Genomic DNA, 57671 nt, shown 5'->3' with positions numbered 1-57671 from the left:
CCTTCGCGCTGTCGTCGACCTCCTCGGGCGGGAAGTTCGTGACTTCCTCTTCCTCCTCAATGACCGTACCGTCCATGTTCTGGAACAGGCGCAGGTGCATAACGAGGATGGCAGCCGCCTTACTCACGGCCTCCTCCGGACGAATGGAACCGTTCGTCCACACGTCAAGGATCAGGCGGTCATAGTCAGTGACATTGCCGACGCGTGTATCCTCGACCGTGTAGTTGACGCGCTGTACAGGCGAAAAGATGGAATCGATCGGAATGACGCCGATGGAGTCATCCGCCTTCTTGTTCTTATCCGCCGGTACATAGCCGCGTCCGCGCTCGACGGTCATCTCGATCTTGAGCTTGCCCGTCGCATTCAGCGTCGCGATGTGAAGTTCTGGGTTCAGGATCTCGATATCGCTGCCGCATTCGATGTCGGCCGCGGTAACCTCACGCTCCCCCGCTGCCTCGATGCGGATGGTATGCGGCTCCGTGCCCTGCATGCGGATGCAGAGCTGCTTGAGTGCGAGCACGATGCTCGTCACATCATCCCGTACGCCGGGAATGGTGGAGAACTCGTGGAGCACGCCATCGATCTGAATGGAGGTAACTGCTGCTCCATCGAGGGACGAGAGCAGCATACGACGCAGACTGTTGCCAAACGTCGTGCCGTAGCCCGGCTCGAGCGGCTCGCAGACGAAACGTCCATAGTGCCCGTCCTCGCTGATCTCTGCGATCTCGATTTTCGGTTTCTCGATATCTGTCATCTATGTGCCTCCTCCATAATAAACGCGTAATGCAGACACATTCACATTCATTATTTGGAGTAGAGTTCGACAATGGCCTGTTCGTTGACCGGCACGTCAATTTCCTCACGATGGGGGAAGCGCGTGACCGTGCCCGTCAGATTCGCCTGATCGGCGGTCAGCCATGCGGGAGCGGAAAGTGCGTTGCTGCTCTCCTTAAGTTCCTTGAAGAATGCGCTCGAGCGGCTCTTCTCAGCGACCTCAATCACGTCACCCTCACGAACGAGTGCGGAGGGGATGTCAACGCGCTTGCCGTTCACGGTGAAATGTCCGTGACGAACGAGCTGACGTGCCTGGCGACGCGTGTTGGCAAGCCCGAGGCGGAAGACGACATTGTCAAGGCGCCGCTCGAGAAGACTCAGGAGGTTCTCACCTGTAACGCCTGCCATCTTCTTTGCCTTGTCATAGTAGCCGCGGAACTGACGCTCGAGGACACCGTAGATGAACTTTGCCTTCTGCTTTTCCTTGAGCTGGAGTCCATACTCGGAGACCTTGCGGTTCGTACGGCGCAGCTGACGCGTCGACTGGCGCGAGCGGCCGAGGGTCGCAGGCTCGAGACCAAGCGCACGGCAGCGCTTGAGGACTGGTACTCTATCAATTGCCATGTTGTTTCATGCACCTCCTGTTAGACGCGGCGACGCTTCGGCGGACGGCATCCGTTGTGCGGGATGGGTGTCACGTCTTTGATCATGTTGACTTCGAGACCGGTTGCCTGCAGCGAGCGGATTGCCGCCTCACGACCTGCACCGGGCCCCTTCACGTAGACTTCGACGGACTTCAGACCGTGCTCCATCGCAGCCTTTGCCGCTGTCTCCGCAGCCATCTGTGCTGCGAACGGCGTGCTCTTGCGTGAGCCACGGAAGCCGAGACCGCCGGCGCTCGCCCACGAGAGGGCATTGCCGCTCTTATCGGTGAGCGTGACGATCGTATTATTGAATGTCGAGCTGATATGTGCAACGCCCGACTCTATGTTCTTGCGAACTTTTTTCTTGGAACGTGTTGTTTTCTTAACAGCCACCTCTACGAGCCTCCTTTACTTTTTCTTGCCTGCGACGGCCTTCTTCGGGCCCTTGCGCGTGCGCGCATTGTTCTTCGTGTTCTGTCCGCGGACAGGCAGGCCGAGACGGTGGCGGCGGCCACGGTAGCAGCCGATATCAACGAGACGCTTGATGTTCATCTGAATTTCGCGGCGAAGGTCTCCCTCTACCACGGCGTTCTTGTCGATGGCATCACGAAGTCGAACGACTTCATCCTCCGTGAGGTCGCGCGTACGGGTATCGGGGTTTACGTCTGCGATCGCGAGCAGCTTCTTTGCGGTCGTCAGGCCAATCCCGTAGATGTACGTCAGGGAAATCTCAATTCTCTTGTCACGGGGCAAATCTACACCGGCAATACGTGCCATAAGTGCACCTCCTTTTATCCTTGTCTTTGTTTATGCTTGGGGTTCTCGCAAATGACCATAACACGGCCTTTGCGCTTAATGATTTTGCATTTCTCGCAGATTTTCTTGACAGACGGTCTTACTTTCACTGCGCTTGCCTCCTTCCGTCTCCCTAGGTTCAAGTCGATCTTTTCTATTCTAGCACAGATCGTTCGATCCTGCTAGGTTTTTTCAGGACTATTTGAAGCGATACGTAATACGTCCACGCGTCAGATCGTACGGGGTGAGTTCGATGGTTACCTTGTCGCCCGGCAGAATACGGATGAAGTTCATGCGTATCTTTCCGGAAACATGAGCCAGGACAACGTGTCCGTTCTCAAGTTCGACCTGGAACATCGCATTGGGAAGCTTCTCTACGACTCTTCCCTCTACCTCGATGACATCCTGTTTTGACATACTTCCCTTTCGCTCCTTTTACGCCTCAAGGACGGCGGCGAGATCCGCCTCGACCTTCGCGATGTCCTGTCTGCCGTCGATCTCCTTGTAGACGCCCGCCTTCGTATAGTAGTCGATCAGCGGACGCGTGGAGGATTCATAGACGGAAAGACGGCTCTTCATGGTCTCTTCACTGTCGTCGGCACGCTGATACGTCGTGCCGCCGCAGTCATCGCAGACACCCTCAACCTTGGTCGGGTTGAACTTCACATGGAAGGAGTGTCCGCAGCTCTTGCAGATGCGTCGCCCAACGGCGCGCTCAATGAGATCTGCCGCCGGGACGTTGATGTTGAGAACGCCCGTGAGCTTCAGCCCATTATCCGCAAGAATTTCATTGAGTGCATCCGCCTGCTCGACCGTACGCGGAAAGCCGTCCAGGATGAATCCCTTCTGGCAGTCCGGCCTCCCAAGGCGCTCGCGTACAATGCCGATCGTCACCTCGTCGGGGACGAGCTTGCCCGCGTCCATATAGGACTTTGCCTCTTTTCCGAGTGGAGTGCCCTCTTTTACGGCTTCACGAAACATATCGCCCGTGGAGATATGCAGGATACCGTAACGCTTTACGAGGTTTGCCGCCTGCGTGCCCTTGCCGGCACCGGGGGGGCCCATCAAAATGATGTGCATCGCTCTATCTCCTTAGATTATTTCATAAAGCCTTCGTAGTGGCGCATGACAACCATCGACTCGATCTGCTTCATCGTCTGGAGCGCAACGCCCACAACGATGAGGAGAGCCGTGCCGCCGAAGTACACGCCCTGAATGTTCGTCGCGCCCGCTACCATGTTGGGGAGGACTGCGATGAATGCGAGGAAGAAAGCCCCCGCAAGCGTGATGCGCGTCAGCACATAGTCAAGATAGTCCGCGGTCGCCTGTCCGGGCCGCAGGCCCGGCACAAAGCCACCGTATTTTTTGAGATTGTCCGCCATATCCGGGATCTTCACCGTGACCGATGTGTAGAAGTAGGTAAAGAAGATGATCATCAGGACATAGAGCGTCGTCTGGAGCGGCTTGCCCCACTCGAGATACGCCGCGATGGTCTTGACCCACGGTACGTCGATAAACTGTGCCACCGTGATGGGGAACATGAGCACCGACGATGCAAAGATGATCGGGATAACCCCCGCCTGGTTCACCTTGAACGGGATGTGACTCGAATGTCCGCTCCCTACACGGCCACCCACAAGACGTTTTGCATACGTGATCGGGACACGGCGGAAGCCGGTCTCGATGTGAATAACAAAGACGATCATCGCAATGGCAATGACAGCAAATGCGAATACACTGAAGTAACTGATCGTGCCCGCCTTAACATAGGCGTAGATCGTGCCGATGTTCTTCGGCAGCGCCGCAACGATACCGGCAAAGATGATCAGAGAGATCCCATTGCCGACACCGTTTGCCGTGATCTGTTCGCCTAGCCACATGAGAAAAACGGTTCCTGCGGTGAGCGTGATGGCAATGATGAGGATATTCACGGGATTCGGGTTAAGAATCGCGCTTTTGAGGCCGATCGACATGCCAATCGCCTGAAAGAATGCAAGCGCGACCGTGAGATACCGTGTGACCTTCGTCGTCTTTTTCTGCCCCTCTGCGCCCTCTTTCGACCACTGCTCAAGCGTCGGTACAACGACGTTGAGCAGCTGGATAATGATGGCAGCATTGATGTAGGGCGTAATGCTCATCGCAAAGATGGAAAACTTACTGAACGCGCCGCCCGAGAAGAGATCGAGCAAGCCGAACAGCGTCCCCTGTGCGAAAAGCTGTTCAATGGCGCTCGGGTCAACGCCGGGCACAGGGATATGCGTCCCCATGCGGAAGACGGCGAACATGATCAGTGTGAATACGATCTTCTGCCGAAGTTCCGGGATCTGGAAGATGTTGCCAAGGGCTTGGAACACCTTAGATCACCTCTACTTTGCCGCCTGCCGCTGCAATTTTCTCCGCCGCCCCCTGCGTAAAGCCCTGTGCGCGAACGGTGAGGTTCTTCGCTGTGAGTTCGCCGTCGCCGAGAATGCGGATGCCGTCACGAACGTTCTTGAGGATGCCCGCCTCGATGAGTGCAACGGGATCGACCGTGGTGCCGTCCTCGAAGCAGTTCAGGCTGCCAACGTTCACCTCGGCAAAGGTCTTTGCCCAGATGTTCTTGAAGCCGCGCTTCGGAAGGCGACGGTAGAGAGGCATCTGACCGCCCTCAAAGCCGCTGCGGACACCGCCGCCGGCACGGGATTTCTGTCCCTTCATGCCGCGCGTCGAGGTCTTGCCCATACCGGAGCCGATGCCGCGGCCGACGCGCTTTGTCGTCTTACGCGAGCCCTCAGCGGGCTGTAATTCATGCAGTTTCATAGATTCTTGCCTCCCCTCTTCAGTCTGCAATCTCTTCCACCGTGATGAGGTGGGAGACCTTGTGAAGCTGCCCACGCACGGCGGGCGTGTCGGGAAGCTCGGAAACGGAGTTGCGCTTGCGCAGTCCGAGGGATTTCACAGTCTTGCGCTGCGTCTCAGGACGACCGATCAAGCTGCGTGTCAGGGTTACTCTGACTTTTGCCATGTTCGTTCCTCCTTATCAGCCAAAAATCTCGCGCACTGTCTTGCCGCGGAGAGCTGCAACATCGGCGGGGTTCTTGAGGCCGATGAGGCCTTCCATCGTCGCGCGAACCATGTTGTTCGGGTTGGACGAGCCAAGCGACTTCGTGAGGATGTCACGCACGCCTGCAAGCTCGAGCACCGCACGCGCCGGACCGCCGGCGATGACGCCGGTACCTTTGGCAGCGGGCTTCAGCAGCACGCGGCCGGCACCGAAGATACCCGTGATCTCATGCGGGATCGTGCGCTCCTCACGCAGCGGGACCTCGATCAGGCTCTTCTTCGCATCCTCGACGCCCTTGCGGATCGCCTCGGGAACCTCAGCAGCCTTGCCCATGCCAAAGCCGACCTTCCCCTTCTTGTTGCCGACGACAACAAGCGCACTGAAGGAAGAGCGTCGGCCGCCCTTGACAACCTTCGATACACGGTTGATGAATACGACACGCTCTTCGAACTCCGGCGTCTCGTTTTCGTTGTTATGTCTAGCCATGCTTTCCCTCCTTTAGAATTTAAGTCCAGCTTCGCGCGCTGCCTCAGCGAGAGCAGCAACGCGGCCATGATAGATGTAGCCGCCGCGGTCAAAGACGACCTCGGTGATCCCCTTCTCCAGAGCCTTCTTCGCAACAGCAGTGCCAATGGCCTTTGCAGCCTCGACATTGCCGCCGTACTGAGAGAAGTCCTTGTCCTTGGAGCTCGCGGAGACGAGCGTCACGCCCTTTTCATCGTCAATGATCTGTGCGTAGATGTTCTTCAGGCTGCGGAATACATTGAGGCGCGGACGTGCCGCAGTGCCCGCAATGTGATTGCGCACGCGCAGATGGCGCTTCTGGCGCGCCTTATTCTTATCCTGCTTGATAAGCACAGTGTGTCACTCCTCTCCTTCTTATTTCTTGCCCTTCGCGCCGGCTTTGCCTTCCTTGCGGCGGACATGCTCTCCGGCGTACTTGATGCCCTTGCCCTTGTACGGCTCCGGCTCACGATGTGCGCGAATCTCTGCTGCAACCTGACCGACGTCTTCCTTGTTGATACCGGAGATCGTGATCACCGTTGCAGAAGGGCACTCGAACGTGATGCCCTCGGGCGGCTCAACGACAACGGGATGTGAGAAACCGAGCGAGAGGTTCAGGTTCTTGCCCTGCTTTGCCGCACGGTAGCCGACGCCGCTGATCTCAAGGGTCTTCGTAAAGCCCTCCGACACGCCGACCACCATGTTGTTGATGAGCGTGCGGGAAAGGCCATGGAGCGACCTGTGCATTTTATCGTCCGAAGGACGGGTGACCGTAAGGACACCATCCTCGACGGTTATTTTCATATCCGGATGGATCTCACGCGAAAGCTCGCCCTTCGGGCCCTTCACTTTCACGAGATTATCCGCACCGACCGTGACGGTAACGCCAGACGGAATGTGAATCGGTGCTCTTCCAATTCTTGACATTGTTACACCTCCTGCCTGTGCATTACCATACGAATGCGAGCACTTCGCCGCCGAGACCAGCCTTGCGTGCATCCTTGTCGCTCATGATCCCCTTTGACGTGGAGATCACAGAGATACCAAGGCCGCCGTAGACGCGCGGGAGCGCATCGTGCTTTGCATACTGGCGAAGTCCGGGCTTGGAAACGCGCTTCAGACCGGAGATAACGTGCTCACGCTTGGCTCCATACTTCAGCGTGACGGTGAGGACGCCCTGCTTTCCGTCCTCCTGGAAGGAGTAATCCTTGATGAAGCCTTCCTTTTTCAAGACCTCGGCGATTGCCGTCTTGACCTTGGACCCAGGGATCGCAACACTCTCGTGGTAAACCGAGTTGGCGTTGCGGATGCGGGTCAGCATATCTGCGATAGGATCAGTCATTGCCATGAATCGATATCCTCCTTTGTTTTATTGATTACCAGCTTGCCTTCGTTACACCAGGGATGGCGCCCTTGTAACTCTGCTCACGGAAGCAGATACGGCACATATCGAACTTGCGGATGTAGCCGTGCGGACGTCCGCAGATCTTGCAGCGGTTATACTTGCGTGTCGAGAACTTGGGCTCTTTGCTCCACTTCTCAATCATTGCCTTCTTTGCCACAGTTGTTCCTCCTTGTCCGTTACGCGCGGAACGGCATACCCATGAGACGCAGGAGCTCTTTGGCCTCTTCGTCCGTATGCGCGCTCGTAACGATGACGATGTTCATGCCGCGGATCTTGTCGATCTTGTCGTAGTCAATTTCGGGGAAGATGAGCTGCTCACGCAGACCCACAGCATAGTTGCCGCGGCCGTCGAAAGCCTTCTCGCTGACCCCGCGGAAATCGCGAACGCGCGGAAGGGCGACATTCATGAACTTGTCGAGGAACTGGTACATACGCGTACCGCGCAGCGTCACCTTGCAGCCAATCGGCATGCCCTCGCGGAGCTTCCACGCGGCAAGCGACTTCTTCGCACGCGTGAGCTGGGGCTTCTGACCGGCAATGGCCGTGAGATCCGTTACAGCGGCGTCGAGTGCCTTCGGATTGCCGACTGCCTCGCCAACGCCCATGTTGATGATGACCTTCTCGACTTTCGGGAGCTGCATGACGTTCTTATAGCCGAACTTCTCGGTCAGAGCCGGCGCAACTTCCTTCTGATACTTTTCCTTGAGTCTTTCCACTTTGCGTATTCCTCCTTTCCGCTAATCTTATTGCTCGATCGGCTCGCCGCACTTCTTGCAGGCGCGCACCTTGCGCTCGCCGATGATGCGATGAGCGACGCGCGTTGCCTTGCCGCATGCGGGGCAGATGAGCTGTACCTTACTTGCAAAGAGCGGTGCTTCCTTCGTGATGATACCGCCCTGCGGAGCACTCTGGCTCGGCTTTGTGTGGCGCTTTACCTTGTTGACGCCCTCAACAATGACCTTGCCCTTCTTCGGCTGAGCCTCGATGACCTTGCCCTGCTTTCCCTTATCCTTACCGGAAAGAACGACGACCGTATCGCCCTTCTTGACGTTCAGTTTTGCCAGCGACAAAATAACACCTCCTCCTTAAAGAACTTCGGGAGCGAGCGAGACGATCTTCATGAAATCCTTCTCGCGCAGCTCGCGTGCGACAGGTCCGAAAATACGCGTTCCGCGCGGCGTGTGGTCATCCTTGATGATGACAGCCGCATTCTCGTCGAAGCGGATGTAGGAACCGTCCGGACGGCGCAGTCCCTTGACGCTGCGGACGACAACCGCCTTGACGACGTCGCCCTTCTTCACCGTGCCGCCCGGCGCTGCCGCCTTGACGGAGGCGACGATAACATCGCCGATGTTGGCATACTTGCGGTACGAGCCGCCCAGTACGCGAATGCAGAGGATTTCCTTCGCTCCTGTGTTATCGCCGACATTCAGGATTGTTTCCTGCTGTATCATTGATTCTGTTCCTCCTTACTTCGCGCGCTCGACGACTTCGACCACGCGCCAGCGCTTCGTCTTCGAGAGCGGACGCGTCTCCATGATGGATACACGGTCGCCGACATGTGCGTCATTCTTCTCGTCATGCGCGTGGAACTTCACCGTCTTCTTAACCGGCTTCTTATACATCTTGTGCTGCTCGAGCTCTTCGACAGCAACGACAACGGTCTTGTCCATCTTATCGGAGACGACCTTGCCGATTCTCACTTTGCGTACGTTTCTATCGCTCATCTATGTGAGCCTCCTTCCTTCTGCGTATCTGTACGAATGTCCGTAATGATTAGGCGTTTGCCTGCTCACGCTGAATGGTCTTGATGCGGGCAATCGTCTTCTTTACGTCCTTGATACGCATCGGGTTATCGAGCTGTCCGGTGGCGTGCTGAAAACGGAGGCCAAAGAGCTCTTCCTTGAGCGACGCGAGTTTTTCCGTGAGCTCGTCGGCGCTCAGGCCGCGGATCTCATCAACCTTCATTCACTTCACCGCCCTCTAATTCTTCGCGTACGACGAACTTCGTCTTGATCGGAAGCTTGTGCCCCGCAAGACGCATCGCCTCTGCCGCAACGTCACGTGCCACGCCGTCCATCTCAAAGAGGACGCGGCCAGGCTTCACGACAGCTACCCAGTACTCGGGCGAGCCCTTGCCGGAACCCATGCGAGTCTCCGCCGGCTTCGCTGTGACTGGCTTATCCGGGAAAATCTTGATCCAGACCTTACCGCCGCGCTTGATGTAACGCGTCATCGCGATACGCGCAGCCTCGATCTGGCGATTCGTGATCCATGCCGGCTCCAGAGCGACGAGACCGTACTGTCCGTGGCTCACCGTGTTGCCGCGCTGTGCCTTGCCCTTCATGCGTCCGCGGAACTGCTTGCGGTATTTAACGCGCTTTGGGAGTAACATTACGCCTCGCTCCTTTCCTTGCCGTTCTTCGGCGCCTGCTTCTTGTCGGGGAGAACCTCGCCCTTAAAGATCCAGACCTTGATGCCGATGCGGCCGTAGGTCGTATGTGCCTCAGCCGTTCCATAGTCGATGTCTGCACGCAGCGTGTGCAGAGGGATGCTGCCCTCGCGATAGGACTCGCGGCGCGCGATTTCCGCACCGCCAAGACGGCCGCTAACGGCAATCTTGATACCCTTCGCACCGAGACGCATTGTACGGCCAACCGCCTGCTTCATCGCACGGCGGAAGGCAATGCGGCGCTCGAGCTGTGCTGCGATGTTCTCGGCGACGAGCGTCGCGTCGAGGTCCGGCTGCTTAATCTCTGCAATATTGATGTCAACGCGCTTATCCGTGAGGTTCTTAAGCCCCTCTTTGATCTGCTCAATGCCAGAGCCGCCGCGTCCGATGACCATGCCCGGCTTTGCCGTATGGATCGTGAGCTTCAGGCGGTTCTTGCTGCGCTCCGTCTCCACGCGGGGAACACCTGCGGTCTGGAGGCTCTTCTTGAGGTAATCACGAATCTTGATGTCCTCATGCAGATTCTGCGCGAAATCCTTGTCTGCATACCAGCGGGCATCCCAATCCTTGACGATGCCAAGGCGAATGCCATGGGGATTTACTTTCTGACCCAAACTGTTTCCCTCCCTATTACTTTTCGTTTACGGCAACCGTGATGTGGGACGTGTGCTTCAAGATCTTGAACGCCTGTCCGCGGGAACGCGGATGAATGCGCTTCAAGGTCGGCCCCTGGTCAACGAAAGCTGAGGAAATGAACAGTCGATCCACATCCATGTCGAAGTTGTTCTCCGCGTTTGCAACAGCAGAGCGGAGCACCTTCTCCACAGCGTCCGCGCCGACCTTCGGCGTGAACTTCAGGATCGCGAGAGCGTCGGCGACGCTCTTGCCGCGCACGAGGTTCATTACAATGCGAACCTTGCGCGGTGCGATACGGATGTATTTGGCGGTAGCCTTTACTTCCTGTGCCACGAATCGTCCTCCTCTCTATCAGCGCAGCGAGGTCTTGCGCTCTTCGCCCGCGTGACCCTTGAATGTACGTGTCGGCGCAAACTCGCCGAGCTTATGTCCGACCATATCCTCCGTAACGTAGACGGGGACATGCTTGCGTCCGTCATGGACAGCGATCGTGTGGCCGACGAAATCCGGGAAGATCGTCGAGCTGCGCGACCATGTGCGCACAACCTTCTTCTCGTTCTTTTCGTTGAGCGCATCGATCTTCTTCATCAGGCTCTCTGCGACGAAAGGCCCTTTCTTAATCGATCTTGACAAAGTTTTTCCTCCTTTCGCCGGACTGTAATCAATCCGACGAGGTTCTATCTGGCAATTCTCTTACTTACGGCGGTGAACAATCAGACGGTTCGACGCCTTCTTCTTGCGGCGCGTCTTCTTGCCCATCGCAATCTTGCCCCACTTCGTCATCGGGCTCTTACGTCCGACCGGCGAACGGCCCTCACCACCGCCGTGCGGATGGTCGTTCGGGTTCATCGCGATACCGCGCGTCTCCGGACGACGTCCGAGCCAGCGGCTGCGGCCTGCCTTGCCGATGGTGATGTTCTCATGCTCGAGATTGCCGACCTGACCGATCGTCGCACGGCAATTGATATGCACGCGGCGGATCTCGCCGGACGGCATACGAAGGAGTGCGTAATCGCCTTCCTTTGCCATGAGCTGCGCGGATGTGCCCGCACTGCGGACGAGCTGCGCACCCTTGCCAATCTTGAGCTCAACGGCATGGATCACCGTGCCGAGCGGGATATTCTTCAGCGGAAGCGCGTTGCCCGGCTTGATGTCAGCCTCAGCACCCGACTCCACAACATCGCCGACCTTCAGGCCGTTCGGTGCGAGGATGTAGCGCTTTTCGCCATCTGCATAGTTCAGAAGCGCAATGCGTGCGCTGCGGTTCGGATCGTACTCGATCGTCGCGACGCGGGCGGGGATCCCGTCCTTCGTACGCTTGAAGTCGATGATGCGATAGAGCCGCTTGTGACCGCCGCCGCGATGACGTACGGTCAGTTTGCCCTGCTGGTTGCGCCCGCCCGTCTTTGTCAGGCGAACGGTGAGGGACTTCTCCGGCTTGTCCGTTGTGATCTCATCGAAGGAAGAGACCGTCATGAAGCGTCTGCCGGCAGAATACGGCTTAAAACTCTTTACTGCCACGTTCGTACCTCCCTTTCGTCTCAGCCTTCAAAGAATTCGATGGTCTCGCCCGGCGCGAGCTTGACGATGGCCTTCTTGTAGTCCGGGCGCTTGCCCTGCGTACGGCCCATGCGCTTTTTCTTGCCGAGGACGTTGACCGTGTTAACCTTTGCGACCTTCACCTTGAAGATCTCCGAGACCGCCTTTGCAATCTCAATCTTGTTCGCAGCCTTCGCAACGACGAAGACGTATTTGCCCTCAGCCATGAGCTGCGTCGTCCGCTCCGTGATGAGCGGGCGTACGAGAATATCACGTGCTTCCATTATGCGAATACCTCCTCGATACGGGTGATGGCATCCTTCGTAATGAAGAGCTTGTCGTGATGGAGAATGTCATAGACATTGATTCCACGTGCCGAGATGGCTTTTACACCCGGAATATTGCTGGTGGAGCGCTCCACATTCACAGCCTCATCCGCCGTGATAAAGAGGCTCTTCTCATTCACGCCGAAATCACTCAGGAGCTTCACTGCTGCCTTCGTCTTCGGTGCCTCGAAATCGAGCTGATCGAGGACGATGAAGTCGCCCGTGCGCACCTTGTCTGAGAGCGCACACTTCAGGGCGAGACGGCGCTGCTTGCGCGGCATCGTAAAGCCGTACTTGCGCGGATGCGGTCCAAAGACCGTGCCGCCGCCGACCCACAGCGGGCTGCGCGTCGAACCTGCACGAGCGCGACCCGTACCCTTCTGACGCCAAGGCTTGCGTCCGCCGCCGCGCACGAGACCGCGCGTCTTCGTGGCATGCGTGCCAAGGCGCTGCGATGCGAGCTGGAGGACAACCGCCTGATGAAGGAGGCCGGCATTCATTTCGACATTGAAGAACTCGTCGTTCAGGCTGATCTCGCCAACCTGGTTGTGCGACATATCATATACTGCTACATTCGCCATGTTGCGATTCCCCCTTCCTTATTCTTTCGCTGCCTTTGCAGGCTTTACGGTATCTTTGATTACGACAAATCCCTTCTTCGGGCCCGGAATCGCGCCCTTGATCAGGATGAGATTGCGGTCCGTGTCCACGCGGACAATCGTCAGGCGCTGCACCGTGACGCGCTCGCCGCCCATACGGCCGGGGAGCTTCTTGCCCTTGAGGACGCGTCCGCCGGGACCGGAGATCATCGCACCCGTCGAACCCGGCTCACGGTGCGACTTCGAACCATGACCCATGGGTCCGCGTGCAAAGTTGTGGCGCTTGATGCCGCCCGCAAAACCCTTGCCCTTGGACGTACCGACCACATCGACGAGATCGCCCGCAGCGAAGATGTCGACGCCGATCGTGTCACCCACATTGTATTCGGAAGGAGCTGCGAGGCGCATTTCACGAATGAAGCGCACCGCCTTTACGCCAGCCTTCTCAAAGTGACCCTTGAGCGGCTTGTTGACGTTCTTCTCCTTGATATCGCCAAACCCGATCTGCACAGCGTTGTAACCATCCGTCTCGTCAGTCTTGTTCTGGAGCACGAAGTTGTTGCCAGACTCAACGACCGTCACGGGAACGACGCGGCCTTCCTCTGTGAAGATCTGGGTCATACCCAGTTTTCTTCCTAAAATAGCCTTAGCCAAGGCTTCCACCTCCTATTTTAGAGCTTAATCTCGATGTCAACACCGGCCGGCAGATCGAGACGCATGAGCGAATCGACCGTCTTGTTCGTCGGCTGCAGGATGTCGATGAGGCGCTTGTGCGTGCGCATCTCAAACTGCTCGCGCGAGTCCTTGTTGACGTGCGGAGAACGGAGAATCGTATAGACATTCTTCTCCGTCGGAAGTGGAATAGGACCCGAGACCATTGCGCCCGTCTTCTTTGCCGTGTCGACGATCTTCGCCGCACTCTGATCAAGAGCCTTGTGGTCGTAGGCCTTCAAACGAATTCTGATTTTCTGCTGTTTCGCCAAAGTAGTTTTCCTCCTTGGTCCGGGGTCTCGCCCCAAACATTTCTCCACGGCAGTTCCCTCTGCCCCGCCGGGGCATAGCCATCTGCCATGTCATCGCATGGAGTACGTCGTATCGTATGATTCCAAAAGATGAAAAGAAGTTGTATCATACCCCCATTGGGAAATTCCGGATGATTTTTCATCGAACCGTCATTTCCCTCGAAAAGGAGCGACGCGAGCGCGCCGCTCCTCTCCCTAGGGAATATCAAGAGACTAAGAATTAGCCTTCAATCGCCGTAACACGACCTGCGCCGACCGTGTGGCCGCCCTCGCGGATAGCGAAGCGGAGACCCTGCTCGATCGCGATCGGGGTGATGAGCTCGACTTCCATCTCAACGTTATCGCCGGGCATGACCATCTCGGTGCCCTCGGGGAGACGGACAACGCCCGTCACGTCCGTGGTGCGGAAGTAGAACTGGGGACGATAGTTCGTGAAGAACGGCGTATGACGGCCGCCCTCTTCCTTCGTCAGAACGTAGACCTGTGCCTTGAACTTCGTGTGCGGCTTAATGGAACCCGGCTTTGCGAGAACCTGACCACGCTCGATATCCTTACGGTCAACGCCGCGGAGCAGCGCACCGATGTTGTCACCCGCAACTGCGCTGTCGAGCAGCTTGCGGAACATCTCGATGCCCGTGACAACCGTGCTGCGCGCCTCTTCCTGGAGACCGACGATCTCAACCGTATCGTTCAGCTTCAGCTCACCGCGCTCGACACGGCCCGTAGCAACCGTACCGCGGCCCGTGATCGTGAACACGTCCTCAACCGGCATGAGGAACGGCTTATCCGTGTCGCGCGTCGGCGTCGGGATGTACTCATCCACGCGGTCCATCAGCTCGAGGATCTTTGCCTTCATCGCATCATCGCCCTCGAGTGCCTTGAGTGCCGATCCTGCAACGACAGGGATGTCATCGCCGGGGAACTCGTACTGCGAGAGCAGCTCACGAACTTCCATCTCGACGAGCTCGAGAAGCTCGGGGTCGTCCACCTGGTCCACCTTGTTCAGGAAGACAACAAGCGCCGGAACGCCGACCTGGCGGGCAAGCAGGATGTGCTCGCGCGTCTGGGGCATCGGGCCGTCAGCAGCCGAAACAACGAGGATACCGCCGTCCATCTGCGCAGCGCCGGTGATCATGTTCTTGACGTAGTCTGCGTGACCCGGGCAGTCAACGTGTGCATAGTGACGGTTGTCCGTCTCGTACTCCACGTGCGCCGTGTTGATCGTGATGCCGCGCTCGCGCTCCTCGGGAGCCTTGTCGATGTCCGCGTAGTCCTCGAACTTCGCATAGCCCTTCTCGGAGAGAACCTTCGTGATCGCAGCCGTCAGCGTCGTCTTGCCGTGGTCAACGTGACCGATCGTGCCGATGTTGACATGGGGCTTGCTGCGGTTAAATTTTTCCTTTGCCATTCTAAAATTGCCTCCTTATTCGCCTTTGTTCTTGGCGACTACAGCGTCAGCTATATTCTTAGGAACTTCGTCGTAGAAGGAAACTTCCATCGAGTAGTTCCCGCGGCCCTGAGTTTTGGAACGGAGATCCGTCGAGTAGCCGAACATCTCCGAGAGCGGAACGAACGCGTTGATGACCTGCACGCCATTTCGCGGTTCCATGCCGTCAATGCGTCCGCGGCGCGAGTTCAGGTCGCCGATGACGTCACCCATGTACTCCTCGGGTACCGTAACCTCAACCTTGACATACGGCTCAAGGAGAACCGGGCTTGCCTTTTCGGCACCCGCCTTGAACGCCATCGAACCGGCCACCTTGAACGCAGCTTCGGACGAGTCGACCTCGTGGAACGAGCCGTCGTACACGATGACTTTGATGTCGACCATCGGATAGCCGGCGACAACGCCGCCTTCCATCGCCTGACGGACACCGGCCTCGATCGGGTTGATAAACTCCTTCGGAATCACGCCGCCAACGACCTTGTTCTCGAAACTGAAGCCCTCGCCCGCATCCTGCGGAACGAGCTCGAGCCAGCAGTGGCCGTACTGACCATGACCGCCGGACTGACGGACAAACTTGCCCTCTGCCTTGACGGACTTGCGGATCGTCTCGCGGTATGCCACCTGCGGCTCGCCGACCTTGCAGTCGACCTTGAACTCGCGGAGCATACGGTCAACGATGATCTGCAGATGCAGCTCACCCATGCCCGAGATGATGACCTGGCCCGTCTCGCCATCCGTATGCACACGGAAGGTCGGATCCTCCTCCGCGAGCTTCTGGAGGGCAACACCCATCTTCTCCTGGTCGTTCTTCGTCGCAGGTTCAACCGCAACGGAGATAACCGGATCCGGGAACTCCATCGACTCGAGAATGATGGGCTTGCTCTCATCGCAGAGCGTATCGCCCGTCGTTGTGTTCTTCAGGCCGACCGCAGCAGCGATATCACCACTGTAGACCACATCGATCTCCTTGCGGTTGTTCGCGTGCATCTGGAGGATGCGTCCGATGCGTTCCTTACCGTCCTTCGTCGCATTGTAGACGTAGGAACCGGAATTCAGCACGCCGGAGTAGACGCGGAAGAACGCGAGCTTGCCAACGTACGGGTCTGTCATAATCTTGAACGCAAGTGCCGAGAACGGTGCCTCATCCGATGCCGGACGACTGTCTGCCTCACCCGTATCCGGGTTCACGCCTGCGATCGGCGGAATGTCCGTTGGTGCCGGCATATAGGCAACGATGGCGTCAAGCAGCGGCTGAACGCCCTTGTTGCGGTACGAGGTGCCGCAGGTGACCGGCGTCATCTGGCAGGCAATCGTCGCCTTGCGGATCGCACGGCGGATTTCCTCCTCCGTAACCTCCTCGCCGCCGAGATACTTCTCCATGAGGTCATCGTCCGCCTCAGCGCACGCCTCAATCAGCTTCTCGCGGTACTCTTCCGCCTGTTCTTTGTACTCAGCCGGAATCTCGACCTCGTCTGTCACCTTGCCGAGATCATCCTCATAGACGATGGCATCCATCTTCACGAGGTCGATGATGCCTTTGAACTCATCCTCAGCGCCGATCGGCAGCTGAATTGCCACCGGGTTCGCATTGAGGCGCTCACGCATCATGTTTATAACATTGAAGAAATCGGCGCCCGTAATGTCCATCTTATTGACATACGCCATGCGCGGAACATTGTAGCGCTCCGCCTGACGCCAGACCGTCTCCGTCTGCGGCTCAACGCCGCCGCGTGCGGTCAGAACTGCAACCGTGCCGTCCAGCACGCGCAGTGAGCGCTCTACCTCGACCGTAAAGTCAACGTGACCCGGCGTATCAATGATATTGATGCGATGGTCTTTCCAGTGGCAGGTCGTCGCCGCCGACGTAATCGTAATGCCGCGTTCCTGTTCCTGAACCATCCAGTCCATGGTGGCAGCGCCCTCATGAACCTCACCGATCTTGTGCGTTACGCCCGTGTAGAAGAGAATGCGCTCGGTGGTCGTCGTCTTGCCGGCATCAATGTGCGCCATGATGCCGATATTCCGCGTTTTTTCAAGGGAATATTCTCTTGCCACTGTTTCCTATCGCTCCTTACACTACTGATATTACGTAACCTCTGATAAATCCGACACCGTCATCTTGGCGAATCTTTTCCGCCCTCTCTGTGTCGGCAAATCCTCCACAGAGCACTACTCTGCGTCCGGTTTGCCTCCTTGATAGGGCGAAAAATCTGTGCCAATCTGACAAGTTTTTCATCAGCGGCTCTTACCAGCGATAATGCGCGAATGCCTTGTTGGCCTCCGCCATCTTGTGCGTATCTTCCTTCTTCTTGATCGCTGCGCCCGTGTTGTTCGCAGCATCCATCAGCTCCGCCGAGAGGCGTGCATCCATCGTCTTCTCGCCGCGCAGACGCGCATAACCGACAAGCCAGCGGATGCCGAGCGTCATGCGGCGATCCGCACGAACCTCGACTGGAACCTGATAGTTGGCACCGCCGACGCGGCGCGCCTTGACCTCGAGCACCGGCATGACATTGCGCAGCGCCGTCTCGAACACCTCGAGCGGATCCTGCCCTGTCTTCTCGCGAATCGTGTCAAACGCATCATAGACAACGCGCTGCGCAACACTCTTCTTGCCCGAGAGCATAACCTTGTTGATAAACTTCGTCACCGTCTTGGAATGATATACCGGATCCGGCAGAACATCCCTCTTCGGCACGGGGCCCTTACGTGGCATAGCCCAACCTCCTAACGATATACTGCCTTACTTCTTCTTCGCGCGTTTCGCGCCGTACTTTGAACGCCCCTGTGCGCGGTTCTGCACACCGGCGGTATCAAGCGAGCCGCGAATGATGTGGTAACGAACACCCGGCAGATCCTTCACACGTCCGCCGCGAATAAGGACGACGCTGTGCTCCTGCAGATTGTGCCCGATGCCCGGGATATATGCGGTCACCTCGATGCTGTTCGTCAAGCGAACACGAGCAACCTTTCTAAGAGCAGAGTTCGGCTTCTTCGGCGTGGACGTGTAGACACGCGTGCAGACGCCGCGCTTCTGCGGGCTGTTCTTCAGTGCTGGTGCTTTCGATTTCTCCTCAAGGCTCTTCCGGCTCTTGCGAATGAGCTGATTGATCGTTGGCATACTGCACCTCCTTCCTTTGTCGTCGTTTCAAATCTTTTGTATGAAAACGCAGATCCTGCGTTTTTACCGTAGTGTTGCGACCGCCGCGGCACCCACATCGAGGCGTACCGCTTCTCCAAGCTGCGCCTTCGTCGCCGTGCGGTCGGGTATGATTCCCGCGTCCCTGCATGCCGTGAGCAGTGCATCAAGCACACGCGCATCGACATCCGAGGCAACGAACACCATCTCTGCCGCGCCGCTTTTCACCACCTTGCATGCCTGATGAATGCCGGCAACTGTACGTGCTGTGCGTAATTTTTCCAGAGACATAGTGCACCTCCAAAAAGGGGACTGTCACATAATATCATTCACTAAAAAGCTTGTCAACGCATATTTTACAAAGTTTTTTATTTACACTCTTCCTAGCGTATCTTTTTGTCTCCTCTTTCTCTGTAAATGGGGCAAACTTATTTAGCGGCCCTATTTCAGCTCTATCTCTTCATCAACAACTCCGGATGACGAACATAGTATGCCGTGAGTTCGACGTATGCATCACGCTCCGCCGTAAAGCGCTCTGTATCAAACATCCACGGCAGCATACCCGCTGTTACCGTCAGTTCCTGCGCTGCTCTCTCACGATAAAACCCAATTTCCCCTCTCGTGAGCCATGCATAAGGTGTGACTATATGATCAATCCGCTCCGTCAGAGGTTTTTCAATTGCGTAATAAGAGGTCCCCTTTGGCGCAATCAACTCAATGAGCGTTGGCAGGATATTCATATGTCCGCCGATCGTATTGTACTCCAAGTGTTCAGGGGTAAGCTCAGGATGATACAAGGAAAAGGCGGTAAGAATTCGCTCGCGCAGCAAAAGCTCCTGTCGTTCTGTCACGCCTTCGACAAGCGGAACTTCCCCGCCCATATGGTCACCTGTCACGATAAAGAGGCTGTCGGGAAACGCCTCTCGCATCTCGTCGATAAAGCGGCAAAGTGCCCAGTCTGCATACCATGCGCAGCCAAGTCCACGGTATTTCGCCGCATTTTTCTCCAGAGCAGCCGCCATTGCGGGGTTCAAGCGTGCTGCGTCAAATCCATATTCCTCGATTGGAATGCGGAAAGGTCCGTGGTTCGATGTCGTATAAAGGAAATGGAATGAGGGCTGTGCCTTGCCCTCTGCACGAATGCGCCGCGCTGCCTCCGCAAGGAAGAGGTGGTCGTAAACGCCAAGCCACGTACGTGGGGCATCGTTCATACAAATATCTGTACCGCCATATGCAGCATCAAAGCCAAGTGCAGGAATGAAGTGAACGAGACTCCCCCAATTCAATCCGCCGCCATACCAAAAAGACGTGTGATAGCCAAGCGCTTTCAGCTGCAAAGGCAACGATGTTGGCAATGTATGATTCCAAAAAAGGACATTTTCGTTCAGCTCCAAATCCGCATCGTATATACCAAGGAGAAGACTGACGAGTGAAGGCTGCGAAATCATACCGCTGGAAATAAAATTATTAATGCTTACGGTATGCGGCTCAGCACGAAATTGTGTGCCTGCCTCCATTAAATTCAGGTCCCTATACGGATCATCAAAAAAGACCTGACCATAACTCTCTCCCAAGAGAAAAAAGATGTGACGCGGCGGTGTGATTCGTGCTCCCTGCGCCGTGCGCTTGAAGGCCTCTAATGGCGCGTATGCAGCAAAGTTCTTCGGCAGCACCGACGCCAGAATCTCCCGGCTCTCCTCATCAGAGTGATGTAGGACTTCCTGTACAGGACGCTTCCAGACCATTTCAAGAGCGATAAGATCGTCGATCGATGCTTTTCCAAGAACGGCATCCTCCTTGACAAGCGGCGGCACCTCGTCCCACTCAGGTTTGAGGCGATGCCGCAGTGTCCCGCCATAGCGCAGCCAATAAAAGAGCAAAATCGCAGCGATAAACACAAGCGTATTGATCGCGTACTGCCCCACCCCCTCTGTCACAATGGGGTAAGAAAAAGAAGGCAGGGAGAGCAGTGCATTGCCCGCAGCCCAGCAAAACGCCAGATAGGGCAGATAGCCGAGGAGCAGCCACGCTCCGTGGTTCTGATGAAAGAAAATATCGGCAAAGTTGCGCTTATCCGCATTCTTACCGAGCCAAATCGTCTGATTGAACGTATCGTGAAAATGTGCATAGAACACCATTTTAGCGATGAATGCCGTATAGAGAGCTGCCGCATAGACGAGGAGAAGCCCCATTCGCACGCCATCGCCCATGGCGAAATACACGGGGAGAAAAGCACCAGGTATAGATACGAGAATGAGGGGTATCAGGAATACGTATGCATTGAAATCCATCCCCCACCAAAAAGCATAACGGAAGCAGGTGATCCACTTGCGCCACTCCCCACGCGGAGACTTCTTCGGACGATAGACGAGGATGAAGATCAGACGAAATACGGCACAGAGAACCGGCGGCAGGAGGAAAACCTTGAGATCCTGCTGCATCCCCAAAAAGAAATCACTGAACATCCAACACCTCACAAAAGTACAGGGATCTGCATGAAATCATTTCTTCTCACGCAAATCCCCATGTTATCGCACCACATGAATCCTGCTGCGCCGCTTCTCCGGGTCCTCCTGTTTTTGCTTTGGTACAGAAGTATCCTGACTGCGGTCGGCAATGCCAAGCAGCATTCCCATCCCTGCCATCGTCACGATCAGCGAGGAACCTCCATAGCTGATAAACGGCAGCGGCACCCCGACGACAGGCAGGAGTCCCGCCACCATTGCAAGATTTGCAAGTGCCTGTCCGAGTACGAGGAAGATGATGCCAAGTGCGAGCACCTGGCCGAACGTATCCTTTGCACGCACCGCTACACGCATACAAGTGATGAGCAGCACGGCAAACAGGAAGAAAATCAGCGCTACGCCAAAAAATCCATGCTCCTGGCTAAAGATCGCAAACGCAAAATCCGTATGCGCCTCCGGCAGATACTCGTACTTACTTACGCCATCGCCGAAGCCCATGCCGAAAATGCCGCCCGAACCGATCGTCGAGAGCGACTGCACCATCTGATAGCCCGCATCACGCGCATCCGACCACGGATCAATCCACACCTCGATGCGCCTCATACGGTAGGGCTGCAATGTCCCAATGGCAAACGCCAGCGCAAGCGAGACACCTCCGATCCACAGCCACCGTCGCGGCGGCACCAAGAGGACAAGCGCCATCAGCATCGGCACCCCAAACACAATGCACGCCGTCCCAAAATCCGGCTCACGATAGACCAGGAAGGCCATCACAAGAATCGCTCCGAACGGAATAGCCACACGTCCCCCGTCTCGATCCATGCGAAAATGCTCCTTGCTGAGTACCGCAGAGATCGAGAATGCCCCCATCAGCACAGCCATGAGCTTTGCGAACTCCGCCGGCTGAAAGCTCAGAGGACCAAAAGCAAGCCAGCGCTGCGCCCCATTCACCGTCGTTCCGACGAAGAGTACGGCAACAAGTAAAATAACCGTAATACCCATGCCGACGAACATCAGCCCGCGCATCCGTTGATAGTTCATGCGGCGGCAGAGCCAGCACGCAATAACACCGATCAGAAGCCACTGCAGATGCCGCTGCAAAAAATAATATGGGTTCTCGTAGTTCATTGCCGCCAGGACATAGCTCGAGCTGAAGACATTGATCGTCCCCGTCACAAGGAGAATCGCCATGATGATAACGATCGGCTCCGTATCACTCTTAAAGAGCGTATAGCGTGTACGCATCACAGACGCTCCGACGGGCGGCGGGCCACGAGGCGGCCAATCTTTGCTCCGCGCGCACTGAATTTGCGCTCATACTCCGTCATGATATTATCCGCCTCTCCGAGCGCGTGCAGGTCATGCGTCACATGCGAGAGCATCCACCCCTCCCGTTCCATCGTCTCCAGGGAGTAATCAAAGAGCCCCATATTATCCGTCTTAAAGTGAATCTCCCCGTCCGAGTTCAACACGGCAGCATAGCGCTCGAGGAACGCCTCACTCGTCAGGCGTCGCTTCGCATGACGCTTTTTTGGCCATGGATCGGAGAAATTCAAATAAATGCGGTCAACCTCATGCGGCGCAAAGACCTCTGTAAGGCGTGCGGCATCAAAAACAAGCAGCCGGACATTGGACAACCTACGCACGGCAGCCTTGCGTGCAGCGAAGTAAAGCACACCCTGCTGCGCCTCAAGGCCCACATAGTTGACACTGGGATTGCGTGCAGCAAGTTCCGTCAGGAAATCTCCTTTGCCCACACCAATCTCCACATGGAGCGGAGCCGACCGTCCGAAGGTCTCCTGCCACGCACCTGCACATTTCGACCAGTCTCCACCGAGCGGCGTAACAAAATCCGCATAGTCCAGAATTGCCGTATCAATCCACGGCTTTCGTCTGAGTCTCATAGTCCTTCCCATTCACCCCATCATGAATTGCCGTTTTGTTTCCCCACATGAATAGAGTGCGCCCCCACTCGTGTGGAGGCGCACCGCAAGCAGCATTACCAGATCTTTCCAGCCATGAACCAGACACGATTCCGTGCGCTGTTCTTCGCCGCTACGGAGCTATCAAGTCCGATGCGACGCGCATAGTCCACACGTGCGAACCAATCCCCAGGATTGTTGTATGCTGCGCCCAGCCCCCAGCCGTGCAGTGTCACATGGTTGTCTCCGAGATCGCGGCCTTTACTCAGGCGTATTGTTCCCATATCGTAGAACGTACTCAGCGTCAGCCCGCGTACAGGCGCGTGGTAGCGCAGCTCTGCCGTCCCGAGGATACCCTCGTCGCCAGCCCCCTCACCCTGTGCATAGGCTCGCACACCGTTCGGGCCGCCGAGGTAGAACTCCTCCGAGCTGTCGAGATTGCGGCTCGCCAGCTGCCCCGAGACCTTGACGAGAACATCTGTCATGTTGCCAAGGCGCTGCACTGCCGTCGCATCCGCCTCGAGCTTCGTATACGTTCCTTCCTTCGTATCGTTGAGACGTCCCAGGATACGCGTATACTCCGAATCGAGTCCCAGCTGGCCGATCGTCAAATTCGCATTGTAGTTCAGCATCAGTCCCCGCATCTGCTGCGTACCCACCAAGCCCGCATAGATGCTGTGCGTATGCTTCTTCCCCTTGAGATCATAGCCGGAAATATCATCGTTCAGATTGCGATAGTTATAGCCATAGCGAACGAGGAGACTTCGATTCGTCAGATGGTAGAGCGGTGTCTGTCCGAACAGCGTAACCGTCAGAGAGTTGCCCTCGGCTCCGATCCTCGACAGCTCACCGCCCAACTTGTAGTTCATGCGTGAAAGCCCAACGCCAAGCGTTGTTCCGCCGCGGCCGACCACCGTCTCATAGTTCGCATAGAAATTCCGCAGACTCCCGTTCGAGATCAGCGTACCGACACTGATTTTATCCCCCGCTCCCGACGGATCATAGAGCGTCTCCTGGAGACCATAGCGATAGCGTCCCGTACTCGGGTTGCCATAGTTCTCGACGTAAAATACCGTGTTCGACGCCTTCGAGTCCTCGATACGCACCGTCAGCTTGCTCGTTCCGAACGCCGCGCCAGGACTCAGCACGCCGACCGCGCGTGCCCCTGTCGCATCCGACACTGAGTAGAGCGCCGTCTCGAGTTTCTCCGTTGTAATAATATCGTTCGTCTTCAGTCCAGCGACGATGCGTTTGGCCACAGGTGTCTTCAGTCGGCTGTGGTTCTCGATCGCAATCTCGCCATAGCGCCCAGGAAGCACACGCAGCACCACAATACCATCTGGGCTGTCCTGCGGCGGCAGATACACTGCTGCAGCAGGATAGCCATGAGTACGACAGTATGTCGTCAGTGCATCCACCGTCCGGCGCAGCTGCGGCATCGTCCGATTCTCGCCCATCCCCTCCTCAAGAATGCGCGTCAACTCTTCCTTGTCAAGGTAGAGATCCGGTGCCTCCATGATAAAGTTTTCAATCGTAAACTGTGCATCATCACCCGACTGCTGATAATTCGGCGTCATATTCTCGAGCCCGATCTCGGGAGCAGGTCGTTCGCCCGCGATGTCCCCTCCCGGACGCGCAAGCGACGGCGCAGCAAACGTCACCGTTCCCCCACATGCAAGCCCCGCACAGACACACGCAGCAAGCCCCGCACGCACAACAGCATTCCTTCTCACACGATTCATCTCATCACGCATGATGTATCTCAACCCCTATATCACAGTCAATATTTTGTGTCCATTCTAGCATCTTCGCAAAGAAAAGACAAGGGATGAGCAAGATACATCGGTTGCAATTCGCAGTCTATTGCAGTAGACTTTTAAGGGCAAATAAACAATCAGTAGGAGAACAACACATGAAGAAAATTCTATTCGTCTGCCACGGCAACATCTGCCGCTCCCCCATGGCCGAGTTCGTCATGAAACATCTTGTACGTGAAGAGGGGCTTGCAGATCAAATTGCGGTCGACTCCAAGGCTCTCCATCGCGACGAAATCGGCAGTGATACGCATCGCGGCACACGCGAAGAGCTGCGTGCGCATGGAGTTCCGTTCGAGAAACGCCGCGCCACACTTATGACTGCCGAAGACTACGACGCCTATGACCTCATCATCGGCATGGACACAGAGAATATGCATGACCTCGCTCGCCTAACAGGCGGGGATCCTCAGCATAAGGTTCACCGACTCCTCTCCTACATCGGAGAGGAGCGTGACGTTGCCGACCCGTGGTACACGGGCAACTTCGACGTTACCTACCGTGATGTCGACGCCGGCTGTCATGCACTGCTGCGTATGTTGACAGAAAACAAATAACGATCTGTATAGGAGCATCATTCCCATGAACTACGAAGAAGCCGCCTCATTTTGGACGGAGAAGGACAAGCATGCTGCAAAAATACCAGCAGATGAACTTCGCATCGTCATCGAAAACTTCATCAAGGCACGCAACACCTGTGCCCTCGCCGCTGCAGACGGCGACTTTATCCGCTGCACCCCGCTCACCTACAAATACCGCGCAGGTAAATTCGTCATCTTCTCCGAAGGCGGGCTGAAATTCCGTGCCCTCAAGCAGAACAAGCACACAGCACTTGCCATCTACGACGAGTACAAGGGGCCGGGCAGTGCAAAGAGCCTGCAGGTCACAGGTATCGCCAAGGTGCTCGGCGCCGACGATCCGGACTATACAGAGCATCTCGAGAGCCTCGGCATCAACGCCTCCCATATGGCAAAGCTCCGCCTCACACTTATCCTCATTACACCAACAACACTTGAATACCTCGACTCCACACTCAAGGAGCAGGGATATCACCCGCGTCAACAACTCACAATATCATAACGTACAAAATAGCGCCCCATCGACCACTCTTATCGTCGATGGGGCGCTTCTTATGTTTTACATATTCATTTTTATCGTGCGCCGAACACTTCGTTCACAAGGCTGAAGACAGTCTCATCTGCGATACGAATACCCGTCTGCATGATGTCCGTGCCATCCTTCACCGTATTGATGGAGGGCGGATCATAGGTCACCTCGGCATCAGCTTTGCGTCCAAAGTGACTCTGGCGGTCAAGCGATGCATTCTCATAGGCATACTCATCCGGGATCATCTTGCTCGTCTGCGTAATCGCCTTGTAGTACTCGTAGTCGGGAATGTATGGGCCGACGTGAAGCATCCGCTGCTCTGTACGGAAACGATAGTTCTGATAGACCGTATCACCATCTGCAGGCACATACTCACCAACAATGGGGTAGTTCCCCCAACGCAGTTTCGCACCAGGTGCGTCGTAACGGATCTCTCCCGGCAGAATCTCGCCAAGCAGCGTACGATAGTTCTTGCCCTGCGGCGTTCCCTCGTAGTCGTACTTCTGCGGCAGACCGTCGTTGATCCAGACCGTCTTTTCCTTCGGCGTCAGCACAATCTCATAAGGATTGATACGACCTTCGCCCGTCATGGTCTGCGCAGTCAGTGCTGCATTGGCAGTTCCACCATTTGTGAGCGTTGCAATGCTGTTGCCTGCATCGTCTACGAGGTCGTAGTTCTCGACGCCTTTACCGCGGAGGGCATAGGTGTAGTCAACAGGCTTGTTGGCAACCTGGTTGCCGTTCCACGCCACGTTCTTATTACGGAACTGTGCCGTGAGATGCGGCGTAACACGTCCGCGGTCACGCGCAACGATCGCGTCTCCATTTTCATCATCGACGAAGACGAAGCGCATATGATCATCCAGATTCGAGATTAGGCTTCCGCCCTCTCGCGTCAGTGCTTTGCCGACAACATCAGTCGTCTTATCGTATGTCTTCGTCGGGGTAATCTGCGGCAATCCAACACGAAGTCTGCGGCGGTCAATCGCGCCATCCTTCACCTCTGTCATGGGATTTAGCGTGCCGTCGGTAAACTCATAGTTGTCCGTATTCAGCGTCACCTCATACTTGACCCGATTCGTATAGTCTCCCGCATCTTCACCAAGATACTTACCCTCAACGCGAAGCACATCAGCCTCGGGGATCGCATTCCCCTTCAGCTTGCCGCTGAAGAGATCTCGCGCATTGAGGACAGTATTCGTGCCGTCATACGTTTTCCTTGCGAAGCCAAAGTCAAACGTGAAGTCACGACGTGTGACCTTCGCACGGTCAATCGTACCTGTCCCCCAGCCGACCTCGCCGAACTCATAGTTCTTTGCATTGTTGCCGAGGTGCTGACGGAAGACATCACCAATGCCCAGATAACGGACATCCTTCGTTCCTGCATTGCCATCCGGTGTAAATCCATCTCCGCTGCGGCGACCGTAGTGACTCGTCGTATTCGTCGCATTGAACTGTGCGAGGTGTGTTCCAGACGGTGCCATACCGTCACGCGTCAGTGTCTCAATGGAGGCAGTATTACTAATACGTGCCGTTACCGATCCATTGTTCGGTGTCGCATCGTATTCCTTGCGGACATCATCGAACGCAAGATTCAGTCGACGCTTTGTAATCTCATTATCATCCGAATGGAGATCGGCCGCATTCACAATGCGATAGTTGTCCGAATCAAGACGCGCATCGTAGTCAACACGCAGCCCCGTCCCAGCATCCTTTGCTAAGTATCTGGCCGTAGAGAGGTTATTCACGCCGTCATTCCCCGTCAGTCCGTCGAAACGAATGAGGGAATCTCCTGTCTGTACCGTCTGTCCATTGTTGTTTTTTGCGACACCTGCAACATCGCGCAGTGCATCGTACTCCTTCGTCAGCGGGCTCAAGATGTTTGCCGTGACTTCCTTGCGCAGAATCTTGCCCTGTGCCCCCGTATAGTCAAGCGCTCCGCCCGAGATCACGAGGTTGCGATTCTGAGCGGTTGGCGTGTAGTCCAACGCGTAGGTCACCCCTTGCGGAAGTTCACCATTTACATTCTTGTCTGCATAATGCGTGCGTGTCGGATCAACACTCAGGCTGTCCTTGATGTCGATTTTATTGCCATCATCATCCGTCAGCGGGTTGCTGCCGTCCATGATATAGGCGTGCTCAAGATAGTTGTGGAGCGCCGCCGCCGACGCATCTTCTTTGTACTTCACAACAGTCGTGCCATCGTAGGTCTTCTTGATACCATCCAAGGACAATTTGACCCCACGAAGGATGTCATTGCTTGTAATGGGGCGCGGAACAATACGCCCCTTCGCATCGCTTGGCACATAGCTCAGTTTGTCGTCCGTAACGCTATAGTTCGTGGCTGCGCCCACACGATAGTTCTCAGCCGTGCCCGTCATCGCACGCAGAGCCTCATTGACACCCTCGTACGTGATCGCCTTGTGCGTCGGATTTCCGTGCGCATCGCGGCTGACATCAGCTGTATCATATTTGCCCTTGATCTTCTGCAGGGCATCATTCGTAAGTGTAAAGCCCGTGCCCTCGGTACCGACGAAACCTGTGTAGTGCACCATCCCTGCAGTCAGACCGTCAACACGACGCTTTCCGTCATAGATCTTGTCCGGCAGCGCATCAATCGATACCGTCAGTTCCTTGCGGTAGATATCGGCAGCGCGATTCGTTACCGTCCCCGTCGTGGGGTGCCCCATGATCGTATAGTTCTGCAGGCGCTTTGCGGCCTCCGTCGGATCAGCGGACGGCTTTACGCCAAGCGTCAAGGCATAGTCCACCTTCGTCAAACCAGGCTTTAGTTTTGCATCGGCCTCCGTATCGACAGTTGCATTTGGACTATGATATGTGCCAATGACGGAGAGATCAAGATATGCCTTGTCGCGCTCTGCGAGCGGCATGAGGTTCTCCCTCGCAATTGCTGCAGCATAGTCACTGTTGTTCTGCGTGAATGTCGACTGTCCATCATACTGCTTATAGATATGTGCCGGCATCTGCGTCTGGAGATCACGTGGGGTGATCGTCCCCTTCCCCGTCTTTGAGAAATGGTTCGTCCCATCGATGTCAAAATTCTTGTTGTCCAGCGAGAAGGTATAGGTGATATCCACGCCTGTAGATGGGGTTACATTGGGATCTGTATACTGTGGTTTGTTGTTTGGATCAAGCACGATGTCATTCTGCAGCTCGACCCGTCGATTGTTGACCATTACATAGGCATTCGTAATGTACTTACGAACATCCTTGAGATCACCGGAGTATGTGCCGTCAGCCTTGCGCCAGAGGACATCCGTCGTCCCGTCGTAGACCTTGCTCGCCAATGCCGTGCCGAACTGCACATCATTGGCATTGATGCGCGTGCGTCCAATTTTACCCGTCGCATAGGACTTATCCGCCAGCACAAAGTTGCCGCGATACGCCGTCGGCAGGAGGCCTGCCAGATTGCGGAACTCGACATCCTTATCGCCGACACTCCCATCAGCGGTAAACGTCCCATCTGCCGCACGATGGCCATAGTCACTCTTGACCGCACTCGTGATGGTAAAGTCGGACGGCGTAACCTCGCGCATCGCAAGTGCAGCACGCCCGTCAGAGTTATCTGCCGTCAGAGGGTTGGCAGCACGAAGTACAATATCCGTATTCTCAGAGGTGCCATCATATCCTCTCTGTGCAGGATTTTCAAAGTGGAGGTTCAGCGTGCGTGGTGCGATCGTTCCTGTCGCCTGCAGGGTCAACCCGCTGGCAGATTCTGCGTTAACCGCCGGATTTATCCCGTCGGAGAGCAGATAGTTCTTACCCGCATCCCCATTGATTCGCATTGTATAGGTAATCTGCTTTGCGGCAGGGTCGCCGTTACTGTCATACGCAACATTCTTATCTGCATAAGCAGCCGCAACAGATACCTGCGCCCCATCGTTCACGAGCTTCGTATCCGCTGTAGTACCCGCCGCATAGCGGACATTTCCGAGACTGTCATTCCCTTCGAACGCGGTATAGTGACGCGTATTCTTATCGACAAGCGTTCGCTCACCGTCATAGATCTTGTTGATGCCGGCCTTCTCAGCAAGATCAAGCGTCAGAGTACGCCGCTTGATTGTACCTGTATCCGAACTATAGAAGTTATTATCTCCCGAGATGATGATATTGCGATCCTTTAGGAAGAGATGGTATTTAACCGTATCCGGCGTTCCATTCGTCGCGTTCGCATTCGTATACTGTGTCCCAGGAATATTGACGTCGATATCACCGCGCGCAAGGAGATCAATTTCCTTGCCGTTCAGCGTCACTTTTGCTTCTGTGATGTATTTGCTGACATGTTCTGCGTCGCCATAGTAAATATTCGTTACGGGATCTTTCCACAGGACGTTTTTCGTCCCATCATAAACCTTCTCTGCACCCGAGGTTTTGAATCGTACGTCGGAAGCGTTGATATTCACCTTTGCGATGGTACCCTTACCATAGACCGTATCATCGACGGTATAGTTGCCAGCCGCTTGGGCTCCAAAGGTGTTGCGGAACGCGCCCCGTACATTCGTATAGCGCACATCATGATCAACACCGTTGCTCGCATGCGGATCGGTCGTAAAGTTCCCGCCAGAAAGACGCCCGTAATCGCTCGTCGCGGTCGGGGTCGTCGCCGTAAGCATGCCCTGCAAGGCATTCTTCAGACTTTGGTCAGAAATATGATCATCGCTGAGAATATCAGACAAAACGGCACTCGCTGGATCGCCCGTGAGCGTGAGTCCCCGCACCTCTGTATTCGTACTGTCGGTATCATAGGTCTTGTTCACATGGTCGATCGCAACCTTGAGTTTGCGAGGCGTGATCGTACCGGCATTCGCAACAGGAGACAGCTCCGCTGTCACCGTCTTGACCCCATAGGCCGTCGTCGTCGTATTCGCCGCACCAGCAATCTTGTAGTCATCTGCGTATTTGCCCGTGAGTCGCGCCGTATACTTGACGTTCTTTGTCGTCACTGCACCTGCGGCATAGGCTACATTTGCGTCCTCCGTACCGCCCGTATTCAGATAAACCGCCGTCGAGGTGTTGACATAGGGATCGCTCGTGGTCTCATCCGCGACCATCCCCGTAAACTTCAGGATATCATTGCCAACGATGACATTGCGATTGTTATCCGTATGTGCTGCACGGCCGTCGTAGACCTTAGCAATCCGTTCCGTCACAGCTGTGATCTCACGCGGTGTAATTCTTCCCGCCGCCGTCACATGCCCTGGATTCGTTGTATTCACTTGTTCGAGATTTCGCGCGGTGGCATCATCTGCGCCGAATGTATAGTTCGAGAGTGGATTGTTCGTCGGATCTGTCGTACGCGCCACCACGTCATATGCGATGTGCTGCGCCTCCGATACGTGCGAGGTTCTCTGCTTGCCCGCCGCATCACTTGTAAAATGCCCGGCTGCATCAGCCTTCAGTACAAGGCTGATCTTGCCCGCATCGCGTGAAACAATCCCATTCGTACCACCGGAAGGGAGTACGAGATACGTGCCCGCCGCAGGGGTACGATGGATCGACTTCCCATCGTAAACTTTCTCTGCCGTTGCAATTGTACCATCGCTGTTGCGCACAACAATATCCGTCGGGTTGAGACGGCGCGGATCGATCCGCCCTTTTCCATATGCGGTGCTCTCCACCTTGTAGTTGTTGCCGAGCGTTCCCTGGATGCCTGTATACTCAACCTCATGCGCCCCCGCATTGTGTGCCGACGCATAGTTTCCGTGCGTATCTTTATCCACATAGCGGCTCTGGATGCCACTGTTCGCAGCAAAGCTCGTCGGACTGATACCATCCTTCTGGAATACGCGGCCATTCAGCCCGTCGTTGAGCGAGGATGCCGTGATCGACGTATTCACGTCTGTTCCATCGTACGTCTTGCGGACATCGGCAAAGTTGACCGTTACAGGACGCGGCGTCACCCGAGCCGCATTCGCCACATTCCACGAAAACGCAAGCGTATTCCCACCGTTCGTCAGCGTCCCCTGCTGAGAAGCATTGTTGGGGTGCAGGATACGATAATCGTCCGCATTTGCGCCGCTCAGCTGCATGGTGTACGTGACATTCTTCGTCGTCGGATTTCCGTGGCCATCGAGCACCACATCTTTCCCATAGGCACCGGCACTCTCATTGTTGAACTTCGTCGCATCACTGCCCACGAACCCCGTGAAGCTGACCACACGATCGCCCAGGATCACATTCTGGTTGCCGTCCGTATGTCCGGCGATGCCGTCGTAGACTTTCTCGAGGAAATGTGTCGTCGCCGTCAGCGAGGCAGGGGTAATAGAGGCTCCTGCTACCGTTGCTCTGGCGTTGTGGAGACTCTCTAAGTTCTGCGTATTTCCTACAGGGCCGTAGGTGTAGTTCGAAAGGGGATGATTCGTCGGATCCGTTGTCGCTGCCACAATATCATAGGCCGCATAGCGCGCATCACGCACATGTGATGTCACATTTTGCCCTGCTGCATCGCTCGTAAAATGTGCCTGCGTGCTGGGCGCGAGAGCAAACGTCACCTTCTGGAAGTCCCGCGAGACAATGCCCGTATCTCCGAGAGGTGCGGTGTTCGCTGAGAGATAGACATCGGTCCCCACGTTATAGGTGGAGGTGCCGTCATAGACCTTGGTGATCGTCGCGGGTGTATTATCGCTCCTTTTGTATACGTTAAAGGAAGACGGATCAATACGACGGCGCGTGATCGTGCCAGTGCCGTACTGCTTGTCCGCCACTATATAGTTTGTACCAAGTGTATTCTGGAAGCCCACATACTCCACAGAGCGATTGCCAGCATTTGGATTCTCCGTGAACAACGTCGTTCCATCGCCGTAACGACTCGTAATGTGCCCCGTGAGCGTCGGGCCGGATGCGCCAAAGTCACGTTGCAGAATAGCTCCGCTCGCACCGTCGTTGAGCGTAGGCGAGGAGAGGTCTGTGTTCGTAGCTGTGCCATCATAGACCTTGCTGACTGAGGCAAAGCTCATCGTGATCGGGCGCGGCGTGATTATGCCGAGACCGGTCAGTGTCGTCGTCGTTGTGACCGGTGTTGCAGACGCAGGAGTTGCCTGCGGGGAGAAGGTGTAGTTCTGCGCCTCGGCAGCATTTGCAATGGAGAACTTCGCCGTATAGTCGACAATCTGCGTCGTCGGGGTGCCGCCAGAGTAGACGACATTCTTCGACCGATATTCCGCCGTAGACGTATTCGTCACCGTATCACCGGCGATAACGCCCGCGAGTGTGATGATATCATCGCCCGTCTTGTCATGAGCTCGCAGGGCATCATATACCTTCGTAATCGGCGAGTGTTTGATGGTCGCCGTGACCGTTTTTGGTGTGATCTTACCAGCGCCGGAGGCAGAAAAGATACCATCGAGGGGGTCCTTCGTTACGCCGTCCTCATTGAGCACATAGTAGTCCGAGAGTAGATGGCCGCCATACGTATCCGTATGGCTGTCTGCATGTCCCTTCGCCGTATAGGCGACCTTCGTCGCCTCCGCTACGTTTTTCGTCCGCGTACCGGCATTGTTCGTAAAGTAAGCACCACCCGCAAGCTGGAAGGTGATATGTCCCTGATCGCGCGTGACAATGCCCTCATTGGGGTTAGTCGATGCTCCAGCATTCGAGGAGAGGTAGAGACCAGTTCCTGGCGTATACACATTCGTCCCATCATAGGGCTTCGTGGCAGATGCTACGCTGTTGTCGCTGTTGTAGACCGTGAAGCTATTGCGTGAAATCCCACGCCTTACGATATCGCCGTCTAGGTAGAGCTTTTCGTCCGTAACCTTGGTTTTCGAGCCGCCATTAGGCGTGTAGTAGAGATCGTAGTTCAGTCCGTCCGGATGTGTTGTTGTGTCCAACCCCACATTTGTATACTGGAGCTTGTGGCTGCCAACATGAATCTGCGGTGCACCCGATGCGTCTGTATAGGTCGGATCGGCAATGTTTTTGATCGATACCGTGTCCACTGTGCCGCCATCGTCGATCATGCGCGTGCCGTCAGACGTACCGTCGACGATTGTATCCCGCAGCTTGATATTCTTTGGAGACACTGACTGCTTCATCTCGTTGTCCGCGACGTTCACCGTACCGTCATAGATCTTATCCGCCGCCTTGTTCTTTCCGATGTCGAGATAGAGCGGCGCAGGGGTAATACGTACTTTGCCCGTAAGCGAGCTGATGGAGGAGTTGTCGAACGTGTAGTTCTTCGCATCATCCCCGGAGAAGGTGATCGTCCCACCAAAGGTGACATTTTTCTGCCCATAGGTGCCGTTAGCATTGCGGACAACATTCTTATCCGCCATATCAGCAGTAAAGCTTGTCGTATTGAGCGAGACAGAATGCTCGGCGATATCATCTGACGTAAAGCCCGCAGTGCCAACACCGCCATGTGTAAGTGCGTATTCGAACGCGTCTTTGACCGACTTCTTGCCGTTATACATGCGCGTAACATCAAGGTTGCCGCCCGTCAGCTTCACCTCGCGCGGATCAATTGTGATGTTGACGCCGCGCAGGTTCGGCCCATCCTGATCCGTCCAGAGGATCGCCTTCGTTCCCGCATTGCGGACACCGTTTGTCTTGTCGAAGTCCTTCGTCGTGGCATTGACATAGTCGTGAATCTTGTTAAGATCGACAGGGTCTGAGTAGACGACCTGATTCGACTTATTGCCGACGGCATTTCCAGTATTGTCAACAATCTTGACATACTTGCTGTTGTACTCGAGCCCCGTAACATCCGCACCATTGTTCTGCTTGACTGCAGCGGCAGAGGTATCAGCGACCGAGCCATCTGCATTGAAATAGCGATAGCTGTAGTTCGCCGTCGCCGTTCCGCTCATAAAGGCGGTCAGCATCGGCGTAGTACGCCCCTCGTAGATGCGCCATTTTGCGCCCGGCGTGCCGTCATTGTTGATATCAAAGCCGGCGTAGGTGCTCGACGCGGTCATTGGTTTCGAATTGGTTGGATTCGGGGTCTCTTTGAACTTAGTTGCCAACCCCGTAGATTTATCAATAATAAATGTATTCGTGGTATTATTTTTATTTAAACCCGCATCATTGGTCGCAAGTCTAGGCCCTATCATGTATGTATTTTTGATTGTTGTTCCATTGTTTGGATCTAAGAAATAGATGAGCTCCGTTCCCGTTGACCCTGCAATCTTGCTCGAATTGCTATACGTGTCATTAACAACAGTCCCGGCTGCAGACCGGCCAATAACCCCGCCGCCCTCACCGATACGTGCCTCGCTGTAAATACTATCGAGCGTTGTCCCTGCCGTCTGTCCGACAATACCACCATGCTGACCAGCTTCGCCGTCAACTGTGCTGTTTTTTATATAGACATTCTTGATCTTTGTTCCGTCTGCATACCCAATAAGACCGCCCGCCCATCGATCCTGATTTCCAGTCTTATCACCTGTGACTGTTGCTCCCGTAACGCCGACATTCTCAATGCGAGAATTGCTGACCTTGCCAAAGGGTGCAGTGTATACGCCTCCCGTAATCGTAAAGTTTTGCAGCCGAAAGAAATTGCCGTCGAACTTCCCCGTAAAAGGTGTAGCGTTGTCACCGATCGGTGTCAGTCCTCCGCCGCCGAAATTGATGTCATTCTCGAGCATATAATTCTTTGTGACATCTGTGTTCATCGCTTGAAATTCCGTTGTATTACCGACAAGCTGATAATAGTTGTCTGCCGCCGTCGCAGCAACTCCATTGACCGTATAACCGGATGTCGGTGCGCTCCCCCGATAGCCAATATGTGCCGTACCATCGTCAGCTGTATCGGTGTGCATCACAACAGAGCCGCTGACATCTGCCGCATTGAGGAAGCGAATGCTCTTGCCCACGACCTCGACGTTCGTCGCCGTGATCGCTCCCATATTGACGACATCGGAGAGCCCTGCTGCGGTGGTGTTGATTGGTGATGTGCCGCTTGCAGTAAATGCAGCATCATTGACCGCACTCAGATTCTGTGTTGAGACATGGAGACTGCCAACATTGACCGAGGCGGTCTTGCCGAAGATAACACCGTTCGGGTTGACGAGATAGATATCACCGCCGCCTGTGATCGTACCATTGATGGTAGAGGTATTGCTCCCTGTAACCAAATTCAGATAGTTTTTGCTGTCATAGGCAACGGTCTCCCCATTTTCCACGGAGTAACTATTCCATTTGATGAGGTTGTTTGCTGCGGTGCCGCCAATATTGGTCGTACTGCCTACGCGGCCGACAGTAACACCTGACGTCACATCGTGCTCACCCATCGGTGCAGCAAAGCCCACCTGCGGAATCAAAAAAGCGCCCGCCATTCCCGCCAGCAGCGCATAGCGCACGCGCTGCGATAGTTTCGTTCGATTGTTCTTCATGTTCCGCACTCCCATAGATATATTCCTACTTATATGTTGTATCGGATATTATGCCACGTTACATAATAGCATATAATTGTATTAAAAGCAAAAACATCCTCCAATAGTCCTAGGACAATTGGAGGATGTTATATTTAAGGTTCCCGTGTCACTGTTTTTGCGGATCCTTCCCCCCCAGAAGAAGGGGGAGACTGTCGATCACGGTATCGTGGCTTCCCCATCGCAACAGGAGAAATAACAAGCACAGTAAGGCGGCAGCGCGCTCATAGGAAAATTATTGGAGCAGACTCAATACTGCACTCGAATTCTGATTTGCCTGTGCCAGCATTGCCTGCGCTGACTGCGTGAGCACATTGTGCTTCGTATAAGCCGTCATCTCCTTCGCCATATCAGCGTCACGGATCGTCGACTCCGACGCCTGCACATTCTCAGAGGCAACAACCAAGTTGCTGCTCGTGAAACCAAGGCGGTTCTGTACAGCACCGATGGCGACTGCCTGATCTGTTGCACGAATCAACGCATTCTGGAATGCATTAATTGCTGCATTCGCCGCTTCCTTCGTCGTTACCTGAATTTTCGGGCCTGATCCCACAACATCAATCGTAACAGGAGGCGTCGGCGTGGGCATCACGTGGTTCCAGCCAGCCCCATCCGCAGACTGCAGGCCAAGAGCAACAGAACGCATATCTGTGAATCCAACTTTGACCGCCTGATTCGCCTTTGTTCCTGTCTGGAGGACCAGCGAGTTATCAGGAGAGGGATTTTGTGCTCGTACGGTCTCTCTGAAGTCATCTAGAACGGCGTTAACCTCATTGCGCATCTTGCCGGCTTTATCCGTAACCGCGAAGGTAATCGCCGTAACCTGCCCATCTACGCCATCATTTCGTGCACGAATGGTGAGTGCAGGCTGATTGTCCGGAGTATATACCGTTCTTCCATATTCATCTACGCCAACATCCGCTCCCGTGCTATGAAATGTTGCGTGCTGGGATGTAATGAGGCTGATCATATTTGTGACCGTGCCTGTCCCAATCGGGGAGAGCGTCCCCGTATAGGTAACGCCATTTTTTACCCAGGAGGCGGTAAGCGTGTCGCTTGAGTCGATACCAACATCGTTTCCATCCCGACGTTTGAGTCTCACCAACTGTGTCAGACCGTTGGTATTCGTTGCCAGGCTCATATTCGTGAAGCTCGTTTGTGTGCCCGCACCAGATTCTCCAACGACCAGCCCATTCTTCGTACCATCAATCAGATACTTCCCATTATAGGTCGTCAGCGCGTTCTCATCGATCTGGTCAATCAGCTTGTCAACTTCCTTCTGGATAAGTCTGCGATCCTCATCTGTATTCGTATCGTTCGCAGCGTTGATCGCCTTTTCTTTCAGTGTCTTTAGGATCTCGATCGTCGACTGCACAGCCCCCTCTGCCGTCCGCAGCAGAGCAGAGCCGTTCTTCGTATTATTGTCGTCCTGATCGAGTGCACGGATCTGAACACGCATCCGCTCCGAGATCGCCATCCCTGAAGCATCGTCACCGGCACTGTTGATCTTCATGCCCGAAGAAACCTTCTGCAGGCTCTTCGACAGCTCGCTCTGATTCTTGTTAAGGGTATTGAGCGTGTTCACCGCCGACATATTATTTTTGACCACCATCGCCATAAAGACTGCCTCCCTGACCGTTATCTATGGTTTTGTTTATGAAATAACTGCGTAAATAGACAAGCACACACTGTCTTGAAAAGTATATCGTCGAAATGAATCTGCAACTTAAATATCCCAAGCACTTTTTATTTTTTTGAGCAAATCGCTGTGTGTACCTGTACACACAAGCATAAGGTGTGATTGCTCATCTTTTATCTTGCAATAAATGCCAATCGGGTTGGATATGACACACCCGATAGACGCGCTCAATCTGAATATTTTTATATAGAGCCAAACAAAAAATGCTCTATGATTGATTCTACGCAAACAGCTCCACCTGATTGCTCTCCATCATGCCGTCGAGGCAGCCGTGCGCACGCAGGATGTCAATGGCGGGCGCGGGGACATGAGCACGGGTGGCGAGGTCCTCGATGGAGATGAATCGTCCATCCTTTCGAGCCTCGACGATTGCCTGCGCCGCCTTCTGTCCCATGCCGGGGAGTGCGGTGAACGGCGGAAGGAGAGAGTTCTCGTGGAGGATGAACTTCTCCGCAACTGATGTATAGAGATCGACCGGCTCGCAGGAAAAGCCGCGCAGGTACATCTCCCACGCAAGCTGCAGCACGATGAGGATGTCCTGCTTCTTGTTGTCGAGCTTGCCGCGATGCTCGCGCGCCTCGGCGTTCAGCGCGTCGATGGCTGCCTTGACCGACATTTTTCCCTTTGAAATAATATTCGCGTCAAACTCGTCGGCGCGGATGGAGAAATACGCGGCGTAGTACGCGAGCGGATAGTGTACCTTGCAAAACGCGATGCGGTAGCCCATCATGACGTAGGCGGTCGCATGCGCGCGCGGGAAGAGGTATTTGATCTTCTGACAGGACTCGATGTACCATTCCGGAATGCCGCCCGCACGCAGTTTTTCGACGACATCGTTTGTAATCCCCTTGCCCTTACGCACGTTCTCCATGGTCTTGAACGAGAGGAGCGGATCGATGCCGTTCTGCATCAGGTAGTTCATGATATCGTCGCGCGCGGAGATGGCGTCCTTCAGCGTGCTTGTGCCCGCCTTGATGAGGTCCTGCGCATTGCCGAGCCAGACATTCGTGCCATGGGAAAATCCCGAAATGCGCACGAGATCGGCGAAGCAATCCGGATTAGAGTCGTCGATCATCTTCTGTGTGAATGAGGTGCGGAACTCAGGGATGCCGTATGTCCCCATGTTCGCACCGAGTTCCTCAGGTGTGATGCCGAGTGCATCAGTCGAGGTAAAGATTGACATGGTGGCAGGATCGTCAAACGGAATGGTTTCCGGGTCACGGTGTGTCAGCTCCTCGAGCATCTTGATGACGGTTGGGTCATCGTGTCCAAGGATGTCGAGCTTAACGAGGCGCTCACTGATCGAATGGTAATCAAAGTGGGTTGTCAGCGTATCCGACTCCATATTGTTCGCGGGGCGCTGAATGGGTGTGAAGTAATGCACGTCCATATCGCGCGGCACGACCATGATGCCGCCCGCATGCTGCCCTGTGGTCGCCTTGACGCCCATGCAGCCGCGCATCATGTGCTCGATGTAGGGGCGCCCCTTTGTCTCGCCCATGTCCTCGTAGTAGTGCATGGCGTAGCCGTAGGCGTTCTTGTCCTGCAGGCCCGAGATGGTGCCCGCGCGGAAGACGTTCATCTTGCCGAACAGGACTTCTGTGTACTTGTGCGCGATGGGCTGATAGTCACCCGAGAAGTTGAGGTCGATATCCGGAACCTTGTCCCCATCGAAGCCGAGGAATACTGCAAATGGAATATTGTGCCCATCCTTCGTGAGCGGTGTGCCGCAGACGGGGCAGTCCATCGACGGCAGGTCAAAGCCGCTCCCGACGGAGCCGTCCTCGATGAACTTGTTGTACTGGCAGTGGCGGCAGCGGTAGTGCGGCGGCAGCGGATTGACCTCGGTGACGCCGATCATCGTAGCAACGAAGGAGGATCCGACCGAACCGCGTGAACCAACAAGATAGCCGTCGTCGTTGGACTTTTTCACAAGACGCTGTGCGATGATGTAGAGCGCAGAAAAACCATGTTTCAGAATCGGTTTCAGTTCCAGATCAAGACGATCGGAAACGACCTTCGGCAGGTTCTCGCCGTAGAGCTTCTTTGCGCGCGCATAGGACATCTCCTGGATCTCGCGGTCCGCCCCCGGCACAGTAGGTGCATAGAGCTCGTCGGGGATGGGGAGGAAATGCTCGACCGCATCCGCGATTTTTCGTGGATTTGTCACAACGCACTCATAGGCGCGCTCCGCGCCGAGGTAGTCGAACTCAGCGAGCATCTCATCCGTCGTGCGCAGGTAGAGTGGCGGCTGCCGATCGGCATCGCGGTAGCCATTCGCCTTTTGCAGCATGGCACGGTAGACGGCATCCTCAGGGTTGAGAAAATGCACGTCACAGGTCGCGATCAGCATTTTATCCAGTTTTTTTGCGAGTGCATCCACCTTGCGGTTAATATCTCTGAGATCCTCATCGTTGTGGATAGGGAAGCGGTCATCGATCTTTAAAAAGTCATTGTTGTGGATGGGCTGAATCTCAAGGAAATCGTAGAATTTCGCAATTTCCTCGAGGTCCTCATCGGGACGCCCCGCAACAATGCCGCGGATGAGTTCGCCCGCCTCACACGCGGAGCCAACGATAATCCCCTCGCGGTACTGCTCAAGGACGGCGCGCGGGAGGCACGGACGCCCGCGTTTTTTTGTCCCGCGGAAGTAACGAATATGTGAAAGCGAGACGAGCTTGTAGAGGTTATACAATCCCGTCTTGTTCTTCGCGAGAAAGATGATGTGATAGGCACGTGTGTCCTCTGGTTTGTCGAGGAGATAGCCCTCCATGCCATAGATGATCTTGATGTCTGTGCCCTTTTTCTTGAGCGCGCGCGCGGTGTTCATCGCCTCGGGGAATGCCTGCACAACACCGTGGTCGGTGATGGCAACGGCGGGCCAGCCCCAGCGTGCGGCGGTCTCGACGAGCAGCTTCGGCGGGACAACGGCATCAAGTGCGCTCATCTTCGTATGCGCATGCAGCTCAACGCGCTTCACCTCTGCCATATCCTCGCGCTGCGGCACCGTGTAGCGCTCCATGCTGTCAATGAAGAGGACGTAGTCGCTGATGAATTTGTCGTATTCGATCTTGCCCTGAATGCGGACAGAGCAGCCCTTGCCGATCGCCTTCAAGATACGCTCGACCTCGGCGTCAATGTCCTCCTGTGTGGTCTTGCCGCGCGCAGCAAAGAACTTCTTGCACGCAATGCCATTCGTCTTGTCGGCGAATTTGAGCAGGAGGATATATGCACCGGATTTTAGTTTGTTCGCCTGTGGAGCAAAGACCTCTCCCTCGAGGACAATGTTCTTGACTTCATCCTCAATCACCCCCAATTCGCGTGTCTCGCCGGAGACGCCGCGCCCGAGGATGACGTTTGCCGGCAGCTCCTTCGGCTTCCCTCCCTTGCCTGTGCGTGTTGAAGCGGTCGCAGGCGCTTCTTTTTTGACGGTGACAGGCATGACGGGCGGCGTCCAAGCTGGAGCCGCATGCTCATCTCCGAGCTCGCACTCCATGCAGACGACACGCACAGCACAGCCAACATGTATCCGAACTGCTGTCTCGATGCGCTTTGCCGCACCGCTCTGCGCGAACAACTCTGCGCCAAATCTGCCGGGTGCAGCGAGACGGATCACATTCCCGTCGACAGCGTATTCGGTCTGGCGCAGCGTATGAAAGAGGACTGCATCCTCTCCCGCTGCCTCACGTACGACACGTTCCCAGAGGGGCGCGATGGCACTCTCAAGCGCGACAACATTCTGCTGCACGAATACGCCCGCAAGCTGATAGTTCGTCTCGACCTGCCGCGCAATCGCCGCGAGCAGCTCCTCATCGAGAACAGTCGGTGTTCCAATGACAAGTTCCCATGTATTTTCCTCCGCCGAGACCTCGACGTGACGCAGGGCGCATGCACGCAAAGTTGCCCGCTCCTCATCAGTGAGGTCGAGCCCGCGCAGAAGGCGGAGGAGCATATCCTCCGCGCTGGGAAGAATTCGATACGTCTTGTTCATTCGTCGTAGAGCCTCTTATACTGCTCCCTATCCTCGAGGACGCGGCGCACGTAAAGGCGCGTCTCAGGATAGGGAATCGCATCGATTTCGTTAAACTGGTCGTTCCAGTGGAAGCGCTCCATCCAGTCACGCACATTGCCGCGCCCCGCATTGTAGGCAGCAAGCGCGAGGATGTCGTTGCCGCCGAACTCATCCTCGAGCACGGCAAGATACCATACACCATAGCGGATGTTGAGTGCTGGGTCGTAGAGATAGTCCTCCGTAAACGGCTCGCCCAGCTGACGTGCAATCCATTCCGCCGTCTGCGGCATCAGCTGCATGAGTCCGAGCGCGCCGCCGTCGGAGCGTGCATAGGGGTCGAACTTGCTCTCGTGCTTGATGACAGCGGCAACGAGGTAGGGATCGGTGCGGCGGCTTGCGGCGCTCGTCTCGATGTAGCTGCGATACTCATAGGGATAGATGCAGCTGCGTTCCACCCATGCCCAGCCGCCGACAAATACAAAGGCGATGACCGCAGCAACAAGGAGCCGCAGCATCCACCAAAATCGGCGCCGTAATCTAGGAGCCCTCACCAATGCGCTCCCTCCAAAGTTTCCCAATGTACTCCCGCATTTCTTTCTTTGTTACACTGTTATCGATGACGACATCTGCCCGCGCACATTTCTCTGCGAGCGGCATCTGAGCGGCGATGCGTGCCCGCGCCTCGCCCTCATCCATTGATTTATCGCGTGCCAAAAGTCGCGCCAGCTGCTCCTCCGGTGGGAGTGCAACGACCCATGTCTCATCGGCGATCGTATCCCACCCCGCCTCAAAGAGCAGCGGTACATCGAGTACCGCTGCTCTTTCATCAGCAGCACGCGCCGCCTGCAAACGCTCCTCTGCCGCCGCACGGATAAGCGGGTGGACAATCCTTTCGATCTCGGCACGCAGTGTCGGATCAACAAAGATCAGCCGCGCAACCGCCGCACGGTCAAGTGTCCCGTCCGCTGCCACAACCGTACTGCCGAAGCGCTCAACATAGGCATTGTAAACCGACTGGCCGGGGCGAGACAGTTCATGTGCTAAGGCGTCCGCATCGATGATCACCGCGCCGCGTGCATGTAGCTCCTGACTGACCGTTGATTTGCCGCAAGCGATACCGCCCGTGAGTCCAATGATCCTCACTGCTACTTCGCCTCCGCCCAGTTCTTGCCCATGTGTACATCGACGGCAAGCGGCACCGCGAGCTCTGCCGCTCTGCTCATCGCTGCGCGCAGGATCTCACTGACCATCTCCGCCTCAGCTGCCGTCGTCTCGAGTACAAGCTCGTCGTGTACCTGGAGCAGGATGCGGCTTTTTACCCCCGCCGCACGCAGTGCCTCATCGGCGCGGATCATTGCAATCTTGATGAGATCGGCTGCTGTGCCCTGGATCGGTGTATTCATCGCCATGCGCTCCGCAAAGGACCGCTGCATAAAGTTACGGCTATTCAATGCCGGCAGATCACGCCGCCGTCCGTAAAGTGTCGTCACATAGCCATTCGCACGGGCATCGGCAACCGTCTTGTCGAGGAACTCCCGCACGCCATGATAGCGCTCGAAGTAGCGCTCGATATACCCCGCCGCCTCCTTGCGCGGAATACCGAGGTCGCGCGAAAGTCCAAAGTCGCTGAGTCCATAGACGATGCCAAAGTTGACCGCCTTTGCCCGGCGACGCTGCTCGCCCGTGACCTCCTCGAGCGGAACGCCGAACACCTCCGACGCCGTGCGTGCGTGGACATCCTGCCCGCTGCGGAATGCATCGATTAGTGTCTCGTCACCCGACATATGTGCGAGAATGCGCAGCTCGATCTGTGAATAGTCCGCTGAGAGCAGGGCATCATAGCCCTCCCCCGGCTCGAAGAGGGCACGCACAGCGCGGCCCTCCTCCGTTCGCACGGGAATGTTCTGGAGGTTCGGATCGGAGCTCGAGAGGCGTCCCGTCGCCGTCACCGTCTGGTTGAAGCTCGTATGCACACGCCCTGTGCCAGGGCGAATGAGTGCGCTGATGCCCTCGAGGTAGGTCGAGCGCAGCTTCGTCCACATGCGATAGGTCAGCACCTTATTCACGATGGGATGCTGATCGCGCAGCTCCTCAAGTGTCTCGGCGTTTGTCGAGTAGCCCGTCTTGGTCTTCTTGACCTTGCCGCCGGTCGTGAGTCCGAGTCGTTCAAAGAGGATTTCACCGAGCTGCTTGGGGGAGCTGATGTTGAACTCCGTCCCCGCAAGAGAATGAATCTCCTCAATGAGTGCATCAATGCGCGTGTTGGCCGCTGCGAGCTCACGTTCGAGCGCCATGCGGTTCACATAGATGCCCGTCTGCTCCATCGCTGTGAGCACGGGGACAAGCGGCAGCTCCACATCGCGGTAGAGGGGCCACAGACTTTTCTCCTCGAGGGCTTGCCGAACAGGTGCATGCAGCTGCATAGCTGTATGTGCCTCCCAAAGGGCACGCTGTGCATCCGTAAGATCATCTGGCATCTCCGGCAGGTGCCCCAGATGGGCAAACATTGCACGCGCGAGATCTCGCTTGCTCTCCTCCGGGCGGAGCAGATAGTCCGCGAGTTCGAGATCAAAAACATCGGTCCCAACGAGAACGCCCGCCTGTGCATAGCGTTTCGCATTCCAGAGTACAACGGGACGCTCCGCGAGGAGAGCGAGCACCTCATCAAAGTACGGCGACCCTGCAGGCAGAATCCGCTGCTCCTCCCCATAGGAGAAGGCGAGCAGCATGATCTGCACGAACGGAGCTGTTCCGCTGAATACTGCGCCAACAGCGATCTCCTGCGCCGTGCGCAGTACGTCAAGGTCGGCGGCAGCAAGCTCTGCGGCATCGTAGGATACCGACGGGACTGTCCCCGCCTCCGCATCGAAAAGGGATTGTTCCACCGTATTTGCGGGCGCTGCGCCGAGATAGTCCGCGAACGTCCGTCCAACCGTACGCAGCTCGTACTCCCTGCAGAACGCCTCGAGGGCCGCACGATCCGGCTGCATGCGAAAGCCCTCCGCATCATAGCGGAGTTCCGGCACACTGCATTCAATCGTCGCAAGCCGCTTGGAAAGGAGTGCCTGATCTCGGTACTCCACCAACGATGCGCTGAGTTTCTTCCCGCTGACCTCGCCAGCATGATCGAGCACATTCTCGATTGTGCCGTATTCGATCAGCAGCTTCGTCGCGGTCTTCGGTCCGATGCCGGGCACCCCAGGAATGTTGTCCGAGCTGTCCCCCATCAGGCCTTTCATATCGATGAGGCGAATCGGCGCGAATCCGTATTCCTCCTCGAACATCTTTACATCATAGGCGCGTGTATCGCTGATCCCCTTTTTCGTCAGCACGACAGTCAGGCCATCACGGATCAGCTGCAGCGCATCGCGGTCACCCGTCACGACGACAGTCTCCACTCCCTGTGCAGCCGCCTGCGTCGCCAGTGTACCGATGATGTCATCTGCCTCGTAGTCATCCAGCTCGAGGAAAGGAATCCCAAGTGCCTGCGCCAGTTCCTTCAGCAGAGGAATCTGGGAGATCAACTCCTCCGGCGTCTTATCGCGCGTCCCCTTGTACTCCGGATAGAGCGCCGTACGGAACGTCGTGCGGCTCTTGTCAAAGGCGATGACGACCTGCGTCGGATCGAACTCCTTTAGCAGCTTCACGAGCATCATCGCAAAGCCGTGTACGGCGTTCGTATGGACCCCGCGCGCATTCGGCGGGAGCTGGAGAGCATAAAACGCACGGAAAAAGAGGCTGCTCCCGTCGAGGATTGCAAAATATGTCTTCACCGGCGTGGAATATCCTCGTTCTCAAGACGCATGAGGATAAAGAGATAGTCTGAGATGCGATTGAGATAGCGCAGGTCAATGTCCTCTACAGTGCCGCGGCGTGAAAGTGACCATGCACGACGCTCTGCCACGCGTGCCGTCGTACGGGCGAAGTCAAGGAACGCCTCTGCCTTCGTTTCACCGGGAACCAGGAACTTCGTCAATGGCGGCAGGCTGGTCTCGATGTCGGCGATCTCCGCCTCGATCTTCTGCAGCATCTCCTCCGTGATCATCGGCTTCTGCCCGCGGCTCGCATAGTCCGCCATGAGCAGACCAAGCTCCTTCTGCAGATCGAGCAGCAGCCCTTTCACGCGCTCATTCTCCGAAAACGCGCGCGCCATGCCGATCGTCGAGGTGAGCTGGTCGATCGTCCCATATGTCTCGACACGCAGGTCGTCCTTTGCGATCGGCTCACCCGTGAAAAGACGTGTCTGCCCCTTATCGCCGGTCTTCGTTGTCACACTCATCGTCGTTCCTCCTCTATATGCGTGAATTGCCCAGCTGCGCAGAGCGCAGCCGGGCAGCAAAATTAATTTTTTTAGAAAATCTCCGTCTCATTGAAGAAGATATGCACCTCACGCGCTGCGCTCTCGGGGCTGTCGGACGCATGCACCGCATTCTCACTCCCGTTCTTTGCAAAGCGCTTGCGGATTGTTCCCTCTGCCGCATTTGCCGGGTTCGTCGCACCGTGAAGCTCACGCACGCGTGCAATCGCATTGTCACCCGCGAGCACCATGGCAACGATCGGGGCAGATGTCATGAAGTCTGAGAGTTCGCCATAGAACGGCTTCTCGAGATGCTCCTCATAGTGGATACGCGCAATGCGATCCGTCATCTGCATCATCTTCATCGCACGAATCTGGAGGCCTGCCTCCTCGTACGCCTTCGTAATGTCTCCAATGTGATGTGCCCCGACGGCATCCGGCTTAATGAGAACCAGTGTCTGTTCCATTACTTCATCTCCTCAATGATATGTTTGTACTCCACTCCGAGATTCGCATAATTCTCTGCAGCCTCCCGAAGTGCCTCGATCTCATCGTCGCGCAGTGCGCGTACGATCTGAGCGGGGTTGCCGAACACAAGTGAATTCGATGGAATCTTCTTATGCTGCGGAAGGAAGGTGCCTGCTCCAATGACGACATTCTCACCAATCTCGGAGTAGCCCATCACGATAGAGCCCATGCCGACGAGCGTATTGTTGCCAATACGGCTGCAATGGACAACGGCATTGTGTCCGATCAGCACGTTATCCCCGATTTGGACGGGCACATCACGCATGACGTGGATCGTCGCATTCTCTTGGATATTCGTATTCTGCCCAATCGTCACCGGCTGAAAGTCGCCGCGTACCACCGCACCAAACCAGACGCTCGATCCGGCACCGATTTTCACGTCGCCGATCACTGCAGCATTTGGTGCAATGAATGCCGTTGGATGTATCTCAGGCATTTTCCCTCGATAGGGCAGGATGATCTTGTCCATCAATTCTGCCTCCTTTTCCTTTACTCCACTCAGACGTATTATACCACGCCGATTACTTCTCCAACAAGAATTTTTTCAGCGCACGAATACGCTCCTCGCGCAGCCATTGACCGATCGCCTCACCCCTGAGCTGCTCCGGGGCGCTGCGGCCCGTGATCGCATGCATCGCCTCAAATGCCGCCGCACCGCGTACGAGATAGTCTGGCAGGCATCCATGGTCGGCATGGATGATGATGTTAAACTCCTCAATGGTGAGTCCCGAGGCACCAATGCCGAGCAGGAGATCTGCAATCTTGCCAAGATGTGTGAGGCGCGGCGCACGCATATGTTGACGAATGACAAAGGAGGCTGCTTTGCGCCAGTCGTGCGGCAGCGGCATACGACGGTTCCATGCAGCAAGCGCATCAAGCCCCGTCTTTTCATGCCCATAGTGATGCGGCAGCATCTCCTTCGGCGTCAGCCCCTTGCCAAGATCATGCACGAGTGCCGCAAAGCGTGTTTTTATATCCGCTGTCTCGTGCGCAACATCGTCGAGCATTGCGAGCGTGTGCGCAAGAGCGTCGCCCTCGGGGTGAAAGTCCGTTGGCTGCGTCTGCCCCTCAAGCGCAGCGATCTCAGGAAATGTCAAAGCGAGGAGGTCTGCCGCGCGCAGTACACGGAAGAAAATCGATGGGCGTGAGGCAGCAAGGGCCCGCCGCAGTTCTCCCATGAGGCGCTCCATCGGCTCACAGGAGAGCTCTGCAGCGCAGGCACGCATATAGCGAAGCGTCTCCTCCTCCACCACATAGCCGAACTCCGCCGCCTGCCGCGCGGCACGCAGGGCACGTACGGGATCCTCGGTGAAGTGGTGCGAGACAGCGCGAATGATCCCTTCACGAATATCCACACGCCCGCCATAGGGGTCATGCAGTTCTCCTGACGGCAGTTCCATCGCCATCGCGTTCATCGTGGTATCGCGCCGATAGAGATCTTCCTCGATCGTCACAGACGGATCGGATATCACCTCAAACCCACGATATCCGCTCCCCGTCTTTCGCTCCCTGCGTGCAAATGCCACCTCACGCCGGACGCCGTCGACACATACATGATAGACGGGGAATGATTTGCCAATCTTCTCCGCCCGGGGAAAGCACATGCGAAAGGAGCTCTCTGTGATACCGGTCAGAACGTAGTCAACATCCTTTGCATCTACGCCGCGAAAGTGATCCCGCACGCACCCGCCCACGCGAAAGACACGTGCACCTGCGCTGCGTATGCGTTCGGCAAAAACTGTTTCCGTCATCCGCTCACACCCCCACACAAAAGAAAAAGCATCACACAACGTGATGCTCTCATATCGATTGGTGGGCCCACTTGGACTCGAACCAAGGACCGACCGGTTATGAGCCGGTTGCTCTAACCAACTGAGCTATAGGCCCCAAACAAAGCAGAGAGCATTGCTCCTACTTCAAAAAAACCTGCGCAGTGCGCAGGTCAGATAAGCGATGGAGCGGAAAACGAGGCTCGAACTCGCGACCCCCACCTTGGCAAGGTGGTGCTCTACCACTGAGCTACTTCCGCATCCGTCACTGACATCTCTGTCAATCAACAAGAAGTATTGTAACAAGAGGTTGCGTTTCTGTCAAGGAATAATTTTGCGCATCAAAAAGGGGCACCGATGCATGCCCCTCCACTATATTTACACCTTAAATTTGTCCGTCTCCGTCTGCAGATCCGTCGCCATGTCGGCGAGGCTGCGGCTCGAGGAAGCGATCTCCTCCATGCCGGCGGCCTGTTCCTCGGTGGCCGCAGACACGTTCTGCGACTCGCTGCCGATGCCCTTTGCCGACGTATCGACATGACCCATGCCCTCGATGATCGAGTTCATATTCTCACGCAGCTCGAGGACACGCTTGCTGACGGCGAGTGATGCCGTTTTGACATCCTCCACCATCCCTAGAATCGTCGAGAAAGTCTCCCCTGTTGCAGCGACGTTCTCCTTGCCCTTCTCTGCCTCGCGGCGCCCATCCTCCATCGAGGCAACTGCACGGTTCGTCTCCTCCTGGATGCTGCGGATGAGCTCAGCGATCTGCTGGGAGGCATTCTGTGACTCCTCGGCGAGCTTTCTGACCTCCTCGGCAACAACAGCAAACCCGCGCCCGTGCTCACCTGCACGTGCTGCCTCAATGGCCGCATTGAGAGCGAGAAGGTTCGTCTGTCCGGAAATGCTCGAGATGATCTCGACGATATTGCCGATCTCCTTCGAGCGCTCGCCAAGCTTGCTGACAATCTCTCCCGTCTGCTGAACAGTGAGTGCAATCGAGTTCATCTGCTCGACCGTCGTCTGCACGAACGCATTGCCCTCTGCCGCCTTCTCCGCCGTCGCCTGCGTCTGCTCGCGTGCGCGGCGCTGATTCGTGATTGCCTCCTCGAGTCCACGCTGGAACTCCTGCACAGTCATGCGGCTTGTATCAATGATCTGCAGCTGCTTCTCCGCGGCCTCTGCAACCTCGGTGATGGACTGCGCCACGTTCTGTGTGACCTGTGCCGACTGGTTCGCGTTCGCCGTCAGCTCCTCGGAGGAGCCCGCCACATCCGAGGCCGTCGTCTTGATCTTGCGGATCATCTGCTGCATGCTCTCGACCATCGTGTTGAACTGATGGGCAATGTGTGCAAACTCATCATCACCGTCCAGCATGATCTTTGAGCGCAGATCGCCTCCAGCGATATGACGCGCTCCCTCAAGAATCGTATCCACAGAGTTTTTGATGCTTTTGAGCAGCAGAACAAGCGTGATGATCGACAGGATGACAACCACAACCAGAGAGATAATGGTGATCATCTGAACGCCCGAGAAAATGTCCTCACTGTGCGCCATCTCCGCACGCGCGAGGCGGACGCTGTCGGCCTTGTCCTCCTCGAGGATGTCCGTCATGCGCTTATACACGTCGGACTGCTCGTTGAACGCGAGGTTTACAGCACCTTCCTGATCTCCCGCATTGATGAGATCCGTCGCACGCTGACGCACCTCTGCATAATTTTTGCGCTCCTGCTTGAGTTTTTCGAGGCGCGCAAGTTTCTGCGTACGATCAGCCTCGTTCTCGAACGGAACCTCCTGAATCGCCTTTTCATACTCATCATACGCCTTGTTCAGCTTCGGCGTGAGCTGCGAGAGAAGGCCTGCCGCACGCTGACGCTCCTCCTCATTCGGCGCTGTGATGCGCATGAGTTCGAACTCGCGCCCCTCCGCCGAGAGTGACTGCACCTGCCCGCCCACGTTGATAACATGAGCCCAGCTGAATACGCTGACTGTGTTCTGGTTGAGCACACCACTCGAGTGATTCGAGTAGAATCCATAGGCGGCAAACATGACCACCAGGAATCCGATGCTTAGAACGATTTTCTTTGCTACCGACATTTCTCAGTCCCCCAAAAAAATCATAAAGAGCGACGATTTGCTTTCCATTAAATTGTCCGCGCTTCCATAAAGGGTCTGCTGCTCCCAAAGTGAGAGCTTCCCTTAGACTCTTCTTTGATTATAGCACTGTCTCTCAGAAAAAACTATGTGGCGACAAAGTTTTTTCTATGATATACTGGCAATGTATTTACAACAAATAAACAAAAGGACGGACAACTATGGCAAGAATATTGAAGAAGATACAGCAGAAAACGACCTCTGTGGAAAAGCCGGCAGAAACACCCCCGCCAGGAAAGGACTATATTCTGATCTTCCTCATTATGCTCTCGATCATGGTCATCGGCGCGTCGTGGGAGGCCTTCGATGCGGTTATGCTGTCCATGTACATTCTGCTGACGCTCTCCCTCATCCTTACCTATACGCGCCGGCATGGAGCAAATCGTCTCTCCGAGTTCCAGATGATGCTCGTCACACGCGGCAGCTTTGTCACCATCGGCATGGCAGCAGCACTCTTCCTCATCGATGCGTATCGACGCTACATCGCATAGCCACACAACAAAAAAATGCCGACGTCGCTGTCGGCGTTTTTTATTTGCACAGCGTGCAGTTCACGTCTCATCGGCCCCAGCCTCGTACTGCTGTGCACGAAATTTTCCAGGTGCGCAGCCAACGTATTTCTTGAACACGAGTGTAAAATACTTATAGTCCTGAAATCCAACACAGGCACCGACCTCATAGACTTTCTTCTCCCCTGCTTTGAGCAGCTCAACCGCCCGCATGATACGGTAGCGGTTGAGGAAGTCGTTGAACGTATAGTTCGTATCCTGTTTGAAGCACTTGTGCAGATAGGCCTCAGAGACGCCATATTCATCACCGAGGTCGCGCAGGGACAACTTTTCCGCATAGTGTGAGCGAATCCGTCGCAGAAGTTTCCCTGTGTATTTGCCAACGCGTGCCGTCTCTGGATGCAGGAGGCTCTCCGGCAACCCCTCCGATCTCGTCTGTGTCAGCCTCTTCAGATCTGCTCTCTGACGCAGCCGTTCCTTCGCGCGCTCCAGTGTCTCATAGAGCGCCTCGAAATCGACGGGCTTGAGCAGGTATTCGGCGACATCGAGTGAGATGGCCTTTTTCGCATAGCTGAACTCATCGTAGCCGGAGAGAATGATTGCCTCATACCCACTGCCTCTGCTTTGCTCGAGCATCCCAAGGCCATCGAGATAGGGCATCTTCACATCGGTAATGACGATATCCGGCGTCAGCTCCGCAATCTTTTGCAGGCCATCTGCCCCATCCACGGCCTCACCGACAACGACGCAGTCGGAGCGCAGCCAATCCACGGCGAAGAGGAGTCCGCGGCGGATGATGTCCTCATCCTCAACCAAAAGAACTCTATACATCTTCTCCCTCCCATATGAGCGGCAGGTCTAGGATAACCGTGACCCCATGCGTACGGCGGACAATTTCAACACCGTATGCCTCGCCGTAGAGCAGCCGCAGTGCACGATGGACATTGTAGAGGCCGATGTGCTCCGGCTCAGCCGACTCTGCTGCGAGCAGCGCCAAAATCTCTGCATACTTTGCATCCGTCATTCCGGGGCCGTCATCCTCCACCGATAGGCGCAGCCCTCCGTCTGCACACTGCCCTTCGATGCGCAGATGGAGATGGCGGATGCGCTCCAATCCATGCACAATGCTGTTCTCGACAATGGGCTGCACAAGCAGCTTTGGCACGCGGCATGTGAGCAGTTCCGGAGCAATCTCAATCGTGTAGTCCAGGCGGTCACCATAGCGCATCTTCTGCAGCATGAGGTAATCCCGGACATAGCGGATATCGACGCCGAGTTCGACCGATGTCCCATCCGCACGGATGCTGTAGCGCATCAGGTTTGCAAAGGCAACGACCATCTCCGAAGCACGCTGCGGGTCAATGAGGATCTCATAGCGGAGCGCCTCCATAACATTGAAGGCAAAGTGGGGGTTAAACTGCCCCTTGAGCTGTCGTACCTCCATGAGCCGTTTCCGCTCGGCAAGCTCGGCATTCGTTGCGAGGAGACGTCGTATCTCCCTGAGCATTGTGTTGAAGTCCTCATAAAGCGTCTCAAACTCAAGGAAACTGCGCGGCAGCTCCTGCTGTGTGATGTTGCCCCCACGACACTCACGCACTGCATGGAGGAGGCTGTCGATGGACCGCAGGCTGCGCTCTGTCACCTTGTGCGTGAGGAGCGGCATGGCCAGCAGGAGAAGCACGATGACGCCGCAGAGAAAGACTGCCCCCGTCTCGATGAGCTGCTGCTGACGCACGATTGATGTCATGGTGACGACATGAACACGCGCATCTGCATAGGGATGAGCAACAGCATAGTAAGAGCGCCCGTTCACACGGATGAACTCCGCGCCCTGTACCTGCACCGCAGATTTTCCGAGAGCATCCTCGAGCAGGCGGTTGGTCGAAAAAATAACATTGTCAAATCCATCCGTGACGACAACCTGGTCTACGCCTCCCTGTGCCGCGAGAGAGCGCAGGCCCTCCGTCTTGACGGTGAAGATGAGATAGCCGTCCACACTGCCGGATCCATCCGGCACTATCGCTGAGAACGCATAGGACGAGGCCTGATCATAGGAGAACGGCAGCGGTAAAACACTGCTGACTGTTTCTTCCGGGGAGAGACGCAGACGAGCGAGATCACTGCGCACCCCCTCATGCATCTCGAACAGCTCACGATTCACCGCATAGAGGTTCGAGGCGATCACCCTGCCATCTCGATCGAGCAGGGCAAAGTCTGCATGCAGCGGGCCGGCGAAGGAAAACGCATAAAGAAGTCTGTGTGCCTCTGCAAGGCGCTCCCCCTGTATCGCCGCCCGCACGACATCGGAGTGGGCAAGGTCGTGAACGCCTGTATCGTACCGCTGCCACTCCTGCTCAAACACGGCACCGAGTGCCGTATTGGCACGGCTCGTATCACGCACGACATAGATCTCGTAGTAGACAAACCCAAACACAACAAAGGAGAGCAGCATGAGGAGGATAAAGCCAAGGATGAAGCGCATGAAAAGTTGGCGGATGTAAGCACGAAACCGGATGGACTTTGCCATGCAGCCACCTCCTTTCCTCTCACACCATTATAAAACGGGGACGCGCCAAGTGCAACGTCCCCGCTCATTTCAATGATCTATATGCTGATGTCGCGCCGCCCTGTCACCTTGTAGAAGAGGAGCAGCGAAAGAATCGATGTGACCGTCAGGATGGTTGCATAGGCGGACGCATTGCCGTAGTTGCCGCGTATGACCTCCGTGTAGATGGAGACGGTGAGCGTCTGGTTTGCATTCGTATAGAGGATGATGGATGAGCTCAGTTCACTGATGATTGTCACCCAGCTCATGATCGCGCCCGCGCAGACGCCCGGCAGCATCATCGGCACAGTGACGCGTGCAAAGGTCGTCGTCTCAGACGCACCGAGCGAGATCGCGGCCTCCTCGATGCTGGGGCTGATCTGTCCGAGTGCCGCCGCACTCGAGCGCACAGTATACGGCATTCGCCGCACACTGAACGCGATAATCATAATGAGCATTGTGCCGCTGATGAGAATCGGCGGACTGTTGAACGCAAAGAGGAAGGAGATGCCAAGCACCGAGCCTGGGATGATAAACGGGAACATCGTGACCGTGTCGAGTGCGCTGTTGACGGCACTGCGCTTGCGCACGCTGAGATATGCGACGAGCACACCAATCACGACGACGAGCGCGATGCTGAGCGCACCGAGCAGATACGTGTTTAGGATGGCGTCGTTGTCTTTGGCGAAAAGAGTCGCCTCATAGCTTTGCAGCGCAAAACCGCCCGTGAAGACCTGCCCGCCGTTGCTGCGGAGGAATGAGGTATAGACAACGACGAGCTGCGGCAGGATGGCAAGCCCCGTGACGAAGTAGACGATGCCGTGCGCGATGAGGTTTCGCAGCCCCGTCGCCTGCTCGGCGACCATCGGTTTCAGCGCAGTCATGGCGTAGGTACTCCTCCGTGCGAGGATACGCTGCGCGAAGAACATCGCGAGCGTCAGACCAATCATGATGACGCATATGGCAGCAGCAAAACCGTCATCACCGCCAACCTCCCCCATGAACTGCGTGTAGACGAGGACGGGCATCGTCTTGAACCCCTCGCCGATGAGCATTGGCGTACCAAAGTCCGCAAAGACACGCATGAAGACGAGCAGTGCACTCGCCAGCAGTGTCGGCATGACAAGCGGCACAATAATACGGCGAATGCGGTCAAACCGTCCGCAGCCGAGGCTCTCCGCCGCTTCGTTGAGCGAGTTGTCCATGTTTTTAAGCGCGCCCGACACATAAATATAGACGAGCGGGAACGACTGGAGAGTAAAGACGAGCATGATGCCCGCGAACCCATACACCCCGTCAAACGCGATGCCAAATAGGTCATTCACGAGCTGCGTCACGACGCCGCTGCGGCCGAGCAGCTGAATCCACGCATACGCACCGATGAACGGGGGCGAGAGGTAAGATATGACGATGAGAATGTTGAGGAAGCTGCTCCCGCGAATCTTCACACTGCGCATGAGGTACGCCATCGGTAATCCGAGAAGCGATGCGAGGATAGTCGCACAGACCGTAACCTGCAGACTGTTGACCATCGTCTCCCAGTAGAACTTCTTGAGAAAGAAGCGGGAGAAATAGTCAAAGGTCAGCGCACCTGAGAAGGGATCGACCACACTCTTGTAGAGGACGAGCGCGAGCGGATAGATGACAAAGATGCTGAACGCAGCGAGGATGAGAAAGCTCAGCACCGACCAGATGGAGAGCGGCTTTTTCTCTGCGTATTTCATAGCGCATCACCTTCGATCAGTGTGGTTTGCTCCGCTGCGCGGAAGACATTGATGCGCTCCGCCTTGACACGAAGGGAAACACGTGTCCCGTCAGGGAGAATCGGTCCCGATGCCTGCTCGCGGATCGCTTCGACCATCGCGCCGTCTGCCGTTTCGATGAAGTAATGCGTCGTGAGTCCGAGGAATACGCTGCTCTTTACAACGGCGGAGATACCTCCCGTTCCGCCCTCCTCAATGATGAACTCCTCGGGACGAACGGAGACAGTCACAGGCTGCCCGTCGAATGACTCCACCGCAAGATTTGTCATGGGGACACGGTAGCCTTGCGGGAGCTCCACCGCCTTCGCATCTCCGTTTGTGCGCACCGTCCCCTCAAAGAGGTTCGATAACCCGATGAATGTTGAGACGAAGACATCGGCGGGACGGCAGTAGATGCGCTGCGGACTGCCGATCTGTCGTACGACGCCGCCCTCCATGACCGCGATGCGGTCAGAGACGGCGAGTGCCTCCTCCTGATCGTGCGTGACGTAGACCGTTGTGATGTCGATCTGCCGCTGAATCTGCTTGATGGCATTGCGCATCTCGACGCGCAGCTTTGCATCTAGGTTCGAGAGCGGCTCGTCCATGAGCAGCACCTCCGGCTCGATGACGATGGCACGTGCAAGCGCAACACGCTGCTGCTGTCCCCCCGAGAGAGCTGTAGGCATACGATCGCGCAGAGCGTCGATTTTCACCACACGCAGGATCTCATCGACACGGCGGTCGATATCCGCCTGCGGTACGCCGCGCATCTTCAGACCAAAGGCGACATTCTCCTTCACCGACATATGCGGAAAGATGGCGTAGTTCTGGAACACCATGCCCATATTACGTTGATTCGGCGGCACGTCGTTGATGCGGCGATCCGCAATCGCAATCTCGCCGCCCTCGATGGAGTTGAAGCCGATGATCATACGGAGCAGCGTCGTCTTGCCGCATCCCGAGGGGCCGAGCAGAGTAAAGAACTCGCCCGGTCTCACATCGAGTGACAACCCGTCGATGACGGTATGATCACCGTATTTCTTGACTACATTTGCAATACGAATGGAAACACTCATCGTTTTTCCCCCTCATCGGAAAAAAGCAGACCGCCAAAGTGCCTCGCGGCGCACAGCGGGTCTGCTCTCTCGGCATATGCCTGATTGATACGTTACTGTTTGAAGTTCTCGAGATGCTTGTTCCACATCGCAACAATCTCGGTCTTGTGCTGTGCCACCCATTCCTCATCATAGTTCGGGAAGAGTGCAATCTGCGCCATCGGCGTCATATAGGACGCGAGTGGGACATCCTTACGGAGCGGACGTACCGTCAGTTCCTTGCCGGCAGCCTCCTGGATCTTCTGCGACAACATATAGTCAACGAACTTCTTCGCATTCTCAGGATGCTGGCATCCCTTGATAATCTGCACCGACTCACCGGGGAAGATCGCGCCTTCCTTCGGGAAGACAACCTTGACCGGCGCACCGTTCTTCACATACGTTGCTGCGGGATCCTCCCAGGTAAGCCCGACCGTATACTCGCCGTCGGCCGCGCCCTTGTGTACGCCGCCCGAGCTGTTGAGAATCTTGCCGTCGAGGTTCGCGATAAATTTATCGACGTACGCCCACGCCTCATCGGACATGGGATCGCCGTTCTTGCCATTGGCGTAGAGCATCGCAACGAGCGACTGAAGTGCCGAGTTGGATGCCGCCGGATCACCAAATGCAATTTTTCCCTTGAGTGCGGGGTTCAGCAGATCTTGGAAACTCTCAATCTTCATATCACCCGCAAGATTCGAGTTGACAATCATAACCGTCGGGTCGGCAAATGCAGGAGAGAAATATCCCGTCTTATTACGAAACTCCTCCATCATGTTTGCATCCTCGGGAGAGACATACTCCATGAAAAGATCCTTCTGCGACTCAAGTGTCATCAGATCGGATGCCCAGAGAATATCCCCCTGGGGATTTCCCTTCTCCGATGCAACACGCTTGAGAAGTGGTCCCGTACCCGCCACGATGACATTGACCTTGATGCCCGTATCCTTCTCAAAGTTCGGGATAACGAGGTTGTTCAGGCTCTCACTGCGCGCCGTATAGACCGTGAGTACCTTTTCCTCTTCTCCGCCCGCTGCCTTCTTATCCGCACCGCCGCCGCAGCCAGCAAGCAGGCCGCAGGCAATCGACGTTGCAGCGACGAGGGAGAGCAGTTTTTTCATCCGCATCATAGATCTCCTCCTTATAGATTGTAAAAATTCTGTTAATTGGTATTTTATCATATTCTCACTGTTTGTATATCCGATAAAACACAAGCACTATCCAAAATCCTCAACAAAAATAAGCTCACACGTTAAAAGGGGCTGCTGCACGAAGCTTTTTAGCTTCGTGCAGCA

At 55.8% G+C, this 57671-nt stretch carries 57 protein-coding genes and 2 tRNA genes (1 of these 59 running past the window's edge); 3 read left to right on the top strand and 56 right to left on the bottom strand.

Annotation, left to right across the window (positions count from 1 at the left end; genetic code table 11):
• The 38 genes from HMPREF1992_RS05485 to HMPREF1992_RS05305 all read right to left on the bottom strand — a co-directional run.
• Window positions 1-754, bottom strand: the 5' portion of a protein-coding gene (locus HMPREF1992_RS05485) for a DNA-directed RNA polymerase subunit alpha (protein WP_021684863.1). The gene continues 206 nt to the left of window position 1, outside the view; the window shows 754 of its 960 coding nt (coding positions 1-754); its start codon is at window positions 752-754; its stop codon lies off the left edge, out of view.
• A 50-nt stretch (window positions 755-804) separates the two neighbouring features.
• Window positions 805-1398, bottom strand: coding sequence for a 30S ribosomal protein S4 (gene rpsD / locus HMPREF1992_RS05480; protein WP_021684862.1), 594 nt, complete (start codon window positions 1396-1398; stop codon window positions 805-807).
• Window positions 1399-1418: 20 nt separating this feature from the next.
• A complete protein-coding gene (gene rpsK / locus HMPREF1992_RS05475; protein ID WP_006307536.1) occupies window positions 1419-1811 on the bottom strand; it encodes a 30S ribosomal protein S11 in 393 nt (130 codons plus the stop codon).
• A gap of 15 nt (window positions 1812-1826) precedes the next feature.
• Complete coding sequence (rpsM, locus tag HMPREF1992_RS05470; RefSeq protein WP_021684861.1) at window positions 1827-2195, bottom strand: 30S ribosomal protein S13; 369 nt, start codon at window positions 2193-2195, stop codon at window positions 1827-1829.
• A 14-nt stretch (window positions 2196-2209) separates the two neighbouring features.
• The gene (gene rpmJ, locus HMPREF1992_RS11180; RefSeq protein ID WP_006307538.1) at window positions 2210-2323 is read right to left on the bottom strand and encodes a 50S ribosomal protein L36; all 114 of its coding nucleotides are present in this window, start codon (window positions 2321-2323) and stop codon (window positions 2210-2212) included.
• 88 nt (window positions 2324-2411) lie between these two features.
• The gene (gene infA / locus HMPREF1992_RS05465; protein ID WP_006307539.1) at window positions 2412-2630 is read right to left on the bottom strand and encodes a translation initiation factor IF-1; all 219 of its coding nucleotides are present in this window, start codon (window positions 2628-2630) and stop codon (window positions 2412-2414) included.
• An 18-nt stretch (window positions 2631-2648) separates the two neighbouring features.
• Complete coding sequence (locus tag HMPREF1992_RS05460) at window positions 2649-3293, bottom strand: adenylate kinase (protein WP_021684859.1); 645 nt, start codon at window positions 3291-3293, stop codon at window positions 2649-2651.
• A 17-nt stretch (window positions 3294-3310) separates the two neighbouring features.
• Window positions 3311-4567 (bottom strand): preprotein translocase subunit SecY, encoded by a 1257-nt coding sequence (secY, locus tag HMPREF1992_RS05455; RefSeq protein ID WP_021684858.1) that lies wholly within the window; start codon window positions 4565-4567, stop codon window positions 3311-3313.
• Window position 4568: 1 nt separating this feature from the next.
• Window positions 4569-5012: a 50S ribosomal protein L15 gene (rplO, locus tag HMPREF1992_RS05450; protein ID WP_021684857.1), complete on the bottom strand. Its 444-nt coding sequence runs from the start codon at window positions 5010-5012 to the stop codon at window positions 4569-4571.
• A 19-nt stretch (window positions 5013-5031) separates the two neighbouring features.
• Window positions 5032-5217 (bottom strand): 50S ribosomal protein L30, encoded by a 186-nt coding sequence (rpmD, locus tag HMPREF1992_RS05445; RefSeq protein WP_021684856.1) that lies wholly within the window; start codon window positions 5215-5217, stop codon window positions 5032-5034.
• Between the two features lie 15 nt (window positions 5218-5232).
• Window positions 5233-5742 (bottom strand): 30S ribosomal protein S5, encoded by a 510-nt coding sequence (gene rpsE / locus HMPREF1992_RS05440; protein ID WP_021684855.1) that lies wholly within the window; start codon window positions 5740-5742, stop codon window positions 5233-5235.
• A 12-nt stretch (window positions 5743-5754) separates the two neighbouring features.
• Window positions 5755-6114, bottom strand: coding sequence for a 50S ribosomal protein L18 (rplR, locus tag HMPREF1992_RS05435; protein ID WP_006694692.1), 360 nt, complete (start codon window positions 6112-6114; stop codon window positions 5755-5757).
• 21 nt (window positions 6115-6135) lie between these two features.
• Window positions 6136-6687: a 50S ribosomal protein L6 gene (rplF, locus tag HMPREF1992_RS05430; protein WP_021684854.1), complete on the bottom strand. Its 552-nt coding sequence runs from the start codon at window positions 6685-6687 to the stop codon at window positions 6136-6138.
• Between the two features lie 22 nt (window positions 6688-6709).
• Window positions 6710-7108, bottom strand: coding sequence for a 30S ribosomal protein S8 (gene rpsH, locus HMPREF1992_RS05425; protein WP_006307547.1), 399 nt, complete (start codon window positions 7106-7108; stop codon window positions 6710-6712).
• Between the two features lie 28 nt (window positions 7109-7136).
• On the bottom strand, window positions 7137-7322 hold the full coding sequence (locus tag HMPREF1992_RS05420) for a type Z 30S ribosomal protein S14 (RefSeq protein ID WP_006307548.1): 186 nt from the start codon (window positions 7320-7322) through the stop codon (window positions 7137-7139).
• Between the two features lie 19 nt (window positions 7323-7341).
• Complete coding sequence (rplE, locus tag HMPREF1992_RS05415) at window positions 7342-7881, bottom strand: 50S ribosomal protein L5 (RefSeq protein ID WP_006307549.1); 540 nt, start codon at window positions 7879-7881, stop codon at window positions 7342-7344.
• 27 nt (window positions 7882-7908) lie between these two features.
• Complete coding sequence (gene rplX / locus HMPREF1992_RS05410) at window positions 7909-8235, bottom strand: 50S ribosomal protein L24 (protein WP_021684852.1); 327 nt, start codon at window positions 8233-8235, stop codon at window positions 7909-7911.
• 15 nt (window positions 8236-8250) lie between these two features.
• A complete protein-coding gene (rplN, locus tag HMPREF1992_RS05405) occupies window positions 8251-8619 on the bottom strand; it encodes a 50S ribosomal protein L14 (protein ID WP_009657080.1) in 369 nt (122 codons plus the stop codon).
• A 15-nt stretch (window positions 8620-8634) separates the two neighbouring features.
• Window positions 8635-8892, bottom strand: coding sequence for a 30S ribosomal protein S17 (rpsQ, locus tag HMPREF1992_RS05400; protein WP_009441255.1), 258 nt, complete (start codon window positions 8890-8892; stop codon window positions 8635-8637).
• 49 nt (window positions 8893-8941) lie between these two features.
• A complete protein-coding gene (gene rpmC, locus HMPREF1992_RS05395) occupies window positions 8942-9133 on the bottom strand; it encodes a 50S ribosomal protein L29 (RefSeq protein ID WP_006307553.1) in 192 nt (63 codons plus the stop codon).
• On the bottom strand, window positions 9123-9560 hold the full coding sequence (gene rplP, locus HMPREF1992_RS05390; protein WP_009349623.1) for a 50S ribosomal protein L16: 438 nt from the start codon (window positions 9558-9560) through the stop codon (window positions 9123-9125). The genes rpmC and rplP overlap by 11 nt, the downstream gene beginning before the upstream one ends.
• Window positions 9560-10231: a 30S ribosomal protein S3 gene (gene rpsC, locus HMPREF1992_RS05385; RefSeq protein ID WP_009657075.1), complete on the bottom strand. Its 672-nt coding sequence runs from the start codon at window positions 10229-10231 to the stop codon at window positions 9560-9562. Before rpsC ends, rplP begins: the two co-directional genes overlap by 1 nt.
• Before the next feature lie 16 nt (window positions 10232-10247).
• A complete protein-coding gene (gene rplV / locus HMPREF1992_RS05380; RefSeq protein ID WP_006307561.1) occupies window positions 10248-10586 on the bottom strand; it encodes a 50S ribosomal protein L22 in 339 nt (112 codons plus the stop codon).
• Window positions 10587-10604: 18 nt separating this feature from the next.
• Complete coding sequence (rpsS, locus tag HMPREF1992_RS05375; RefSeq protein ID WP_006307562.1) at window positions 10605-10886, bottom strand: 30S ribosomal protein S19; 282 nt, start codon at window positions 10884-10886, stop codon at window positions 10605-10607.
• Window positions 10887-10946: 60 nt separating this feature from the next.
• Window positions 10947-11774 (bottom strand): 50S ribosomal protein L2, encoded by an 828-nt coding sequence (gene rplB / locus HMPREF1992_RS05370; RefSeq protein ID WP_009657078.1) that lies wholly within the window; start codon window positions 11772-11774, stop codon window positions 10947-10949.
• Window positions 11775-11794: 20 nt separating this feature from the next.
• On the bottom strand, window positions 11795-12076 hold the full coding sequence (gene rplW / locus HMPREF1992_RS05365; protein WP_006694704.1) for a 50S ribosomal protein L23: 282 nt from the start codon (window positions 12074-12076) through the stop codon (window positions 11795-11797).
• Window positions 12076-12699 carry a 50S ribosomal protein L4 gene (rplD, locus tag HMPREF1992_RS05360; protein ID WP_021684850.1) on the bottom strand — a complete coding sequence of 208 codons (624 nt, stop codon included), beginning with the start codon at window positions 12697-12699 and terminating at the stop codon, window positions 12076-12078. Before rplD ends, rplW begins: the two co-directional genes overlap by 1 nt.
• A gap of 18 nt (window positions 12700-12717) precedes the next feature.
• Window positions 12718-13371 (bottom strand): 50S ribosomal protein L3, encoded by a 654-nt coding sequence (rplC, locus tag HMPREF1992_RS05355; RefSeq protein ID WP_037358723.1) that lies wholly within the window; start codon window positions 13369-13371, stop codon window positions 12718-12720.
• A 17-nt stretch (window positions 13372-13388) separates the two neighbouring features.
• Entirely contained in the window at window positions 13389-13700 is a 312-nt protein-coding gene (rpsJ, locus tag HMPREF1992_RS05350; RefSeq protein WP_006695835.1) for a 30S ribosomal protein S10, read from the bottom strand.
• Between the two features lie 259 nt (window positions 13701-13959).
• On the bottom strand, window positions 13960-15147 hold the full coding sequence (gene tuf, locus HMPREF1992_RS05345) for an elongation factor Tu (protein WP_021684847.1): 1188 nt from the start codon (window positions 15145-15147) through the stop codon (window positions 13960-13962).
• A gap of 15 nt (window positions 15148-15162) precedes the next feature.
• On the bottom strand, window positions 15163-17241 hold the full coding sequence (gene fusA / locus HMPREF1992_RS05340; protein WP_037358720.1) for an elongation factor G: 2079 nt from the start codon (window positions 17239-17241) through the stop codon (window positions 15163-15165).
• Window positions 17242-17431: 190 nt separating this feature from the next.
• The gene (gene rpsG / locus HMPREF1992_RS05335) at window positions 17432-17902 is read right to left on the bottom strand and encodes a 30S ribosomal protein S7 (RefSeq protein WP_006692921.1); all 471 of its coding nucleotides are present in this window, start codon (window positions 17900-17902) and stop codon (window positions 17432-17434) included.
• Between the two features lie 27 nt (window positions 17903-17929).
• Entirely contained in the window at window positions 17930-18307 is a 378-nt protein-coding gene (gene rpsL, locus HMPREF1992_RS05330) for a 30S ribosomal protein S12 (protein ID WP_006692922.1), read from the bottom strand.
• Window positions 18308-18370: 63 nt separating this feature from the next.
• Window positions 18371-18616, bottom strand: a complete 246-nt coding sequence (locus tag HMPREF1992_RS05325) for a ribosomal L7Ae/L30e/S12e/Gadd45 family protein (RefSeq protein ID WP_021684845.1) — start codon at window positions 18614-18616, stop codon at window positions 18371-18373.
• A gap of 161 nt (window positions 18617-18777) precedes the next feature.
• A complete protein-coding gene (locus tag HMPREF1992_RS05320) occupies window positions 18778-20790 on the bottom strand; it encodes an LTA synthase family protein (RefSeq protein ID WP_021684844.1) in 2013 nt (670 codons plus the stop codon).
• A gap of 63 nt (window positions 20791-20853) precedes the next feature.
• Entirely contained in the window at window positions 20854-22035 is a 1182-nt protein-coding gene (ftsW, locus tag HMPREF1992_RS05315; RefSeq protein ID WP_021684843.1) for a putative lipid II flippase FtsW, read from the bottom strand.
• Complete coding sequence (gene trmB, locus HMPREF1992_RS05310; protein ID WP_037358714.1) at window positions 22035-22694, bottom strand: tRNA (guanosine(46)-N7)-methyltransferase TrmB; 660 nt, start codon at window positions 22692-22694, stop codon at window positions 22035-22037. Before trmB ends, ftsW begins: the two co-directional genes overlap by 1 nt.
• Before the next feature lie 95 nt (window positions 22695-22789).
• On the bottom strand, window positions 22790-24454 hold the full coding sequence (locus tag HMPREF1992_RS05305; RefSeq protein WP_037358873.1) for a ShlB/FhaC/HecB family hemolysin secretion/activation protein: 1665 nt from the start codon (window positions 24452-24454) through the stop codon (window positions 22790-22792).
• A 170-nt stretch (window positions 24455-24624) separates the two neighbouring features.
• Between HMPREF1992_RS05305 and HMPREF1992_RS05300 the strand changes: the two genes are divergently transcribed.
• A complete protein-coding gene (locus HMPREF1992_RS05300) occupies window positions 24625-25083 on the top strand; it encodes a low molecular weight protein-tyrosine-phosphatase (RefSeq protein WP_021684840.1) in 459 nt (152 codons plus the stop codon).
• Between the two features lie 25 nt (window positions 25084-25108).
• The gene (locus HMPREF1992_RS05295; RefSeq protein WP_021684839.1) at window positions 25109-25606 is read left to right on the top strand and encodes a pyridoxamine 5'-phosphate oxidase family protein; all 498 of its coding nucleotides are present in this window, start codon (window positions 25109-25111) and stop codon (window positions 25604-25606) included.
• Window positions 25607-25677: 71 nt separating this feature from the next.
• Here the strand turns inward: HMPREF1992_RS05295 and HMPREF1992_RS05290 are convergent, their stop codons facing one another.
• From HMPREF1992_RS05290 to HMPREF1992_RS05230, 13 genes are all read right to left on the bottom strand, one after another.
• Window positions 25678-35985, bottom strand: a complete 10308-nt coding sequence (locus HMPREF1992_RS05290; protein WP_037358871.1) for a filamentous hemagglutinin N-terminal domain-containing protein — start codon at window positions 35983-35985, stop codon at window positions 25678-25680.
• 274 nt (window positions 35986-36259) lie between these two features.
• Entirely contained in the window at window positions 36260-37642 is a 1383-nt protein-coding gene (locus tag HMPREF1992_RS05285) for a flagellin (protein ID WP_021684836.1), read from the bottom strand.
• 301 nt (window positions 37643-37943) lie between these two features.
• Entirely contained in the window at window positions 37944-41714 is a 3771-nt protein-coding gene (locus tag HMPREF1992_RS05280) for a PolC-type DNA polymerase III (protein ID WP_021684835.1), read from the bottom strand.
• Entirely contained in the window at window positions 41711-42250 is a 540-nt protein-coding gene (locus HMPREF1992_RS05275) for a lytic transglycosylase domain-containing protein (RefSeq protein ID WP_021684834.1), read from the bottom strand. The genes HMPREF1992_RS05280 and HMPREF1992_RS05275 overlap by 4 nt, the downstream gene beginning before the upstream one ends.
• Before the next feature lie 22 nt (window positions 42251-42272).
• Complete coding sequence (gene coaE, locus HMPREF1992_RS05270) at window positions 42273-42878, bottom strand: dephospho-CoA kinase (protein WP_021684833.1); 606 nt, start codon at window positions 42876-42878, stop codon at window positions 42273-42275.
• A gap of 2 nt (window positions 42879-42880) precedes the next feature.
• Window positions 42881-45508, bottom strand: a complete 2628-nt coding sequence (gene polA, locus HMPREF1992_RS05265; protein ID WP_021684832.1) for a DNA polymerase I — start codon at window positions 45506-45508, stop codon at window positions 42881-42883.
• Window positions 45505-46014: a cob(I)yrinic acid a,c-diamide adenosyltransferase gene (locus HMPREF1992_RS05260; RefSeq protein WP_021684831.1), complete on the bottom strand. Its 510-nt coding sequence runs from the start codon at window positions 46012-46014 to the stop codon at window positions 45505-45507. The genes polA and HMPREF1992_RS05260 overlap by 4 nt, the downstream gene beginning before the upstream one ends.
• 71 nt (window positions 46015-46085) lie before the next feature.
• Window positions 46086-46499 carry a nucleoside-diphosphate kinase gene (ndk, locus tag HMPREF1992_RS05255; protein WP_021684830.1) on the bottom strand — a complete coding sequence of 138 codons (414 nt, stop codon included), beginning with the start codon at window positions 46497-46499 and terminating at the stop codon, window positions 46086-46088.
• Window positions 46499-47029: a gamma carbonic anhydrase family protein gene (locus HMPREF1992_RS05250; RefSeq protein WP_021684829.1), complete on the bottom strand. Its 531-nt coding sequence runs from the start codon at window positions 47027-47029 to the stop codon at window positions 46499-46501. Before HMPREF1992_RS05250 ends, ndk begins: the two co-directional genes overlap by 1 nt.
• A gap of 52 nt (window positions 47030-47081) precedes the next feature.
• Entirely contained in the window at window positions 47082-48311 is a 1230-nt protein-coding gene (locus HMPREF1992_RS05245) for an HD domain-containing protein (RefSeq protein WP_021684828.1), read from the bottom strand.
• 59 nt (window positions 48312-48370) lie between these two features.
• A tRNA-Ile gene (locus tag HMPREF1992_RS05240) sits at window positions 48371-48447 on the bottom strand.
• A 67-nt stretch (window positions 48448-48514) separates the two neighbouring features.
• Window positions 48515-48589: transfer RNA gene (locus tag HMPREF1992_RS05235), tRNA-Gly, on the bottom strand.
• A gap of 118 nt (window positions 48590-48707) precedes the next feature.
• The gene (locus tag HMPREF1992_RS05230; protein ID WP_021684827.1) at window positions 48708-50426 is read right to left on the bottom strand and encodes a methyl-accepting chemotaxis protein; all 1719 of its coding nucleotides are present in this window, start codon (window positions 50424-50426) and stop codon (window positions 48708-48710) included.
• Window positions 50427-50644: 218 nt separating this feature from the next.
• On the opposite strand from HMPREF1992_RS05230, the gene HMPREF1992_RS05225 reads away from it, so the two are divergent.
• Window positions 50645-50974, top strand: coding sequence for a hypothetical protein (locus HMPREF1992_RS05225; RefSeq protein ID WP_021684826.1), 330 nt, complete (start codon window positions 50645-50647; stop codon window positions 50972-50974).
• 60 nt (window positions 50975-51034) lie between these two features.
• On the opposite strand, the gene HMPREF1992_RS05220 is transcribed toward HMPREF1992_RS05225, so the two are convergent.
• The 5 genes from HMPREF1992_RS05220 to HMPREF1992_RS05200 all read right to left on the bottom strand — a co-directional run bounded on the left by HMPREF1992_RS05220 (window position 51035) and on the right by HMPREF1992_RS05200 (window position 57506).
• A complete protein-coding gene (locus HMPREF1992_RS05220) occupies window positions 51035-51823 on the bottom strand; it encodes a response regulator (protein WP_021684825.1) in 789 nt (262 codons plus the stop codon).
• Entirely contained in the window at window positions 51816-53519 is a 1704-nt protein-coding gene (locus tag HMPREF1992_RS05215) for a histidine kinase (RefSeq protein WP_021684824.1), read from the bottom strand. The genes HMPREF1992_RS05220 and HMPREF1992_RS05215 overlap by 8 nt, the downstream gene beginning before the upstream one ends.
• Window positions 53520-53596: 77 nt before the next feature.
• Window positions 53597-55261: an iron ABC transporter permease gene (locus HMPREF1992_RS05210; RefSeq protein WP_021684823.1), complete on the bottom strand. Its 1665-nt coding sequence runs from the start codon at window positions 55259-55261 to the stop codon at window positions 53597-53599.
• Window positions 55258-56358, bottom strand: coding sequence for an ABC transporter ATP-binding protein (locus HMPREF1992_RS05205; protein WP_021684822.1), 1101 nt, complete (start codon window positions 56356-56358; stop codon window positions 55258-55260). The genes HMPREF1992_RS05210 and HMPREF1992_RS05205 overlap by 4 nt, the downstream gene beginning before the upstream one ends.
• Window positions 56359-56450: 92 nt before the next feature.
• A complete protein-coding gene (locus HMPREF1992_RS05200) occupies window positions 56451-57506 on the bottom strand; it encodes an extracellular solute-binding protein (RefSeq protein WP_021684821.1) in 1056 nt (351 codons plus the stop codon).
• Window positions 57507-57671 lie beyond the last annotated feature (165 nt).

This window comes from Selenomonas sp. oral taxon 892 str. F0426, assembly GCF_000468035.1.
Classification (GTDB): Bacteria; Bacillota; Negativicutes; order Selenomonadales; family Selenomonadaceae; genus Centipeda.
This window is presented reverse-complemented; position numbering and strand designations above follow the sequence as displayed.

Coding starts and splice junctions, on each gene's coding strand:
- rpsH (WP_006307547.1), bottom strand. CDS start 7,108: ATGGCAATGACTGATCCTATCGCAGATATGCTGACCCGCATCCGCAAC.
- HMPREF1992_RS05215 (WP_021684824.1), bottom strand. CDS start 53,519: ATGGCAAAGTCCATCCGGTTTCGTGCTTACATCCGCCAACTTTTCATG.
- HMPREF1992_RS05205 (WP_021684822.1), bottom strand. CDS start 56,358: ATGAGTGTTTCCATTCGTATTGCAAATGTAGTCAAGAAATACGGTGAT.
- HMPREF1992_RS05280 (WP_021684835.1), bottom strand. CDS start 41,714: ATGAACAAGACGTATCGAATTCTTCCCAGCGCGGAGGATATGCTCCTC.
- tuf (WP_021684847.1), bottom strand. CDS start 15,147: ATGGCAAAGGAAAAATTTAACCGCAGCAAGCCCCATGTCAACATCGGC.
- ndk (WP_021684830.1), bottom strand. CDS start 46,499: ATGGAACAGACACTGGTTCTCATTAAGCCGGATGCCGTCGGGGCACAT.
- HMPREF1992_RS05225 (WP_021684826.1), top strand. CDS start 50,645: ATGGCAAGAATATTGAAGAAGATACAGCAGAAAACGACCTCTGTGGAA.
- HMPREF1992_RS05460 (WP_021684859.1), bottom strand. CDS start 3,293: ATGCACATCATTTTGATGGGCCCCCCCGGTGCCGGCAAGGGCACGCAG.
- HMPREF1992_RS05295 (WP_021684839.1), top strand. CDS start 25,109: ATGAACTACGAAGAAGCCGCCTCATTTTGGACGGAGAAGGACAAGCAT.
- trmB (WP_037358714.1), bottom strand. CDS start 22,694: ATGAGACTCAGACGAAAGCCGTGGATTGATACGGCAATTCTGGACTAT.
- HMPREF1992_RS05325 (WP_021684845.1), bottom strand. CDS start 18,616: ATGTCTCTGGAAAAATTACGCACAGCACGTACAGTTGCCGGCATTCAT.
- HMPREF1992_RS05230 (WP_021684827.1), bottom strand. CDS start 50,426: ATGTCGGTAGCAAAGAAAATCGTTCTAAGCATCGGATTCCTGGTGGTC.
- rplD (WP_021684850.1), bottom strand. CDS start 12,699: ATGGCGAATGTAGCAGTATATGATATGTCGCACAACCAGGTTGGCGAG.
- HMPREF1992_RS05250 (WP_021684829.1), bottom strand. CDS start 47,029: ATGGACAAGATCATCCTGCCCTATCGAGGGAAAATGCCTGAGATACAT.
- rplF (WP_021684854.1), bottom strand. CDS start 6,687: ATGTCAAGAATTGGAAGAGCACCGATTCACATTCCGTCTGGCGTTACC.
- HMPREF1992_RS05285 (WP_021684836.1), bottom strand. CDS start 37,642: ATGGCGATGGTGGTCAAAAATAATATGTCGGCGGTGAACACGCTCAAT.
- HMPREF1992_RS05320 (WP_021684844.1), bottom strand. CDS start 20,790: ATGTTCAGTGATTTCTTTTTGGGGATGCAGCAGGATCTCAAGGTTTTC.
- rpsM (WP_021684861.1), bottom strand. CDS start 2,195: ATGGCACGTATTGCCGGTGTAGATTTGCCCCGTGACAAGAGAATTGAG.
- rplN (WP_009657080.1), bottom strand. CDS start 8,619: ATGATACAGCAGGAAACAATCCTGAATGTCGGCGATAACACAGGAGCG.
- rplO (WP_021684857.1), bottom strand. CDS start 5,012: ATGAAACTGCATGAATTACAGCCCGCTGAGGGCTCGCGTAAGACGACA.
- HMPREF1992_RS05260 (WP_021684831.1), bottom strand. CDS start 46,014: ATGAGTGTGACAACGAAGACCGGCGATAAGGGGCAGACACGTCTTTTC.
- HMPREF1992_RS05210 (WP_021684823.1), bottom strand. CDS start 55,261: ATGAAATACGCAGAGAAAAAGCCGCTCTCCATCTGGTCGGTGCTGAGC.
- rpsL (WP_006692922.1), bottom strand. CDS start 18,307: ATGCCAACGATCAATCAGCTCATTCGCAAGAGCCGGAAGAGCCTTGAG.
- ftsW (WP_021684843.1), bottom strand. CDS start 22,035: ATGCGTACACGCTATACGCTCTTTAAGAGTGATACGGAGCCGATCGTT.
- HMPREF1992_RS05305 (WP_037358873.1), bottom strand. CDS start 24,454: ATGAATCGTGTGAGAAGGAATGCTGTTGTGCGTGCGGGGCTTGCTGCG.
- rplW (WP_006694704.1), bottom strand. CDS start 12,076: ATGGAAGCACGTGATATTCTCGTACGCCCGCTCATCACGGAGCGGACG.
- rpsG (WP_006692921.1), bottom strand. CDS start 17,902: ATGCCACGTAAGGGCCCCGTGCCGAAGAGGGATGTTCTGCCGGATCCG.
- HMPREF1992_RS05275 (WP_021684834.1), bottom strand. CDS start 42,250: ATGCTGCGGCTCCTTGTTGCTGCGGTCATCGCCTTTGTATTTGTCGGC.
- rpsD (WP_021684862.1), bottom strand. CDS start 1,398: ATGGCAATTGATAGAGTACCAGTCCTCAAGCGCTGCCGTGCGCTTGGT.
- rpmD (WP_021684856.1), bottom strand. CDS start 5,217: ATGGCAAAAGTCAGAGTAACCCTGACACGCAGCTTGATCGGTCGTCCT.
- infA (WP_006307539.1), bottom strand. CDS start 2,630: ATGTCAAAACAGGATGTCATCGAGGTAGAGGGAAGAGTCGTAGAGAAG.
- rpsE (WP_021684855.1), bottom strand. CDS start 5,742: ATGGCTAGACATAACAACGAAAACGAGACGCCGGAGTTCGAAGAGCGT.
- HMPREF1992_RS05245 (WP_021684828.1), bottom strand. CDS start 48,311: ATGACGGAAACAGTTTTTGCCGAACGCATACGCAGCGCAGGTGCACGT.
- HMPREF1992_RS05200 (WP_021684821.1), bottom strand. CDS start 57,506: ATGATGCGGATGAAAAAACTGCTCTCCCTCGTCGCTGCAACGTCGATT.
- HMPREF1992_RS05300 (WP_021684840.1), top strand. CDS start 24,625: ATGAAGAAAATTCTATTCGTCTGCCACGGCAACATCTGCCGCTCCCCC.
- HMPREF1992_RS05220 (WP_021684825.1), bottom strand. CDS start 51,823: ATGTATAGAGTTCTTTTGGTTGAGGATGAGGACATCATCCGCCGCGGA.
- HMPREF1992_RS05290 (WP_037358871.1), bottom strand. CDS start 35,985: ATGAAGAACAATCGAACGAAACTATCGCAGCGCGTGCGCTATGCGCTG.
- rpsQ (WP_009441255.1), bottom strand. CDS start 8,892: ATGAGCGATAGAAACGTACGCAAAGTGAGAATCGGCAAGGTCGTCTCC.
- rplP (WP_009349623.1), bottom strand. CDS start 9,560: ATGTTACTCCCAAAGCGCGTTAAATACCGCAAGCAGTTCCGCGGACGC.
- rpmC (WP_006307553.1), bottom strand. CDS start 9,133: ATGAAGGTTGATGAGATCCGCGGCCTGAGCGCCGACGAGCTCACGGAA.